The 57,671-nt window shown below is 65.3% G+C and carries 44 protein-coding genes and 3 pseudogenes (1 of these 47 running past the window's edge); 26 read left to right on the top strand and 21 right to left on the bottom strand.

The features are described 5' to 3' along the window. From WT97_RS35130 to WT97_RS28745, 3 genes are all read right to left on the bottom strand, one after another. Positions 1-1,224 (bottom strand): ESPR-type extended signal peptide-containing protein (locus WT97_RS35130; protein ID WP_306641559.1); only part of this gene is annotated, 1,224 nt, incomplete at its 3' end. Between the two features lie 197 nt (positions 1,225-1,421). Next, positions 1,422-1,715, bottom strand: a complete 294-nt coding sequence (locus WT97_RS28740; protein ID WP_059790901.1) for an H-NS histone family protein — start codon at positions 1,713-1,715, stop codon at positions 1,422-1,424. 223 nt (positions 1,716-1,938) lie between these two features. After that, a complete protein-coding gene (locus WT97_RS28745; RefSeq protein WP_082751501.1) occupies positions 1,939-2,436 on the bottom strand; it encodes a multicopper oxidase domain-containing protein in 498 nt (165 codons plus the stop codon). Between WT97_RS28745 and WT97_RS34370 the strand changes: the two genes are divergently transcribed. From WT97_RS34370 to WT97_RS28760, 4 genes are all read left to right on the top strand, one after another. Beyond that, on the top strand, positions 2,431-2,640 hold the full coding sequence (locus WT97_RS34370) for a hypothetical protein (RefSeq protein WP_156440334.1): 210 nt from the start codon (positions 2,431-2,433) through the stop codon (positions 2,638-2,640). The genes WT97_RS28745 and WT97_RS34370 overlap by 6 nt on opposite strands. A 36-nt stretch (positions 2,641-2,676) precedes the next feature. Then, complete coding sequence (locus WT97_RS28750; RefSeq protein ID WP_059790881.1) at positions 2,677-3,348, top strand: heavy metal response regulator transcription factor; 672 nt, start codon at positions 2,677-2,679, stop codon at positions 3,346-3,348. Further along, positions 3,345-4,736: a heavy metal sensor histidine kinase gene (locus WT97_RS28755; RefSeq protein WP_060354868.1), complete on the top strand. Its 1,392-nt coding sequence runs from the start codon at positions 3,345-3,347 to the stop codon at positions 4,734-4,736. The genes WT97_RS28750 and WT97_RS28755 overlap by 4 nt, the downstream gene beginning before the upstream one ends. A 123-nt stretch (positions 4,737-4,859) precedes the next feature. Beyond that, positions 4,860-5,633, top strand: coding sequence for an SDR family oxidoreductase (locus tag WT97_RS28760; protein ID WP_059790899.1), 774 nt, complete (start codon positions 4,860-4,862; stop codon positions 5,631-5,633). A 303-nt stretch (positions 5,634-5,936) separates the two neighbouring features. On the opposite strand, the gene WT97_RS28765 is transcribed toward WT97_RS28760, so the two are convergent. The 6 genes from WT97_RS28765 to WT97_RS28790 form a co-directional block, all read right to left on the bottom strand. Beyond that, on the bottom strand, positions 5,937-6,146 hold the full coding sequence (locus tag WT97_RS28765; RefSeq protein ID WP_060354869.1) for a hypothetical protein: 210 nt from the start codon (positions 6,144-6,146) through the stop codon (positions 5,937-5,939). A 163-nt stretch (positions 6,147-6,309) separates the two neighbouring features. Continuing rightward, positions 6,310-6,861: a fimbrial protein gene (locus tag WT97_RS28770; RefSeq protein ID WP_059790875.1), complete on the bottom strand. Its 552-nt coding sequence runs from the start codon at positions 6,859-6,861 to the stop codon at positions 6,310-6,312. Between the two features lie 56 nt (positions 6,862-6,917). After that, complete coding sequence (locus WT97_RS33720) at positions 6,918-7,967, bottom strand: fimbrial protein (RefSeq protein WP_179949817.1); 1,050 nt, start codon at positions 7,965-7,967, stop codon at positions 6,918-6,920. Between the two features lie 85 nt (positions 7,968-8,052). After that, positions 8,053-10,668, bottom strand: a complete 2,616-nt coding sequence (locus tag WT97_RS28780; RefSeq protein ID WP_060354870.1) for a fimbria/pilus outer membrane usher protein — start codon at positions 10,666-10,668, stop codon at positions 8,053-8,055. Between the two features lie 108 nt (positions 10,669-10,776). Further along, complete coding sequence (locus WT97_RS28785) at positions 10,777-11,523, bottom strand: molecular chaperone (protein WP_060354871.1); 747 nt, start codon at positions 11,521-11,523, stop codon at positions 10,777-10,779. Positions 11,524-11,602: 79 nt separating this feature from the next. Beyond that, positions 11,603-12,178 (bottom strand): fimbrial protein, encoded by a 576-nt coding sequence (locus WT97_RS28790; RefSeq protein ID WP_059790869.1) that lies wholly within the window; start codon positions 12,176-12,178, stop codon positions 11,603-11,605. A gap of 539 nt (positions 12,179-12,717) precedes the next feature. Here WT97_RS28790 and WT97_RS35035 point away from each other — a divergent pair. Then, a pseudogene (locus WT97_RS35035) lies at positions 12,718-12,897 on the top strand (transposase); the annotation flags it as partial. 189 nt (positions 12,898-13,086) lie between these two features. Here the strand turns inward: WT97_RS35035 and betA are convergent. Genes betA through betI form a run of 3 tightly spaced genes read right to left on the bottom strand, consistent with a single transcriptional unit; the run spans position 13,087 to position 16,888 of the window. Next, positions 13,087-14,787, bottom strand: a complete 1,701-nt coding sequence (betA, locus tag WT97_RS28800; RefSeq protein ID WP_059502263.1) for a choline dehydrogenase — start codon at positions 14,785-14,787, stop codon at positions 13,087-13,089. 14 nt (positions 14,788-14,801) lie between these two features. Next, entirely contained in the window at positions 14,802-16,271 is a 1,470-nt protein-coding gene (gene betB / locus WT97_RS28805) for a betaine-aldehyde dehydrogenase (protein ID WP_059502265.1), read from the bottom strand. A gap of 32 nt (positions 16,272-16,303) precedes the next feature. Then, positions 16,304-16,888, bottom strand: a complete 585-nt coding sequence (gene betI, locus WT97_RS28810; protein ID WP_060354873.1) for a transcriptional regulator BetI — start codon at positions 16,886-16,888, stop codon at positions 16,304-16,306. Positions 16,889-17,607: 719 nt separating this feature from the next. Here betI and WT97_RS28815 point away from each other — a divergent pair. The 7 genes from WT97_RS28815 to WT97_RS28845 all read left to right on the top strand — a co-directional run bounded on the left by WT97_RS28815 (position 17,608) and on the right by WT97_RS28845 (position 26,036). After that, positions 17,608-18,510, top strand: a complete 903-nt coding sequence (locus tag WT97_RS28815; protein WP_060354874.1) for an alpha/beta fold hydrolase — start codon at positions 17,608-17,610, stop codon at positions 18,508-18,510. 67 nt (positions 18,511-18,577) lie between these two features. Continuing rightward, positions 18,578-19,147, top strand: coding sequence for an isoprenylcysteine carboxylmethyltransferase family protein (locus WT97_RS28820; RefSeq protein WP_059502271.1), 570 nt, complete (start codon positions 18,578-18,580; stop codon positions 19,145-19,147). Between the two features lie 17 nt (positions 19,148-19,164). After that, on the top strand, positions 19,165-20,448 hold the full coding sequence (locus WT97_RS28825) for a glycosyltransferase (protein ID WP_060354875.1): 1,284 nt from the start codon (positions 19,165-19,167) through the stop codon (positions 20,446-20,448). Continuing rightward, complete coding sequence (locus WT97_RS28830; RefSeq protein ID WP_060354876.1) at positions 20,445-22,040, top strand: DHA2 family efflux MFS transporter permease subunit; 1,596 nt, start codon at positions 20,445-20,447, stop codon at positions 22,038-22,040. Before WT97_RS28825 ends, WT97_RS28830 begins: the two co-directional genes overlap by 4 nt. 10 nt (positions 22,041-22,050) lie before the next feature. Further along, the gene (locus WT97_RS28835) at positions 22,051-22,989 is read left to right on the top strand and encodes a glycosyltransferase family 2 protein (RefSeq protein WP_060354877.1); all 939 of its coding nucleotides are present in this window, start codon (positions 22,051-22,053) and stop codon (positions 22,987-22,989) included. A 6-nt stretch (positions 22,990-22,995) separates the two neighbouring features. Further along, entirely contained in the window at positions 22,996-24,843 is a 1,848-nt protein-coding gene (locus WT97_RS28840; protein ID WP_060354878.1) for an efflux transporter outer membrane subunit, read from the top strand. Further along, complete coding sequence (locus tag WT97_RS28845; protein ID WP_060354879.1) at positions 24,843-26,036, top strand: efflux RND transporter periplasmic adaptor subunit; 1,194 nt, start codon at positions 24,843-24,845, stop codon at positions 26,034-26,036. The genes WT97_RS28840 and WT97_RS28845 overlap by 1 nt, the downstream gene beginning before the upstream one ends. Positions 26,037-26,152: 116 nt before the next feature. Here the strand turns inward: WT97_RS28845 and WT97_RS28850 are convergent, their stop codons facing one another. The 5 genes and pseudogenes from WT97_RS28850 to WT97_RS28860 all read right to left on the bottom strand — a co-directional run bounded on the left by WT97_RS28850 (position 26,153) and on the right by WT97_RS28860 (position 34,473). After that, positions 26,153-29,155 (bottom strand): GLUG motif-containing protein, encoded by a 3,003-nt coding sequence (locus tag WT97_RS28850; RefSeq protein ID WP_060354880.1) that lies wholly within the window; start codon positions 29,153-29,155, stop codon positions 26,153-26,155. Between the two features lie 156 nt (positions 29,156-29,311). Beyond that, positions 29,312-31,057, bottom strand: a complete 1,746-nt coding sequence (locus tag WT97_RS35135; RefSeq protein ID WP_306641609.1) for a GLUG motif-containing protein — start codon at positions 31,055-31,057, stop codon at positions 29,312-29,314. Between the two features lie 792 nt (positions 31,058-31,849). Next, positions 31,850-32,467 (bottom strand): annotated as a pseudogene (locus WT97_RS35140) (filamentous hemagglutinin N-terminal domain-containing protein); the annotation flags it as partial. A 12-nt stretch (positions 32,468-32,479) separates the two neighbouring features. Then, positions 32,480-32,743: an ESPR domain-containing protein gene (locus WT97_RS35050; protein ID WP_257128567.1), complete on the bottom strand. Its 264-nt coding sequence runs from the start codon at positions 32,741-32,743 to the stop codon at positions 32,480-32,482. 161 nt (positions 32,744-32,904) lie between these two features. Further along, on the bottom strand, positions 32,905-34,473 hold the full coding sequence (locus WT97_RS28860) for a ShlB/FhaC/HecB family hemolysin secretion/activation protein (RefSeq protein WP_082751509.1): 1,569 nt from the start codon (positions 34,471-34,473) through the stop codon (positions 32,905-32,907). Between the two features lie 549 nt (positions 34,474-35,022). On the opposite strand from WT97_RS28860, the gene fdhA reads away from it, so the two are divergent. Continuing rightward, positions 35,023-36,219, top strand: coding sequence for a formaldehyde dehydrogenase, glutathione-independent (fdhA, locus tag WT97_RS28865; protein ID WP_059502288.1), 1,197 nt, complete (start codon positions 35,023-35,025; stop codon positions 36,217-36,219). 304 nt (positions 36,220-36,523) lie between these two features. Here fdhA and WT97_RS28870 read toward each other — a convergent pair whose 3' ends face one another. Then, on the bottom strand, positions 36,524-37,297 hold the full coding sequence (locus tag WT97_RS28870) for a hypothetical protein (protein ID WP_060354881.1): 774 nt from the start codon (positions 37,295-37,297) through the stop codon (positions 36,524-36,526). Between the two features lie 225 nt (positions 37,298-37,522). Here WT97_RS28870 and WT97_RS33735 point away from each other — a divergent pair. Next, a pseudogene (locus WT97_RS33735) lies at positions 37,523-37,825 on the top strand (zinc ribbon domain-containing protein); the annotation flags it as partial. Between the two features lie 155 nt (positions 37,826-37,980). Here the strand turns inward: WT97_RS33735 and WT97_RS28875 are convergent. Next, a complete protein-coding gene (locus WT97_RS28875; RefSeq protein WP_060354882.1) occupies positions 37,981-39,402 on the bottom strand; it encodes a PLP-dependent aminotransferase family protein in 1,422 nt (473 codons plus the stop codon). Between the two features lie 267 nt (positions 39,403-39,669). Here WT97_RS28875 and WT97_RS28880 point away from each other — a divergent pair, with 267 nt between their 5' ends. Beyond that, positions 39,670-41,082, top strand: coding sequence for a discoidin domain-containing protein (locus WT97_RS28880; protein WP_059790847.1), 1,413 nt, complete (start codon positions 39,670-39,672; stop codon positions 41,080-41,082). A 64-nt stretch (positions 41,083-41,146) separates the two neighbouring features. Here the strand turns inward: WT97_RS28880 and WT97_RS28885 are convergent, their stop codons facing one another. Further along, positions 41,147-42,262, bottom strand: a complete 1,116-nt coding sequence (locus tag WT97_RS28885; protein ID WP_080747627.1) for a GlxA family transcriptional regulator — start codon at positions 42,260-42,262, stop codon at positions 41,147-41,149. Positions 42,263-42,617: 355 nt separating this feature from the next. Between WT97_RS28885 and WT97_RS28890 the strand changes: the two genes are divergently transcribed. From WT97_RS28890 to WT97_RS28940, 11 genes are all read left to right on the top strand, one after another. After that, positions 42,618-43,892 (top strand): serine hydroxymethyltransferase, encoded by a 1,275-nt coding sequence (locus WT97_RS28890; RefSeq protein ID WP_059502295.1) that lies wholly within the window; start codon positions 42,618-42,620, stop codon positions 43,890-43,892. Between the two features lie 38 nt (positions 43,893-43,930). Then, a complete protein-coding gene (locus WT97_RS28895; RefSeq protein ID WP_034204261.1) occupies positions 43,931-44,902 on the top strand; it encodes a dipeptidase in 972 nt (323 codons plus the stop codon). Between the two features lie 137 nt (positions 44,903-45,039). Continuing rightward, positions 45,040-45,573 (top strand): DUF5943 domain-containing protein, encoded by a 534-nt coding sequence (locus WT97_RS28900; RefSeq protein ID WP_059502297.1) that lies wholly within the window; start codon positions 45,040-45,042, stop codon positions 45,571-45,573. A 68-nt stretch (positions 45,574-45,641) separates the two neighbouring features. After that, positions 45,642-47,705 (top strand): NADH:flavin oxidoreductase, encoded by a 2,064-nt coding sequence (locus tag WT97_RS28905; protein WP_060354883.1) that lies wholly within the window; start codon positions 45,642-45,644, stop codon positions 47,703-47,705. A 3-nt stretch (positions 47,706-47,708) separates the two neighbouring features. After that, the gene (locus WT97_RS28910) at positions 47,709-49,634 is read left to right on the top strand and encodes a (Fe-S)-binding protein (RefSeq protein WP_060354884.1); all 1,926 of its coding nucleotides are present in this window, start codon (positions 47,709-47,711) and stop codon (positions 49,632-49,634) included. A 4-nt stretch (positions 49,635-49,638) separates the two neighbouring features. Continuing rightward, entirely contained in the window at positions 49,639-50,808 is a 1,170-nt protein-coding gene (locus tag WT97_RS28915) for an electron transfer flavoprotein subunit alpha/FixB family protein (RefSeq protein ID WP_059502300.1), read from the top strand. Next, positions 50,805-51,590, top strand: a complete 786-nt coding sequence (locus tag WT97_RS28920; RefSeq protein WP_059502302.1) for a drug:proton antiporter — start codon at positions 50,805-50,807, stop codon at positions 51,588-51,590. The genes WT97_RS28915 and WT97_RS28920 overlap by 4 nt, the downstream gene beginning before the upstream one ends. A 53-nt stretch (positions 51,591-51,643) precedes the next feature. Continuing rightward, entirely contained in the window at positions 51,644-52,885 is a 1,242-nt protein-coding gene (locus tag WT97_RS28925; RefSeq protein ID WP_059502304.1) for an SRPBCC family protein, read from the top strand. 26 nt (positions 52,886-52,911) lie between these two features. Continuing rightward, a complete protein-coding gene (locus WT97_RS28930) occupies positions 52,912-54,060 on the top strand; it encodes a hybrid-cluster NAD(P)-dependent oxidoreductase (protein WP_059502306.1) in 1,149 nt (382 codons plus the stop codon). 134 nt (positions 54,061-54,194) lie between these two features. Beyond that, the gene (locus WT97_RS28935; RefSeq protein WP_059502308.1) at positions 54,195-55,058 is read left to right on the top strand and encodes a glycine betaine ABC transporter substrate-binding protein; all 864 of its coding nucleotides are present in this window, start codon (positions 54,195-54,197) and stop codon (positions 55,056-55,058) included. Between the two features lie 178 nt (positions 55,059-55,236). Then, positions 55,237-56,892, top strand: a complete 1,656-nt coding sequence (locus WT97_RS28940; protein WP_059502310.1) for an APC family permease — start codon at positions 55,237-55,239, stop codon at positions 56,890-56,892. Positions 56,893-57,052: 160 nt separating this feature from the next. Here WT97_RS28940 and purU read toward each other — a convergent pair whose 3' ends face one another. Beyond that, a protein-coding gene (gene purU, locus WT97_RS28945) for a formyltetrahydrofolate deformylase (RefSeq protein ID WP_059502312.1) crosses the window boundary here: on the bottom strand, positions 57,053-57,671 show its 3' portion. Its footprint extends 266 nt past the window's final position; only the last 619 of its 885 coding nucleotides appear in the window; its start codon lies beyond the right edge, outside the window; the stop codon is at positions 57,053-57,055.

Consider the following 57,671-nt stretch of genomic DNA (forward strand, 5'->3'; position numbering starts at 1 on the left):
CGATGAAACATTGCTGTTCGTCGAACTCAAACCGGTGGACAGCGACGAGACATTGCTGTCGGTGGAACTCAGGCCGGACGACAACGACGAAACATTGCTGTTGGTGGAACTCAGGCCGGTCGACAGCGACGAGACATTGCTGTTGGTCGAGCTCAGGCCGGTCGACAACGACGAGACGTTGCTGTTGGTGGAACTCAGGCCGGTCGACAGCGACGAGACATTGCTGTTGGTGGAGCTCAGGCCAGTCGACAGCGATGAAACATTGCTGTTCGTCGAGCTCAAACCGGTGGACAGCGACGAGACATTGCTGTCGGTGGAACTCAGGCCGGTCGACAACGACGAGACATTGCTGTTGGTCGAGCTCAGACCCGTCGACAACGACGAGACGTTGCTGTTAGCGGAGCTCAGACCGGAGGACAGCGAAGTAATTGAACTAGTTGTAGTGCTGGCAAGCGAGTAAAGTTGACTGCCGTTGATTGCGTCTGTACTTGTCGCCGTGATTCTCCCCGCCGCGACATTAGTAATCTGGCGCTCAGATCCGCCCTTACCGACACTGACGACGCTCGTCGGATTGGTGCCAGCGAAACCGCCATAGGTCGTGGATCCAATTGTTACGCTAGCGGTCGGATTTGTCGCGCCTGTAACCGATCCCGACCCAAGGGCAACATCGCCGGAATTAGCCGATGCCGAGGCATTGGCGCCGAGCGCGATGGATGAACTCGGGCCAGCGCTCGCCCTATTTCCGACCTGAATGCGCCCCGCATTTACCTGGAAAAGCGAATTGTTGCCGGTATCTCCGGTACTGTCGCCGATAATTGTATGGGTGAGTCCGTTTAAGTCGGTATACCCATAAAAGTAGTTTCGGATCGTCGTTCCGGCTCCGAATCCACTTAACAAAATGCCCTCGGGAAGGCCCTGGAGTTGATTATCGCTGTTGGCGATGAGCTGGTAAGCCGCTATGTACGAATTGCTGTTGAAGCTGTTGGTTTGAATTAATCCTGAAATCGCCGTCGGAATTTGGGCAAATACGCTCGGGGAGAATGCGGAAAGAAGCAGTAGTGGGACAATGCCCAGTCTGCCGGCCCGAACCGCGTGATGAAATTCCCTGCTCAGCGGCGGTGCTTCCTTGGCCGAAGCGGTCTTGCCTCGCTGTTTTGCCCCTTCCGACACGACCACCCATCCGGATGAGACGTGGGACCATATGATCTTGTATATCTTGTTCATGTTAACGATGCGTTGAATATTAATTGTAAGAAATCAACAAATAAATCTCGTCGATGCAAAAAGCAATCAACTTCGGCGTATGCCGAATTTGATCGTTCATCTCGCTATGGTTTGTATTGGCTGTCTCTGCGCTATGAGGGCACTTCTGGTGGTGCCTTCAAGTATTTTTAGTTAATGCGGAGATTTGCGAGCATTCTTCACTTCGTTTGTAGCGAATCGCTTTCCAGTTCGAACATCCGGCGATCCTTGCCGCGAATCCAGTGTGGCTCTTTCCCTCTGCCGCTCCAGATTGCACCAGACTTGGGATCGAAATAGCGCGGTCGGACCTTGCGTTTTTCGCTGCGCGGGAACACCTCTTCCGGGACGAACTTAAACTCTTCGATAGCGATCAGGATTTCCGACAATACTTTTTTACGACAGAGAAATCGCTCTTCGTTGATCTGCGCCTCGAGCGAGGCCTTTCTGTTCAAGAAATTGGAGAATTCAGTCATTTTGACCTCACTCGGCAACTTAACGTAACGAGCATCGTTGCGCTTCCGATGGGGCGGGTTGGGCAACTTTGTATTCGATGTTCGTGGTATATCTTGTCTGAACTATTAACCTGTCGCTTTTGGGTTGCGCTGCACGTTGAAAGTATAGCGACGGTCTGATGTATTTTTTGGCCTTATGTTTTTGATATTTACATTGTTGACTATTCTCCGTTTTATTAATTTATTAAATTGGCTTTGGCGAGGATTCCGTACGCCCTGCGCGGCGACGGCGAGCAGGACGAGCGGGGCGCACGCCGACGAACACGATCTGCACGCGCTCTCCGAAACGCAGGCGCGGCGGCTGCGCGTCGGCGAACAAACCGTCGAAAGACCACACGAATTTCTCCATGGGGCCGGTGAGGTGCAATTCGATCGTGCGCGTCGGCGCACGGCCAACGGGGTCCGGGAATGCACTGCGTAAATCCGCGTACGTCAGCACGGGCCGACCGTTGCCGCGTAAGCCGTGCCAGTGGATCGACGCCGGTTCGTTCGTCCGGCTGGCGACGCGCAGCGCGATGGCGCGGCCTTCGCGCCCACGCACGAGCGGCCCCGGTAGCGTGCCGTTCACAGTCGTCGCCGTGCGCGCGTGCCCATACATCTGGCCGCCACAGGCCGAACCCGCCTGCGAGGCAGGCGGCGCCGATGCGGGTGACGAAGTGCGTCTGCCGAAATCTGGATGCATGACCTGAATGAAGTCCGGTTGTCCTGGTGCACGATCGCCGACGGCCGATTTCCCGAGAACGCGGCCCGTCGAGCTTGGGACGAGATTAGCGACGAAGCGACATCAGCTAAATTGCTGCCAGATGACAATCCGTTCATGTTCGTTGTCTGGAAAATTGCCATCTTTAGCGCTATCTTTTCGATGTGCAGCGCCCGCGCCGCATAAATATCGGTCAACCCAACCCGGGCCCGCCTCGAGACCATGCGCATCCTGATTGTCGAAGACGAAGAAAAAATGCGGTCGTACTTGCACAAGGGCCTGACGGAGGCGAGCTACGGCGTCGCCACGGCGAGCAACGGCGAGGACGGGCTGTTCATGGCATTGAGCGAGGATTTCGATCTGGTGATCCTCGACGTGATGTTGCCCATCGTCGACGGTTTCGAAGTGTTGCGCCGATTGCGGAAACAGAAACACACGCCAGTGCTGCTGCTCACCGCGCGCGACACGATCACCGACAAGGTGGAGGGACTCGAGCTCGGCGCGGACGATTACCTGCCGAAGCCTTTCGACTACGCCGAACTGCTCGCGCGCATTCGTTCGCTATTGCGCCGGACGCGCCAGGACAATCGCACCGTGCTGAAGATTTCGAATCTCGAGGTCGACATCGTCAAGCGACGTGTAACGCGTGGCGGCGCACGCATCGAATTGACCGCACAGGAATTCGCGCTGCTGCAGTTGCTGGCCGAACGCGCGGGCGAGATCCTGACGCGCGCGTTCATCACGTCGCAGGTCTGGGACATGAATTTCGACAGCGACACGAACGTCGTCGACGTCGCGATCCGGCGGTTGCGCCTGAAGATCGACGATCAGGACCCGAAGCTGCTGCACACGGTGCGTGGCATGGGCTACGTGCTGGAAGATCGCTCCTCATGACGCGCTCGCAGTCCTATTCGCTGCTCGGTCGGCTGACCATGGCGTTCGCGCTGGCTGGCGTCGTCGTGCTGTTCCTGATCGGCACGTTTCTGTACCAGGCGCTGTCCACGCAGCTCCGACAACGCGACGACGGCGAGATTTCCGACAAGCTGAAGCAGATCGGACAAATCTTGCACGAGTCCCGGACGCTCGATGGCGTCCGGCAGGCTGGGCCGTTGTTTCACGAAGCGTTGCAGTCGCATTCGGGCTTGTTCGTCGCCGTGTTCGGCGTCAACGGCGAGTCGGTCATCCAGCATTCGGAGTCGGCGGGCGTCGCGCTGGACGCGCGCATCGCCAGCGAGCATGAACCCCACCGGGCGTACGCGTGTGCGCCGCCCGGCATCGGTCCAGCCGAATGCATGCATGGCCCGGTGCTGCTGGCGGATGGCAATACCGTGACGGTCGCGATCGTGCGAAGCGCGGGCGACCGGACCTCACTCATGCATGCCTATTTGATCCATGTCGTCGTTGCGGCCGCGGCCGGTGCGCTGTCGATCGCCGCGCTCGGTTATGCGATCATGCGGAGCGGGCTGCATCCGGTCCGTGAAATCGGCCGGCACGCGACGCGCATCGAGGCGAGCCGACTCGACGAACGGCTGAGCATGGACCATGCCCCGGAGGAGCTCGCCGAAATTACCCGATCGATCAACCGAATGCTGGATCGCCTGCAGCTTGCATTCGATCAATTGTCGCGTTTCTCGTCGGATGTCGCGCATGACATGCGCACGCCGCTCGCGAACATCATCGGCGCATCGCAAGTGATTCTGTCACGCGAACGGGAACGTGCCGAATACGAAACGCTGATCGAATCCAATCTGGAGGAGTGCAAACGGCTCAAGAGAATGCTCGACAACATGTTGTTTCTCGCGCGCTCCGATCATGCGACGCAGCATGTCACGCCCGAACGCTTCGATGTCGGCGAGGCGCTCGCGAAGATCGTCATGTACTACAACGAGGTCGCGAGCGACCGGAATATCCGGATCGCTTTCGATGGCGCCGGGACCGTCGTCGCGGATGAAATGCTGTTCCAGCGTGCGGTCGCGAACTTGCTGTCGAATGCGGTCGAGCACGCGCGGCCCGGTACGATCGTTCGTATCGCCATTGCCGAGCAGGAAGGATCGACGTCGATCGGTGTCCGAAACGACGGAGAGGATATACCGGCCGAACATGCGGCCCGCCTGTTCGAGCGCTTTTATCGAGCCGATCCGTCGCGCCACGGCTCGTCGAAGAATTCCGGTCTCGGTCTGGCCATCGTCAAATCGATCATGGAACTGCATCGCGGCACGGTCGGTGTCGTCAGCGCCGGCGGAGAGACCGTTTTCACGCTCACATTCCCAACGCCGAATTGAAGCTATTAAGGTCGCGTGTTTTCGACTGTTAAATTTGGTTGTGGCAGCCACGCGGGGGTGATTTTTGCACTAATGTCGATGCTCGGTTCGATGGTCGGAAAGGTCATTCATATCGGAGGAGCGGTGGGCAATCACGACATCAAGGGCAAGGTCGTCCTGATCGCAGGCGGCGCAAAGAATCTCGGCGGTCTGATCGCGCGAGACCTGGCGAGCCATGGCGCAAAGGCGATAGCGATTCACTACAACAGTGCGAGTTCGAAGGCGGAGGCCGACGCGACGGTCGCGGCTATCGAGGCGGCAGGATGCGAAGCAGCCGCTTTTCACGCGGATCTGACGAGCGCGGGTGCGATGGAAGCGCTGTTTTTGGACACGATCGCGACGTTCGGGCGTCCGGACGTCGCGATCAATACGGTCGGCAAGGTGTTGAAAAAGCCGTTCACGGAGATCAGCGAGGCCGAGTACGACGAAATGGCGGCAGTGAACTCGAAGTCCGCGTTCTTTTTCCTGCGCGAGGCGGGCAGACACGTCAACGACAATGGCAAGATCGTCACGCTGGTCACTTCGCTGCTCGGCGCGTTCACGCCGTTCTACGCGGCCTACGCGGGAACCAAGGCGCCAGTCGAGCACTTCACGCGTGCGGCGGCGAAGGAGTTCGGCGCGCGCGGCATCTCCGTGACGGCGGTCGGACCGGGCCCGATGGACACACCGTTCTTCTATCCGGCTGAAGGCACCGACGCGGTCGCCTATCACAAGACTGCCGCCGCGCTGTCGCCGTTCAGCAGGACGGGCCTCACCGACATCGAGGATGTCGTGCCGTTCATCCGCCATCTCGTGACCGACGGCTGGTGGATTACCGGTCAGACGATTCTGATCAACGGTGGTTATACGACGAAGTAGCGCACGTCGGGAAGGCGATTCATATCCATTTATCATAGCTGGCGACGACCGTGGCGTGGTCAAAGCGGAATTGCCACGCCACTGCAGGATCAGCATTGCCGCTGTGAGATGCGCTTTACCGGAATCGCAGCAGGTCGGATATTTCACATAACAGAGCAACCCTGATACATCGAACCGAAATGAGGCGCCGCGCATCGAGTGAACATTCCGCTACTGGCGGCTCGCGAGAAGGAAAGTCGGCCGGTGGGGCGTCGCTGGGCCGATGGACAGGCTACAGCAGAACAATGCCGTCTTCATCAAACGTCAATTCGCGCGCCATATGCAGTACAGCTTATATGCTTCGTCGAGCGTATTGGCCCACGTCAGGATCGCCGTTTCCACGTCGTCCGCGGCCGGCTGCGGCGTAAGCGGACACATCGTCCACGAATGATGACGCCGGTACGAGTCGATCGAGTACGGTAGCCAGGTCCGATCCGAGCGGGCCTCGATCGTATAGGCGATGGTGGGCGTCACGACTCGCCAGATCGAGACGATTTCCGCAGAGGCGGTACGAGGCGGCACGACGCTCATGTTACGGGCGGGCGCGGTTATCCGGATCTGATGAGACGGCCGCGTCCGTCTCTGCTCTTCCTGGGACGAACGTGACGACCGTTGCTCCGGCAGCGCGGGGAGGGAATTACTCAAAATTCAGAATGTATGTCACCGAGGTATTGAAGGTTCCCGCAACCACCGGAAGCGACGTAGCAACATATCCGGCAAAGTATACGAGGGTAGCGGAGCCGTCCACGATGTTGAACGACTGCGAGTTTTGCGCACCGCGGGCGCCTGCAAGATTGATCTTCGAGAAATCGCTGTTCATGATCGACAGCTGGACATTCTTCGCCGTTCCCATGTTGATGAGTTGACCCGTGTTCTGATCGACGGTCGGGCCCGGTTCGAAATAGACCGATACGCGCCCGGATGGCGGCGTGCAATCGCTCAACGTGATCTTGTACGGGCGCGTCATGGTGGGCGGATCGCCGACATAGCGAAATGATGCAACCGGGAGCGTACCCACCTTGACGTCGAAGGAAGAATTTTCGGCTTCCGCGCCATTGATCTTGCAAGTCGCTCCTTCAATCTGCCCTTGAAAGTTCACCAGCCCATCTTCCGCGCGCGCTGCGGGCAGCAAGTGGAAAGCGGTGGGGATGGCGACCGCGAGCGGCACGACGAACAGCAAGCGACGCATCGATATTTTCCCCATGTGGAATCGGATGACTCTGCGGCGGCGACGAATGTTCATGATCATTGATAGGACAACGTATAGGTCAAGATTCCGTTCGCGGTTCCCGGAACGATCCTGGCTTCGGTCTGAACGTAGCGTGCGCGCAATTTGACGTCGACCCGTCCAATATCCGATTGGCGCCCAAGGCTCGCGACGAGTTGCTGATTGATCGCGCCGGACTCCGGGCCGAACGCGATCGGGGAGGAGATCCCGGTTGCGCTGTCGGGCAGGATCTGGATTCCGATTCCGCGCGCGGTCGAATCACGGGTGAGCGGCAGGGTGTTTCCGGTGTTGGCGGGATTCGCGTTGTCGGTAAACGTCATGTAGACATTGCGCGTGACACCGGTGCAATCGATGGGAATCGAGAAATTCACCGGATCGCTCGTCGTGCCGGGGCCTTTGAATTTCCGCTGCGGCACGCTGCCCAACGGCACTCGAATCGACGATGACATGACTTTGCACGACGCATATTGAACGACGATGTTGCCGGAAAGATTGAATCGCCTAAATACGACCCCGCCGGCAGCAACCTCTCCAATTTGAGCACTGAAAAATCTTCCAGGCTGAATTTCGCCCGTTTTGATAATTTCCAGGGTGAATGTTCCACCGTAGGCGATCCATGTGAATGGACCCCAGAAATTTGCCGGATCGGACGTTAGCGTGGCGCCGTTATCCAAATCCTCGTAATACGTTTGCCCCCGGGAATTTCCATTGGCCCATGCCGGGCCGTCGACGACTGTTTTTATTCTGATTCCGATTCCGGGGGCATTGGTCTGGTAAATATAATTGCCAAGGCTCGTGAGATTACCGTTGTGTTTGACGGTCATCGGTACTTGAGGTGCACTGCATTGAACGACGTTAGACCATCTCGTCGGAAGAAAGACTGTGATCGTGTCGAGAACGGTGCCGACAGCGGCGTTACGATCCGGGTTGATCGTTTTCCCCGAGAAATTTATGACATTCGTACTAAATCCGGGCAGCCCCCAGCAGAATGCTGCGTTTGCGATGGATGGCGACCACAGTACCGCTACCAGAGGTATCAAACAAAAATAATTAATCAGACGCTTCATTGCTAACCTCGCCATCCGTGTTCATGAAATATATTTCGGTCTCTGGTGTGTTCTTCGTGACTGGACGCATACGTTGCGTAACGTGCTACTTGCTGGAAGCGCCGGGTGAGCCATCGATATGCGCCGCTTCGGTCACGTGTTCCGTCTTGGATGCTTTCGCCGTGCAAATCGAGTCGAGCGACGTGTAGACCAACTGTTTGCGGTCTCGCGGTGGCAGGCTGTAGGAAAATTCGCATGTCTCGTCCGGCGCGTTGCCCCACTTCACGGTGAGCCGGCCGTTGTCGGTCGCACCTTGCAAGAAGAACTTTCCGCCTTGGCCGATGATTCCGATGTCGCTGCCTTTTTCGTCCTGTACCGCCGCACCGAACGGCGGCGATTTCCCATTCGGAAGGTGGACCGTGACCAACGCCGTGCGGCCGCTCACCGTCTTGAAGTGCAGCATCACGACCGAGTTCGCTCTCGGCGCGATCTGTTGAGCGGTCGTATCCAGCTGGACGTCCAGCGGCAAGCCGCGTGGATCGAGCGAAACGGTATTCAGGCTGTACGGCGTGAGGAAAGGCACGATTGCGTATCCGCGCCCGTCGACCGCCACGCCGGGCGCATTCTCGACGCGCGCGCCGGCGGCATCCGGCGCGTCGACCACGCCTACGGTATCGCCCATGCTCGGCGCCAGCGTCACACCGCCCGGGTGCGCCACCACGGCGCCGGACAGGGTCGCCGTTGCCCGGCTATACCCGTTGCCGCGGCTGACGCTGCCGCCGATCGTCGTGTACGGGCTCGCATATTGCGCATTCGCGTCAGCGCTCGATCCGGGGCGGGCGCGCGTCGCGGTTAGCCCGTAACTGAACTCGTTGTAGTCGCCTGCGCTGCCGTTGTACATGGCCTGCAGCGTCGAGCCCGCGTCATCGTCGCGCGTGAAGGTCGTGGTGAGGGTCGACGTATGCCCGTTACCGCCGAGTGGCACGGAAATGCTCGCGAAAATCTGGTTGCTCATGGCCGACGTCGTGCTCACGCGCTGCCGCGATACCGACACGGAGTAGCCGATGCTGCGGAACGAATTGCTATAGCCGGCGTTGTAGAACGTGTCGTTGCCGCCACGCCCCCAATAATCCACGCGGTCGCCCGACAGGAAGACGGTCCCCCAGCGCTGTCCGAACGATTGCGACAGCGATACCTGCAACCGCGAACGAGGCCGACCGGTCCACTGTATGTCGTTGCCGCGTTCGATCGCCTGTCGCGCAAGCATCGCGTCGCGGAACGTCCAGAATCCGCTGGACGAGTATCGAGAAGCGGAGGCGTTCACGAGCGTTTGAGTGACCGGCACGGATTTGCTGAAACTCACGCGGAAACTTTGTCCGCTGCTGTTGTTTGCCGGGCCGATCTCGGCGTGTGCATGGGTGACGTCGAAGGCGACCGCGCCGAAATCCGTGTTGACGGCCACGCCCACGAGCGCCGAGTAATAATTCTGCGCGAGAATCGCGCCCGTATATCCCGTCAGCAGATTGGTGAACCCGCGCTGGACGGTCGACTGCAGCACCTTCACCTTCGATGTGATTTGCTGGTCGCGCAACTCGCCCGCGGAGGCCGTGACGCGATAGATTCCCGGGCGCAGCAGTTGCACGACCGACGCGTACGGCACGGCGAAACTTCGCTGGCTTCCGTCCGCCTCGGTGATCGTCACCAGCAGATTGCCGCCGTAACCCGTCGCATAGAGATCCTTGATCTCGAACGTACCGGGCGTCACGATCGTTTCGTAAAGCTTGATGCCGTTCTGCGTGACGGTCACACGGGCATTGGAGTTCGCGACGCCGCGAATGATCGGTGCATAGCCGCGCATCGATTCCGGCAGCATCTGATCGTCGGTGGCCAATTGAATGCCGCGCACACCGAAACTGTCGAAGAACTGCCCGTCGGTATACGTGTCGCCGATCTTTACCTGGCTCCGCAGGGACGGCACGTCGTGCTGCAGGTACGTGACGATGCTTTGATACTCGCGCGTTCGCCCGGTCGACCACGACATCGAGCCGTTGTGCCTGACGTGCCAGCTGCCGATGTTGATTCCCGCGTTCAGTCCGAGGTAGCCTTGGGAGTCGGCCGACTCGCCTCCTGTCGAACGCGAGCCCGTGAAGTTGTAGGCAAGTGTCGCCGACGGCACGCCGGCATCCCAAAGCTCCGGACTCACGTAGCCGTGCGGGTTCTGCTTCACCGCGATTTGCGGAACGGTGAGATCCAACCTCAGGTCGGATGGGTCGAAATCGACGCTGGCGTCGCCCACCATGGACCTCAGGTCCAGGCATTCGTCGACATTCGCGGAGGCCAGTCGCGCGCGGTTCTCCGGCGACAGCACGTCGAAATTCAGGCCAATGCGCTCGCCGAGCTTGCGGTCGAAGCACAGTGCGGCGTTCGCGCCATTGCGAGCACCGAACTTTACCGCCTGACGGCCCACCCAGTTTCCGTTCACGATCACGTCGACCAGATATTGACCGGGGACCACCGGATTGCCTTTCTCGAACCGGCTCACGTCGATCGACCGTCCGTCCGGCCCCAGCAGGAACTGACTGTCGAACTGGACGTCCTTCGTCGTCGTGTCGCCATTCGCACGAACAGGCTGCATCACGCTGGCTGCGCATAGCGTGAGCAACGCCACCAACGGTCTCATGACGATGCGCTTGCTTCCGGATTCGAGCGAATACGAATACATGATGATGGGAGAACTTGAGTGACCCGCGAACATGATCGGGAGAGCGGCCTGGGGCTCCGCATGCGTTGTCGCTCGAGCAGCGAGCGACGGAGGGCACGACGCGTGTCGCTACTTGCTCTTTGGGAATGTCGCGTTGATCTCCGCGCCGTAGTCGTTGATATAGCGATACTTGACTTCGAACGGCCCGGCGGCGGGCGTGACGGCGGACTTCTTCAGGAGGAACGTCGTGCTCCCTCCTGGGGCGACCATGCCGCCCACGCTGTCCGAATACGACTTGCCGTCGATTCCGGCGTCGATGTTCACGATCGTTACGTGATAGGCGGAGGGATTGTCCACCTGCACTTTCATTTCGCCGCCTTCCGGCACGGGCGTCCATTTCAGCTCGGTTGCAGCTGCGTCGGGGTTATCCGGCAGCGCCTTCGGCCTGAAAAATATCTTGATGCGGTAGCGGAATGCCAATTGCATCAGGTTCTCGTTTTCCGTCGACACTTGTGCCTTGGGCGGAACTTCGAGTACGTTCAGCCAGAAGACGGACTCCTTGTCCTGCGGCAGCGGCTCTCCGGTATAAATGAGGCGGAGCGTCTGACCTTTCCTGGGTTCCATGCGGAACAGCGGCGGCATCAACGTGAACGGCAGCTGGACGGCCCCAGGTTGCGCTTTGGGATCGCCTTTATCGAGCCACGTCTGCACCAGTGCGGGCGACGATCCTTCGTTGCTGAGCTTGATGGAAACCTCGCGCTCTCCGGCGGGATAGATCACCCGTGTGCCCATGATCACGACACTGCCGTACGCTGTCGAAACGCACGTCAGCAATACCGCGACGGCGGAACGCGCTGCTGTCTTCCATGGGAACATGTCTGAGAATCCGATTCTGATGATTAGGAATGCGAAGGCCCCCTGGCAAGGGGGCGGGGTTCATGCCGACGTGTTTCGATCAGCTGAAGTTCAGCGTGTACATGACCTGGGCTTGCACCGGGCCGGGCGTTGCAGCGCCGCCCGTTGCCACATACTGTGCGTAGAACTTCAGCGTGGCCGTCCCGTCCGCGCCGATCGCGACGACGTCGGCACCCTGAGTGGTAGGATCATTACCCAACGTGATCGGCTGGAACCCGCTGTTCAGCAAGCCCACTTCGACGTTGGTGGCATACGCCTTGCCGTTGGTAGCCGTGCCGGTATTGTTCTTGAGCCGACCGGTGTTGAAGTCGACCTGGGGGCCGGGTTCGAAGTAGACCGTCACGTTGCCCGACGCGGGCGTGCAATTGGTCAGCGCAATGGTCCACGGCGTACGCTCGGCGGTATCGCCATCCTTCTTGAGCGCCGACGTCGGCACCGATTTGAGCGTGACGGTGAAGTCGCTTTTGCCGGTGTTGTTGCCATTGATCGTGCAGGTCTGCGAGACGACTTCGCCGTTGAAATTGACCGTGCCGTCCGCGGCGTGCGAAATGCCCGGCATGGCGATGGCCAATGCCATCGCACTCACCGATAACGGTCCAAGGATTTTTTTGCTCATCTGGAACTCCTTCGCTGGTTGAGGCACTGCGCCTCTGATTAGTATGCCGAGCCTGCCCACGCCAATAACGAGTCGAATATGCCGGATAAGTGGAGTGGCCTCGTCGAGTACGAGGCGATTTCGGGCGACCACGCACACGGCCAGGAAATCTTCGGTGCCGATTCCACGTTGGCTGAATTCAATGGTCCCGTTCGATCGCTATTGGCGTGAACAGGCTCGGATCTCGCAGAGTCACGTCAGCTGCTCAATTTGCTTCGTCGGAAGCAGATTGTTTTTGGGGGGGAGACTGATCGGTGACAACGCACCAGCATTCTATCCAGTCTGATTTTGGCGAATACTTCTCGTGACAAAGATTGACAGAGTTATTTATGATTTATCGATTAACTGGATAATATTGGTATTTAAAAAATATTAATCAGGGCGCTTCCCGTATTCCGCAAACCCCGCGAATCGACGCCGGACCGAGTTATAGGGGTGACGATACCCTGGCCCTGACCGGAGAAATAGCCTGGTTCAAAAGTGGAGAAGTTCGGCGCGATGTGTCCAGGCGGGACGAAGGCCATGCCACGAAGAGGAGCAAGTCTACGGAAGAGCAGATCGCATTCGCGCTGACGCTAGCCGAGCTGGGTACGACGATCGACGAGATCTGCCGCAAGCTCGGAATTAGCGACGCGACTTTCGACGACTGGAAGAAGAAATTAGGAGGGCTGGGACAGACGACGGGCGCTACTCGACCCAGCCGGAAATTCTCGCTTCCGACCGGGACCGAATCTGGTTCAGAGTCGAACGCCGAGCGTTTTGGGTCGGATATCGACAATCGCCAATCCGGAAACGAAAAACGCTGCTGAAGGCAACCTTCAGCAGCGTTACACGAGGAGCGCAAAGACCGCGCAGAATACCTGCTTGCGTCAGACCGTCTCGGGTTGCCGCACGGCCTTCGCGACATTGCGCGCCGGTGCGCCGTTCGCGACGAAGTACGGCACGTCGACACGTGCGAGCGGCGTGCGGCCGCGGATCTTGTCGGCGATCTTCTCGGCGATCATGATCGTCGGCGCGTTCAGGTTGCCGGTCGTGATGATCGGCATGATCGACGCATCGACGACGCGCAGCCCTTCGAGTCCATGCACGCGGCCTTCTTCATCGACCACCGCCATGTCGTCGTAACCCATCTTGCACGAGCACGACGGATGGAACGCGGTTTCCGCGCGAGCGCGCACGAATGCGTCGAGCTCCTTGTCGGTCTTGCAGTCGGCGCCCGGATTCAGTTCGCGGCCGCGATAGCGATCGAGCGCCGGCTGCCGCATGATCTCGCGCGTCGCGCGAATCGCATCGCGGAACTCGCGCCAGTCGAGCGCTTCGGCCATGTAGTTGAACAGGATGCTCGGATGGTCGTTCGGGTCGCGCGAGCGCAGCTTCACGCGGCCGCGGCTCGGCGAGCGCATCGAGCCGACGTGCGCCTGGAAGCCATGCATCTCGATCGCGTTCGAGCCGTTGTAGTTGATCGCCACCGGCAGGAAGTGATACTGGATGTTCGGCCACAGGTCGTCGTCGCGCGTGCGGATGAAGCCGCCCGCCTCGAAGTGATTGCTCGCGCCGAGGCCCGTGCCGTTCAGCATCCATTCGAGGCCGATCTTCGGCTGGTTCCACCACTTGAGCGCCGGATACAGCGAGACCGGCTCCTTGCACTCGTACTGGATGTACATCTCCAGGTGGTCCTGAAGATTCTGGCCGACGCCGGGCAGATCGAGCACGACGGGAATGTCGAGTTCCTTCAGCCATGCGCCGGGGCCGACGCCCGAACGTTGCAGCAGTTGCGGCGACGCGATCGCGCCGCTGCACACGAGCACTTCGCGGCGGGCGTGCGCGGTCGCGCGCTCGCTGCCGCGCAGATAGGTGACGCCCGACGCGCGCTTGCCGTCGAACAGGATGCGGTCGGCGAGCGCGTGCGTGACGATCTCGAGATTCGGCCGCACCTTCGCCTGATCGAGGTAGCCGCGCGCGGTGCTCGCGCGGCGGCCCTTCGGCGTGACGGTGCGGTCCATCGGGCCGAAGCCTTCCTGCTGATACCCGTTCAGGTCGTCGGTGCGCGGATAGCCGGCCTGCACGCCCGCATCGACCATCGCCTCGAACAGCGGGTTCACGCCCGGCTTGCTGGTGGTGACCGACACGGGGCCGCTGCCGCCGTGATAGTCGTTCGGACCGATGTCGCGCGTCTCGGCTTTCTTGAAGTACGGCAGGCAGTCGAGATACGTCCAGTTCTCGAGACCCTTGTGTGTCGACCAGTTGTCGTAGTCGAGCGCGTTGCCGCGGATGTAGCACATTCCGTTGATCAGAGACGAGCCGCCGAGCCCCTTGCCGCGGCCGCACTCCATCCGGCGGTTGTCCATGTGCGGCTCGGGGTCGGTCTCGTACGCCCAGTTGTAACGGCGGCCCTGCAGCGGATAGGCGAGGGCGGCCGGCATCTGCGTGCGGAAGTCGAAGCGGTAGTCGGGGCCGCCCGCTTCGAGCAGCAGCACCGTGACGTCCGGATCTTCCGTCAGCCGCGTGGCGAGCACGTTGCCCGCGGAACCCGCGCCGCAGATGATGTAGTCGTATTCGCGTGTCGTCATGACGGATCTCCTTCTCAGAACACCGGGTTGTAGCGGCCGAGCTCGACCTGCACCGACTTGATTCGAGTGTAGTGCTCGAGCGTCGTGATGCCGTTCTCGCGCCCGACACCGGATTGCTTGTATCCGCCAACCGGCATTTCGGCCGGCGATTCGCCCCAGGTATTGATCCAGCAGATGCCGGCTTCGAGGCGATGGATCGTGCGGTGCGCGCGCGACAGGTTCTCGGTCACGACGCCGGCCGCGAGGCCGTAGTGCGTGTCGTTCGCGCGGGCGATCACTTCGTCCTCCGATTCGAAATCGAGGATGCTCATCACCGGCCCGAAGATTTCCTCGCGCACGATCTTCATGTCGTCACGGCATTCGCCGAACACGGTCGGCGCGACGTACTGGCCGCTGCCGAAGTGGCCGTCGGTCAGGCGCGTGCCGCCCGCGAGCAGCTTCGCGCCTTCGGCCTTGCCGCTTTCGATGAAGCCGAGCACCTTGTCGAGTTGCGCGGCCGACACGAGCGGGCCGAAGTTGGTGTCGGCATCGGTCGGCTTGCCGACGCGGATGCGCTTCACGCGTTCGAGCACCTTCTTCGTGAACGCGTCCTTGATCGAGCGGTGCACGAACACGCGCGTCCCGTTGGTGCAGACCTGGCCCGAGCTGAAGAAGTTGGCGGTCACCGCGATGTCGGCCGCGCGGTCGAGGTCCGCATCGTCGAACACGATCAGCGGCGACTTGCCGCCGAGCTCCATCGTCACTTCCTTAAGCGACGACGCGCCGGCCAGCGACATCACCTTCTTGCCGGTTTCGACGCCGCCGGTGAACGACACCTTCGCGATGTCCGGGTGGCCGGTGAGCAGCGCGCCGACCGAGCCGTCGCCCTGCACGACGTTGAACACGCCGGCCGGCACGCCGGCTTCCGTATAGATTTCCGCGAGTTTCAGCGCGGTGAGCGGCGTGACTTCGCTCGGCTTGAACACCATCGCATTGCCGGCCGCGAGCGCGGGTGCGGTCTTCCAGCAGGCGATCTGGATCGGGTAGTTCCACGCGCCGATACCGGCGCACACGCCGAGCGGCTCGCGGCGCGTGTACACGAACGACTCGGCGCGCAGCGGCACCTGCAGCCCTTCGATCGCGGTCGCGAGGCCCGCGTAGTACTCGATCACGTCCGCGCCGGTGACGATGTCGACCGCGAGCGTCTCGCCGATCGGCTTGCCGGTGTCGCGCGTCTCGATGGCCGCGAGTTCGTCGTTGCGCTCGCGCAGCAAGTCGACCGCGCGGCGCAGGATGCGCGAGCGCTGCATCGCGGTCATCGCCGCCCATTCGCGCTGGCCTTCCTGCGCGGACGCAACCGCGCGATCGACGTCGGCCGCGCTCGCCTGCTGCACCTGCGCGAGCAGTTCGCCGGTGGCCGGATCGAAGGTGTCGAAAGTCTTGCCGCTCGTGGCGTCGACGTAACCGCCGCCGATGTAGAGGCGCTGCAAACCGTATACGGACATGAGAATCTCCTTGAGGGCGACTGCGTGACGCGTCAGTCGGACGCGAGCAGCAGGTCGATGTAATCGTGGGCGAGCTTCAAAGCGGCTCGGGTGTCGATCGGGCCGCCGGCGAGTGCGCCGCGCAGCCACAGGCCGTCGATCAGCGCGGCGAGGCCGCTGGCGGCCTCGCGCGCTTTGGCGCGCGGCAATGCCTTCGCGAACTCGGCGCACAGGTTCGAATGGAGGCGCCGCGTGTTGACGTGCTGCAGGCGCTTGAGCATTGGGTCGTGCATGCTCTGCGACCAGAACGCGAGCCACGTCTTCATCACGGGCGCGCTGACCTGCGTGTCGTCGAAGTTCGCGGCGACGATTGCGCGCAGCCGCGAACGCGGATCCTTGCGCGCTGCGACGCGGCGGCGCGTGGTGGCCGACCACAGGTCGCGCAGCACGTGCCGCATCGTCGCTTCGAGCAGGCCGTCCTTGTCGCCGAAGTAATGGCTGACGATGCCCGTCGAGATGTTCGCGCGTTGCGCGACCGATGCGAGCGTCGTGCCGGGCAGGCCCGCTTCGTCGATCGAGCGCAACGTCGCATCGATCAACTGGGCGCGGCGTATCTCCCGCATTCCGACTTTCGGCATCGTGACTCCCTTCGCCCGGACGGGCCGTCCATGGAAGTCGGAATCCTAGCGGTTTTTTATTGAACGATCAATCAACAAAAAATCGGGGCGAACGGAATGCCGTGTTCCAAACGGGAGGATTCGTCACGTCTGGAGCTCATGTGCAGGTGCGGAAAAACGAGTTGAAAGAAGGTTAATTAAGTTTGAATCTGTTTAAAACGGTTCACGGAAATTCGACGCAATCGGAAGCACCGTTTCCATGTTCGATTTCATTACGAAACGAAAGAATGTCGAAATCTGCAACATCGTTCACGATATGAAATCGTCAAACCGGATCGTGAAGCTGGCCGGCTTTCTAAAATCCGTTTCAATTGACCGATTTAAATCGATCAAGTTATTGAATAAAAAAGAGAAATTTGTGATTTTTAGTGTCGTGAAAGGTGGCTCGCAAACGATTGCAGTCACCTCTTCCTGGATTCCTCATACCACGAAAATCGATAAATAAATTTGAATCCGGTGTATTTCCGGTCCGGGTAGAGGGATTTTTGGAATCGCTTGAGTAATTAATATCGGCCGTATTAGTATGGCGCCGCACCATGAGGAATGAATGGCGCCGCGGGAAATTGCTGCGGTGCGTCGGCAACGAGCGCGTCGAACGACCGCGCGCGGGGGCGGCGTCAGCCATTGCGCACTTGCAGCATGCCGCGACGTCGAGACGCCGCATCCACCGGAGAACGACGATGCCGACCGAAAAACACGTGGTCCCGCTACCGAATGGGCTGAAGGTATACGTCGAGCGGAACGTGTTCGACCCGGCCTTTGACACGGCGATGCTCGTCAACGGCGCGCTCGCGACGACCGCGTCGTTCGGCCAGACGGTCCAGTATCTCGGCGAGCGGATGAACACGATCTGCTTCGACCTGCCGTATGCGGGGCAGTCGCGCCAGCACAATCCAGGCTGCTCCATCCTGACCAAGGACGACGAAGCCGCGATCCTCCAGTACCTGGTCGAGCGCTTCGCGCCGGCGTTCCTCGTGTCGGTGTCGTGGGGCGGCGTCGCGTCGCTGTTCGCGCTCGCGCGCGGCTGCCCGAGCGTGCGGCGCGCGGCGATCTGCTCGTTCTCGCCGTTCCTGAACGATGCGATGGTCGACTACGTGACGCGTGCGCGCGACCACATCGCGGCCGGCGAGAACCTGAAGGCCGCGCAGTTGCTGAACGACACCGTCGGCCGCTATCTGCCGCGCATCATGAAGCTGTACAACTACCGGTATCTCACGCGCCTGCCGCGCGACGAGCAGGACCAGGTCGCCTTCCACGTCGATCAGATCCTGTCGTTGCAGCCCGAGCGCTACTTCAGCGAGTTCTCGAACATCGGCTGCGAGCTGCTGTTCCTGAACGGCGAGCGCGACGAATACACGACGCCGGCCGACGTGCGTCAGCTCGGCGCGCACGTGGCGCGCGCCCGGTTCGCGACGGTGCCGGACGCCGGCCATTTCCTCGACATCGAAGGCCGTGCGCAGCGCGAATGCACCCGTGCCGCGCTGCTCGATTTTTTCTGTGGCGAGGCAACCCTCGCGACCGGCATCGCACGTGCCGCCGCGCACGCGTGCGTGCCCGCGCCGATGCCTGCGCTGTCGTCGTGACGTCGTCCGTCGTGCATCGGGCTCGTCCCGCGCATCCGAATTCCCATCCCAACGAGGCAGGCCAGCCGTGAATATCGTTCAGACCATCGCCATCGTCGTTCCGTGGGCCGCGTGGCTCGCGTACTGGATCGCCACGTCGCGGGGCGTCAAGACGACCGTGCGCAAGGAAGCGTCGCGCTCGCGCACGCTGCAGTCGATTCCGCTGATCGTCGGCGGCGCGTTGATCATCCTGCCCGATCCGACGTGGCAGGCGCTCGCGCCCGACTGGCAGCGCTTCGGGCTGCAGGCGCAGTGCGGGCTCGCGGTGCTGGTGGCCGGCCTGCTGTTCTCGGTGTGGGCGCGGCTGCATCTGGGCACGAACTGGAGCGTATCGGTCACGCTGAAGGAAGATCACGAGCTCGTGCGCACGGGGCCGTATGCGCTCGTGCGTCACCCGATCTACACCGGCTGCCTGGTCGCGCTGGTCGGCGCCGCGTTGATCGGCGGCGAATGGCGCGGCGCGATCGGCGTGCTGCTCGTGTTCGCGTCGCTCGCGTACAAGGTGCGCGTCGAGGAGAGCTGGCTGACCGGATATTTCGGGCCGGCCTACGTGCAGTACCGCCGCGAAGTGGCGGCGCTGATCCCCGGCTTTTACTGATCTGCGCGAGGCGCGCGATGGCGAAGATGATCGTGACCGCGATCGGCTCGGCGGGCGACGTGCATCCGATGCTCGGGATCGCGCGCACGCTCGCGGCGCGCGGTCACGAGGTCGTGTTCTGTACGCATGCGCCGTTCGAGGCGGCCGTGCGCCGCTGCGGGTTCGCGTTCGTGCCGGTCGGCACCGCGGCCGACTATGACGCGGCGATGGCGAACCCGGCGCTGTGGGATCCGCGCACGTCGTTCCGCACGCTATGGCAGGTGATCGCGCCGACTCTGCGCCCGCATTACGACGCCCTGCGCGCGCTGACCGATGCCGACACCGTGCTGGTCGGCACGCTGTGGGCATTTTCCGCGCGCTTCATGCAGGAACTGCACGGCACGCCGTACGTGTCGGTGCAGGTGTCGCCGTCGACGCTGCTGTCCGCGCATGCGCCGCCGACCCACCCGCGCCTGACGATTCCCGCACGCTGGCCGTTGCCGCTGAAGTCGGCGTTGATGACGCTGATCGAGCGGCAGGTGCTCGACCGCGTGTGCGGTCCGGCGCTCGACGCGGTGCGCCGCGAGCTCGGGCTCGCGCCCGCGCGGCGCGTGCTCGGCCGCTGGCTGCATTCGACCGACGGCGTGCTGTGCCTGTTTCCCCGCTGGTTCGCGCCGCCGCAGCCCGACTGGCCGTCGAACCATCTGCAAAGCGGTTTTCCGTTGTTCAACGATATCGCGACGCCCGACGACGATGCGGCACTCGATGCCTTTCTCGCGGCGGGCGAGCCCCCGGTCGTGTTCACGGCCGGTTCGACGCGCGTCGATCACGTCGCGTATGCACGCGCAGTGACGGAAGCGCTGCGCGCGACCGGCGCGCGCGGCATCCTGCTGACGCCGGACGAGCGCGCGACGGACGGCGACCGGCTGCTCGTGCGCCGTTTCGTGCCGATGCGCACGCTGCTGCCGCGTTGCCGCGCGCTCGTGCATCACGGCGGGATCGGCACGGCGGCGCTCGCGTGCGAAGCCGGCATCGTACAGGTCGTCACGCCGTTCGCGCACGACCAGTTCGACAACGCGCAACGCGTCGCCGCGAACGGCTGCGGCGTGCGGGTCGACGGCCCGCTCGACGGCGCACGGCTCGGCGCGGGGCTCGCGCGCGCGCTCGAAGAACCCGCGTTCACGGTACACGCGGAGCGTACGCGCGCGCTGCTCGCAGCCGCGCCGGACGGCTGCGGCGCGGCCGCCGATTTCATCGAACGGTTCGTGCCCAGGCGCGGGCGGCTGGCCGCACGGGCCGATGTCGCGGTGGCCGGCGCATGAGCACCGCGTCGCCGCTTCACGACGGACCGGTTGCGCCGTCCGCGTTCGACGTGCCGGCATCCGTGCCGGCCGCGCAGCCGGTGCGCGGCATCCGGCTCGCGCTGCTGACGTTCGCGCTGTCGCTCGCGACCTTCATCGAAGTGCTCGACTCGACCGTGACGAACGTCGCGGTGCCGGCGATCTCCGGCAGTCTCGGCGTATCCAACAGCCAGGGCACGTGGGTGATCAGTTCGTATTCGGTCGCGGCCGCGATCGCGGTGCCGCTGACCGGCTGGCTCGCACGGCGCGTCGGCGAGCTGCGGCTGTTCGTCGGCGCGGTGCTGTTGTTTACGCTGACGTCGCTGCTGTGCGGGCTGGCGCGCGACCTGCACGTGCTCGTGATCTGCCGCGCACTGCAGGGATTGTGTTCGGGGCCGATGGTGCCGCTGTCGCAGACGATCCTGCTGCGCACGTTCCCGCCCGACAAACGCACGATCGCGCTCGCGCTGTGGGCGATGACGGTGCTGCTCGCGCCGATCTTCGGGCCAGTGGTCGGCGGCTGGATCGTCGACAACTTCTCTTGGCCGTGGATCTTCCTGATCAATTTGCCAATCGGGTTGTTCTCGTTCGCGGTGTGCACCGCGATGCTGCGGCCCGACGTGCAGCGCGGCGCGGCCGGCCCGATCGACGTGCCGGGCATCGTGCTGCTCGTGATCGGCGTCGGCTCGCTGCAGGCGATGCTCGATCTCGGCCACGACCGCGGCTGGTTCGATTCGCCGCTGATCGTCACGCTCGCGGTGGTCGCGGCGCTCGCGATCGTGTCGCTGCTGATCTGGGAGGCGGGCGAAGCGCATCCCGTCGTCGATCTGAGCCTGTTTCGCGACCGCACGTTCTCGTTCTGCGTACTGATCATCTCGCTCGGGATGATGAGCTTCTCCGTGGTCGGCGTCGTGTTTCCGCTGTGGATGCAGGCCGTGATGGGTTACAACGCGTTTCATGCGGGGCTCGCGACCGCGTCGCTCGGCGTGCTCGCGCTCGTGTTCTCGATCCTCGTCGGGCTGCATGCGCACCGCTTCGACGCGCGCGTGCTCGCGACGTTCGGCTTCCTCGTCTTCGCGGCCGTGCTCGCATGGGACGCGCATTTCACGCTGAAGATGACGTTCGCGCAGATCGCCGCGCCGGGGCTGATCCAGGGGATCGGCCTGCCGTGCTTCTTCATTCCGCTCACTGCCGCCACGCTGTCGCGCATTCCGGACGACCGGCTCGCCGCCGCGTCGAGCCTGTCGAATTTCCTGCGCACGCTATCGGCCGCATTCGGCACGGCGATGAGCGTGACGCTGTGGGACAACCGCGCGACCTATCACTACGACGTCGTGTCGCAATCGGTCACGCATGCATCGGCGAACACGCAACGCTTCGTGCATGCGTTGAACACGATGGGCGTGGACGGCGTGCGCGAGCTGACGACGCTGCATCAGGTCGTGATGCAGCAGGCGTACATGATGGCGACCAACGACATGTTCTGGATGGCGAGCATGACGTGCCTCGCGCTCGCGGCGATGATGTGGCTGACGCGGCCCAGGCGCGGCGCGGCAGCATCGTTCGGGCATTGAGGAACGGACCATGACGACACTCGGCGCACTCGTGATCCTGTATCACCCGAGCGATGCACAGCTCGACGCGCTGCGCGGATGGCGGCACGCGTGCGACGCGCTGCTCGTCGTCGACAACACGCCGCAGCCCGATATGCGGGCCCGCGCGCTGTGCGCGCGCGAAGGTATCGCGTGGCTGCATCACGGGAATCGCGGCGGTATCGCGGGCGCGTACAACGCGGGGCTCGCGGCGCTGTTTCGCGACCGCGTCGACGCGGTCGCGCTGTTCGACCAGGATTCGTCGGTGCCGGCCGCGTATTTCCCGACGATGCGCGAGATCTGCGCGGCGCGCGCGGGGTGTGCGTTCATGGCCGGCCCGCGCATCTTCGACGAGAACGCGCGCAGTTTCCTGCCCGAACTCGCGACGAACGGCATCGGCTTGCGCCGCCTGCGCATCGAAGCGGGCACGCCGATGCAGCGCTGCGCATTCCTGATCTCGTCGGGCTGCGTCGTGTCGCGCGATGCGTTCGCCGTGCTCGGCCGCTTCGACGAGACGCTGTTCATCGATCACGTCGACACCGAATACAGTTTCCGCGCACTGTCGCGCAACGTGCCGCTCTATGTCGTGCCGTCGCTGGTGCTGCCGCACCGGATCGGCGCGAAACGGCGGCATGCGATCGGTCCTTTCCAAATGACGTCGATGAATCACTCGTGGCAACGGCGCTACTACAGCGCACGCAATGCGGTGCAGCTCGGCATGCAGTACGGGCTGCGCTTTCCGGTGGCGCTCGTGCCGAACCTGCTGACCGTGTGGCAGATCGTGCAGATCGCGCTTGTCGAGCGCGACAAGCGCGCGAAGCTAGCGGGCATCCTGTTCGGCGTCGCGGACGGCCTGTTCGGCCGGCTCGGCCCGCTCGAGCGCACGCGGCCGCGTCTGGCCGCGCGGGCGCAGCGCGTTCGGCAGGGGTGAGGCGCGATGCGGCGTATGACGAAACCCGCGGGGATGAAGGGCCGCGCGACGATCGCGGCGGCGGCCGTGCTGCTGGCGTTGGGCGGATGCGTGCCGTCGGGCTTCCTGCCTTCGCTGTCGCTGCGCGCGCCGGCCGACGATGCGCTTGCGCGCACGGCCGGCGCCGGCGCGAATGGCGCGTGGCCGGCGCCCGATTGGGTGAAGCAGTTGCAGGATCCGCAGCTCGACGATCTGGTAGCCGACGCATCGCAGAATAGTCCCGATGTACAGGTCGCGCAGGCGCGGCTGCGGATCGCGCAGGCGCAGCTTCAGCAGTTCGATTCGCTGATGGGGTTGACGGGCACGGCCGGCGCGACGATCAGCCGCGCGCGGATGCCGAAGCCCGGCGATATCGCCGACGTCACGGCCGGCGGCTATCGCGTGCCGGTGCAGATCTTCGGCGATCCGAACGTGTCGCCGTCGTCGATCTTCGTCGGGCTGAACTATCAGCTCGACCTGTGGGGCAAGAACCGCGCGGCGACGAAGAGCCTGCTGTCGCTGCGCGACGCGGCCGGCGTCGAGGCCGAGCAGGTGCGGCTCACGCTCGCCGTCGCGATCGTCACCGTGTATTGCCAGCTCGACCAGGCGTACGCGATGCGCGACCTGTTGCAGCAGAAACTGAAGATCAGCCAGCGCGTGACGGCCGTGCTGCGCGAGCGCACCGCGCGCGGCCTCGACAACGCGTACGACGCGAGCGATGCGTCGATCAAGCGCAGCCGCCTGCTCGAACAGATCGCGCTGAACGACGAGCAGATCAAGCTCGCGCAACTGCAACTCGGCGTGCTGTCCGGCCGCGGCCCGGAGCGCGGGCTCGCGCTGCAGCGGCCGCGCGTCGGCGCGTTCCCCGGTGGCGCGCTGCCGCCAAGGTTGCCGGCCGACCTGCTCGGCCGCCGGCCCGACATCGTCGCCGCGCGGCTGCGGGTCGAAGCCGCGTTCGCGAACGCCGACTCGACGCGCGCGCAGTTCTATCCGGACGTGAATCTCGTGGCGCTCGGCGGCTTGTTCGCGTTGACGCCCGCGTCGCTGTTCTCGCGCGATTCGCTCGCGGGCTCCGTCGGCCCCGCGATCTCGCTGCCGATCTTCGATCGCGGCCGGCTGAAGGCGAAGCTCGGCGCGGACGTCGCGCAGGCCGACGTCGCGATCGGGTTGTACAACAAGACCGTCGACGACGCGCTCGGGCAGGTCGCGCAACTCGTCACGTCGCTGCAGACGTCGCAGACGCTCGTTGCGCAGCAGCAGGACGCGGTCGCGGCCGCGCAGAAGATCGTGCAGATCGCGGCGGATCGGCATCGGCGCGGCGTGCTGATGCAGAAGGACGTCGATGTCGCGGATCTCACGCTGATCGACGAGCGCGCGCAGATGATCGCGTTGCTCGGCAAGCAGCGGACGCTGCGGGTCGGGTTGATCGGCGCGCTGGGCGGCGGGTTCGATGCGGGCGGCGGGGCGTCGGCGCCCGCTTCGGCATCGACGCCGGCCGTTCATCAAGCGCGCGGCGGCGCGGCGAAGCGAGGACCGGCGACGACGGCGGCGACCTTGAGCCGGGCGACCGCGACGGCGGCGCCGCCCGATGCGCGTTCGGCGGCCGGGACCGCGCGGCAGGCTGCCGGATCCGGCAGCACGTCGACCGACGGTGTCGCATCGCGCGATGCGGCGGCCCGTCCGTCGAATGCAGCCGCGGCGAGCAACGACCCGGTGCGCCGCGGCGTGCCCGATCCGACTCGTACCGCGTCCGCGAGCCCGGCGGCCAACCAGCCCGGCACGCCGGCCATTCCGCTGTTTCAGCATGACCGCCTGATCGTTACGCAAAGCGACTGATGCATCACGACAACCTTCATACCGCCGCGCCGCCGGCCGCCCTCGACGGCGATCCGACTCTCGACACGCGCCGTGCGACGCGCCGCAAGCGCTTCATGGTGTTCTTCGCGATCGTGCTCGCGGCTGCGCTCGCATGGCTCGTGTTCTGGCTGTTGAGCGAGCGCTACTACGAAGACACCGACGACGCGTATGTCGCGGGCGGCATCGTGCAGGTCGCCGCACAGATTCCGGGCACCGTGACCGACGTGCTGGCCGCCGATACGCAGACGGTGCGCGCCGGGCAGCCACTCGTGCGGCTCGACGATGCCGAGGCGTCGGTCGCGTTCGCGCAGGCGAAGGCGCAACTCGTGCAGGCCGTGCGGCAGGTCGCGAACGCGAAGATCTCGAACACGATGTACGTCGAAGCGGTGAACGCCCGGCGGGCCGACCTGCAGCTCGCGCAACGCGCGCTGGCCGCGCGATCGGGCGCGTCGGTCGAGATCGTCGCGCCCGAGGAACTGGCGCGCGCCCGCGCGGCGGTAGCCGGCGCGCAGGCCAACCTGGCGGCCGCGCAGGCGCAGCTCGATGCGGCGCGTGCGCTCGGCACTCGGCTGCCCGTCGACGAGAGCCCGGCCGTCGTGCAGGCGGCCGCGCAGTTCAAGCTCGCGTACCGGAACCTGAAGCGCACGACGATCGTCGCGCCGGTCGACGGCACGGTCGGGCAGCGCTCGGTGCAGGTCGGCCAGCAGGTCGGGCCCGGCGTGCCGCTGCTGTCGATCGTGCAGTTGAACCGGTTGTGGATCGACGCGAATTTCAAGGAAGGGCAGATCCGCCACATGCGCATCGGGCAGCCGGTCGAGGTCGTGTCGGATCTCTACGGCTCGCGCGTCGTCTATCGCGGCCGCGTGCAGGGATTTTCGGCGGGCACGGGCAGCGCGTTCTCGATGCTGCCGTCGCAGAATGCCGCCGGCAACTGGATCAAGGTCGTGCAGCGCGTGCCGGTCGTGATCGCGATCGATCCGCGCGATCTCGCCGCGCATCCGCTGCGGGTCGGGCTGTCGATGCGCGCGACGGTCGACACGCACGATCGCAACGGCCACGCACTCGACAGCGAGCCGCCGACGCCGGCGGTCAGCACGCGCGTGCACGACGGCGTGGCGAGCGAGGCCGAGGCAGCCGCTGCGGCGATCATTCGGGAGAATCGGGGAGGGTAGCGGCAGGGTAGCGGCACGGCTCGTCGTGCATCGCCGCCGATGCGGGGGAACGAACGAGCGCGTCGTCGTTCCCCCGCGCGCAGGCGGTCACATTCCCCGCCTGCGCCGGGTCATGGTCAGAAGAACGCGAACTGGCCGCCGATCAGCGGCACCTGCGCCGCGTCACCGGACGCCGTGTTGCCCTTCATCGACGTCATCGCGAAGCCCGCGAGCCCGCCGTAGCGCTGGCCGTAGCCCGGCGTGTAAGCGATCCGGCTGGTGGTCGACGATGCTTGCGTGGTCCCGAAGTCGGTGCCCACGATGCCGCCGAGCGTGGCGTTCAGGCCGCCGCTTACGGTGCCGGACGACGACGATCGGTCGATCGTGCCGCCGTTGAGGCCGACCAGGCCGCCGATCTTCGCGCGTGCGCCGCCGCTGACGCTGCCGCTTGCGTCGGACAGCACGATCGAGCCGCGCGTGTGGTTGCCGACGAGCCCGCCCGCATTGCTGTCGGCGCCGGCGGAAACGGCGCCTTGCGCATGCGACGAGGCGACCGTACCGATGTTGCGGCCGATCAGGCCGCCGGCGTCGCTATTGGCGAGAACCGATACCTTGCCGGACGCGTTGCCGTACTCGACGTGGCCGCTGTTCATGCCGACGAGGCCGCCTGCGGTGCCGTTCGCGCCGACGGAAGCGTTGCCGGATGCGCTGGACCTCGACACGCGACCGTTGTTGCGGCCGACGAGCCCGCCCGCCGTCGCATCGTTGCCCGCGACGGTGACCGTACCCGTGGCGTTCGATTTGTCGATCGTACCGGTGGCGGCGTTGATGCCGACGAGGCCGCCCGCCGTGCCGCGCGCACCGCTTGCGACGTCGCCGCTCGCGCGCGATGCGGCGATCGTGCCCGCGTTGACGCCGACCAGCGCGCCGACGGTGCTTGCCGCGCCGGCAGCGACGCGGCCGGACGCGCCGGATCCGCGAACCGTGCCGTCATTGCGCCCGACGAGGCCGCCGACGGCCGTGCTGGTGCCCGCGACGTAGACCTGCCCGGCGCTCGTCGAATCGAGAACGTCGCCGGTGTTGATGCCGACAAGGCCGCCGATTCCGTTGGACCCGTTGTCGGGCAGCGTGCCCGCGGCGCCGATGGAGACGCTTGCGTCGGCGCGGCTGCGCGAGATCGTCGCTGTGTCGAGCCGGCTGTCCGGCGACGTGATGTTTTCGCCGACGAGCCCGCCGAGTGCAGTCGTGAAGCGGTCGCCCTGCACGCGGCCCGACACCGACGCGCGATCGATCGTGCCGCTCAGATTCAGGCCGACGAGGCCGCCGGCGACGTTGGTCGGGGAGCCGCCGCTCGTCACCGACACGTTGCGCGCGTGCACGTTCGATAGCGTGCCCTGCACGTTCGCGCCCACCAGCGCACCGACCATCGCGGGGCCTCGGCTGTAGTTCGCCGTGCCGCGTGCCGATACCGAATCGAGCGTCAGGTTCGCGATCGTGCCGACGTTGGACGCGAACAGGCCGACGAGCGGTCCGTTGTTGTAGACCGAGAACCCCGAGATGGTGTTGCCGAGGCCGTCGAACGTGCCGGCGAACGCCGTGTCGCCGCCGATGCTGCGGAACGCGCCGCTGCCCTTGATCGTATTGCCGAGCACGTAGCGGCCTTTCAGGTTCGCATCGACCGCACGCAGTTGTTCGACGTTGTGGATCACGCGATAGCCGTGCCCGTTTGCGCTGAACGACGCATTCGCGCCCGACAGCGTGACGGCTGCATTGTCGTTCAACACATGGCCGTTGCCCGAGTTCAGCGCGAGCGCGGCGTTCGCGCCGGTCAGCGCGAGCGGGCCGTCGATGTCGATACGCTTCGCGGCGTCGACCGCCAGTCCCGCACGGTCGCCGTGCGCATTCAACGCGCGTTGCAGCTTCACGTTGCCGAGCTGCGATGCGAGCGACAGCGTGTGGTCGCTGCTCCAGTCGACGGCGCCGTCGGCCGATAGGTCGCCTGCCGTGCCGGTCAATGCGACGTCGGTCGTGCCGAGGTTGCGCGACAGCGTAGCCGCGCCGATCGTTGCGTTCGCATCGTCGGCGACGCGTGCGTTGGCCGTGTCGATCTTCCACGTGCCCGAGCGACCGTTCGCACCGCGCGTGTCGACCGTGGCATCGTTGGCAACGCGGACGTTCGTGCCGCGCGTCGCGACTTCGCCGCCGTTGCCGGCCGTGGCGCTCGCGTCGAGCGTGCCGCCGGCCAGCACCGTGCCGCCGTCGAGCGTGATACGCCCGCCGTGGCTGTTCAGCCCGCGCGCCTCGATGGTGCCGGTGTTGTTGACCACTGCGCCGAGCAGATCGCCCGCGGCGCGGGCGGTCATCAGCACGTCGCCGCCGTCGGCCTTCAGCAGGCCGCCGTTGCTTGCCTGCGCGTCGACGGCGCCGCCTTCGACCTGCACGCTGAGCAGGTCGCTGCCGTCGAAGTTGACCTTGAATGCGTTGCCGGCGCCGAGCGCGACGCGGCCCATCTTCGCCTGGATCACGCCGGTGTTGGACACGCGCGCGCCGAGCAGCGCGACGCTGCCGCCGTCGGCCGCGGTGATGTTGCCGGCGTTGGCGACGGTCGCGGCGGACGAGCCGGCGAAGCGATAGTTGCCGGCGAGGAAGTCGGCGTCGGACAGGTTCTGCGTGGACGCGACGAGGCTGCCGACGTTGACCTGCGAGCCGGCGCCGAACATCACGCCGTTCGGGTTGACGAGGAACACCTTGCCGTTGGCGTCGATGCGGCCGTCGATCTGGCTGCCGCGCGAGCCGATCACGCGGTTCAGCGCGATGGACGAACTGCCGGGCTGGTGGAACGACACGCGTTCGCCGCCGGCGACGCCGAAGTCCTGCCAGTTGGTGATGAGCTTGTCGGAATGCTGATTGATGGACATCGTCTTGCCGTCGGCGGACGTGGCGATGTCGGCGTGGCCGGCGACGACGGCCTGACCGGTGGGCAGTGCGTGTGCGGGCAGCGCGGCGAGGCCGAGCAGCGACACGGCGCCGGCTGCGACGAGCGTACTGCCGCCGGCTTTACCGCGTCGGCGCGCGGTTTCCCCGACCGCGTTCCAGCACGCCTGAGCGTGATTCCACACCAATGCGTAGGTCTTGTTCATCGTTTTCGTTTCCTCGATAACGGATGTTGGTAGATTGATCAGTCAACCTTACTGATTCATAAAATGGCGGATTGGTCGTCCGCTTCAGGTGGCAGACGATCATGCTGTCCGCCACCCGTACCGCCGCGGGCGATCAGGCCGCCCGCCTGCGTCGCATCACGGCCAGACGGTGCCGAACTGGTTGCCGACGAGCGGCACGTTCATCGCATCGCCCGACACCGTATTGCCCTGCATCGACGTCTTCGAGAAACCCGCGATGCCGCCATATTGCTGAGCACGGCCGTGTTCCCACGCGACCCGGCTGCTGGTCGACGACGCCTGCACGGTGCCGAGGTTGGTGCCGACGAGACCGCCGAGGGTCGCGAACATGTCCCCGCTGACGGTGCCGGACGACGACGACTGGATGATCCTGCCGCCGCTGCGGCCCACCAGGCCGCCGACATTGGCGCTCTGGCCGCCGGTCGCGTTGCCGCTCGCTTCGGACAACTCGATCGTGCCGCCCGCGCCATAGCCGACGAGGCCGCCGACATAGCTCTTGTCGCCGCTGCTGACGGCGCCCGACGCACGCGAGCCTCGCACCGTGCCGTTGTTGAAGCCGATCAGTCCGCCGACCTGGCTCGCGCCGACGGCCGTGACCGTGCCGCTCGCCGACGACGACTCGACGGTTCCGGTATTCCGGCCGATCAGCCCGCCCGCCTCGCTGTTCGCACCGGCGCGAACCGTGCCGGTTGCGCTGACGTTCGCGACGCGGCCGCCGTTGATGGCGACGAAGCCGCCGACGCGGTTGTTCGCTTCGCCGCGCGCCATGCCGTGCGCGGACGACGACGTGATCGTCGAGTTCGCGTCGGTGATGCCGGCGAAACCGCCGATCGTCATGACCTCGATCCCGCTGACGTTGCCGCTTGCGCTCGATCCGTCGATCTTGCCGCCGGACGCGTTGCGGCCGACGAAGCCGCCTGCCAGTGCGTTCGCAAAGACCGTCACGTCGCCGGTCGCGTTCGACGCTTCGATCGCTGCGCGGTTGATCCCGACGAGCCCGCCCGCGACACCGGCCTTGCCGCGTGCCGCCACGTCGCCGTGCGCGTTCGATGCATGGATGCGGCCGCCGTTGGTGCCGACGAGTCCGCCCGCAATACCGTTAGAAGCGCTGACGTCGCCGGATGCGCTGGAGCCGTCGATGAGTCCGTCGTTGGCACCGACGAGGCCGCCTACGATACCGTTCGTCCCGACGCCGACGCTGCCGGATGCGGCGGATGCCGTCACCTGGCCTCTGTTATGGCCGACGAGGCCGCCTGCCTTGCTACCCGTGTCGGCCGAGAGGCGGCCGCTCGCCCGCGATGCGTCGATGGTGCCCGTGTTGACGCCGACCAGCGCGCCGACGGTGCTGTTCGTGCCGGCGGAGATCTGGACGGCCGCGTCCGAGCCGCGCACCGTGCCGTTATTGCGCCCGACGAGACCGCCGATGGCCGGGCTCGCACCCCGGACGTATACGTCGCCCTTGCTCGACGAATCGCGGATGTCGCCGCTGTTGAAGCCGGCGAGCCCGCCGATTCCGCTCATCGAGTTGGTCGGCAGCGCGACAGCGGCATCGATAAAGACGCTCGCGTCGGTATGGCTGCGAGCGATCGTCGCGGCGCCGAGCCGCTTGTCCGGCGACGCGACGTTCTCGCCGACGAGCCCGCCAAGCGCGGTCGTGTAGCGGTCACCCTGGACGCGCCCCGACACCGACGCGCCATCGATCGTGCCGCTCAGGTTCCGGCCGACGAGGCCACCGGCGACGTTGGCGGGCGAACCGTTGCTCGTCACCGACACGTTGCGCGCGTGCACGTTCGACAGCGTGCCCTGCACGTTGCCGCCCACCAGCGCACCGATCGCGGTGGGGATGCCGCGAGCGCTCGGCATACCGCGAGCCGACACCGAATCGAGCACCAGGTTGGCGATCGTGCCGCTGTTGACCGCGAACAGACCGACGAACGGCCCGCTGTTGTAGACGGACAGCCCGGAAATCGTGTTGCCGAAACCGTCGAACGTGCCGGTGAACGCCGCGTTGCCGCCGATGCTGCGGAACGTGCCCTTGCCCGTGATCGTGTTGCCGAGCACGTAGTGGCCGTTCAGGTCAGCGTCGACTGCGCGCAGTTGATCGACGTTGCGGATCACGCGATAGGCCTGCCCGTTCGCGCTGTACGACGTGTCCGCGCCCGACAGCGTGACGGCTCCATTGCCGCTCAGCACATGGCCGCTGCCGGAGTTCAGCTCAAGGGCGGTGTTGCGGCCCGTGAGTGCGACCTTGTCGTTGATGTTGATGCGTCGTGCGGCGTTGACGGCGACGCGTGCGTTCGCGCCGCCGGCCGTCAGCGACTTGCCGAGCGTCACGTCGTCGCGCACGGACGTCAGCGTGAGGCCGTGATCGCTGTTCCAGCCGATTGCGCCGTCGGTCGCCAGCGCGCCGTCGGTGCTCGTCAGTTCGACCGACGTCGTGCCGAGGTTGCGCGACAGCGTAGCCGCGCCGATCGTTGCGTTCGCATCGTCGGCGACGCGTGCGTTCGCCGTGTCGATCTTCCACGTGCCCGAGCGGCCGTTCGCGCCGCGCGTGTCGATCGTGGCATCGTTGGCAACGCGGACGTTCGTGCCGCGCGTCGCAATTTCGCCGCCGTTGCCGGCCGTGGCGCTCGCGTCGAGCGTGCCGCCGGCCAGCACGGTGCCGCCGTCGAGCGTGATGCGCCCGCCGTGGCTGTTCAGCCCGCGCGCCTCGATGGTGCCGGTGTTGTTGACCACTGCGCCGAGCAGATCGCCAGCTGCGCGGGCGGTCATCAGCACGTCGCCGCCGTCGGCTTTGAGCAGCCCGCCGTTGCTCGCCTGCGCGTCGACGGCGCCGCCTTCGACCTGCACGCTGAGCAGGTCGCTGCCGTCGAAGTTGACCTTGAATGCGTTGCCGGCGCCGAGCGCGACGCGGCCCATCTTCGCCTGGATCACGCCGGTGTTGGACACGCGCGCGCCGAGCAGCGCGACGCTGCCGCCGTCGGCCGCGGTGATGTTGCCGGCGTTGATGACCGAGGCGGCCGACGTGCCGGAGAAGCGATAGTTGCCGGCGAGGAAGTCGGCGTCGGACAGGTTCTGCGTGGACGCGACGAGGCTGCCGACGTTGACTTGCGAACCTGCGCCGAACATCACGCCGTTCGGGTTGACGAGGAACACCTTGCCGTTGGCGTCGATGCGGCCGTCGATCTGGCTGCCGCGCGAGCCGATCACGCGGTTCAGCGCGATGGACGAACTGCCGGGCTGGTGGAACGACACGCGTTCGCCGCCGGCGACGCCGAAGTCCTGTCAGTTGGTGATGAGCTTGTCGGAATGCTGATTGATGGACATCGTCTTGCCGTCGGCGGACGTGGCGATGTCGGCGTGGCCGGCGACGACGGCCTGACCGGTGGGCAGTGCGTGTGCGGGCAGCGCGGCGAGGCCGAGCAGCGACACGGCGCCGGCTGCGACGAGCGTACTGCCGCCGGCTTTACCGCGTCGGCGCGCGGTTTCCCCGACCGCGTTCCAGCACGCCTGAGCGTGATTCCACACCAATGCATAGGTCTTGTTCATTGTTATCCTCGATAACGGAGTTGTTGGAGTCGATCAGTGGAACGAACTGACCGGTTGCGAAGCGGATCGATCTTCCGCTTCATGCGGCGGACGGTCATGCTGCCCGCCGCCGGGTTGCCGGCCCCGCGGCGCCGCCGGGCCGGCGATCGGCGCCGGGCGACTCAGAAATACTGGGTCGCCTGAAGCCAGACACTTGGCGAGCGCGTGCTCGCGGCCGCGTCGTCGGACCTGCCGAACGGTCGCGACCACGCGACGTTGACCTGCCGGCTCGCGCCGTACCAGCCGACGCCGAGCCCTGCCGACGACAGCTGCAGCGTGTTGCGCTCCCGGTTCCACGGCTGCTTGTTGACCTGTACGCGCCCGGTATCGACGAAGGTGCTGACCTGCCAGCCGGGCGCGGCGAGATAGCGCAGTTCCGCGCTCGCCTGCCAGCCCTGATCGCCGCTGCCCGCGCCGAGCGCGTACCCGCGTACCCCATACGGGCCGCCGAGGCTGAATTTTTCCGTCGAGTCGAGATTGCGCGATGTGAGTTGTGCGCTGAGCTGCACGTAGAGCTGCAAGCGCGCAGTGATGGCCTGAAGTCGTACCGCACTGACGTTCAGCTTCGCGAACCGGCCGTGCGTTTTCGCGAACCGATTCGATCCGAGCGGATCGTTGCCGTTCATCCGGCCGATGCCGAGCGTCACGGACGCGCTGCTGCGTCCGCCGCCGAACCAGTCGTCCTGATTGCTGCCGGTGATGCTGAAAGAACCGATCTGGATGCGCTTCGCGCCATGCACGTCGAATGCGTTGTAGTCGTCGTGCAACTGCTTGTTTTCAAACAGGAACTGCGCGCTGACGTTCGCGCGGCGGCTGCGCAGCAGCGGTTGCGTGACGAACGCGCTTTGCACCGATGCACGGCCGTGATAGTCGAGATCGTCGAAGCTGCCGCCGACCCGGTATCGCATGTCGGAGTGTGCGACGCCGAGCCGCGTCGACGCCGGGCCGACAGGCAACTGGTATGCCACGCGGTAATAGCGCTGGCGCGCGTCGCTGACCAGCCCGCGCAGCGTGAACTGATCGCCGATACGCAGCGGCGCGTTGACGTCGACGCTGCCGGTGGCGCGATAACGGCCGGTGAGCGTGTCGCCATAGTTGTCGAGATCGACGGAGCCGGACGCGAGCGGGCCGGGTTCGACGTCGACGGAGAGATCGGTGGTGCCGGTTTCGGCACCGGGGCGCAGCGTGCCTTTCGCGGCGACGCCTGGCAGATCGTCGAGGAGCAGCAGGCTGCGCTCGAGCGCGTCGCCTTGCACGGCGTCGCCGGGCCGGAGGCCGGCGAGCGGCTGGCGCAGGACGCCGTCCAGCACGCGCGAGCGGTTGTTCAGTTCGACGCTGCCGTAACGGCCTTCGCTCACGTCGATCCGCACGGTGCCGCCGTCGATGTCCTGCTGCGGCAGGTAGGCGCGCGCGAGCACGTAGCCGTGTTCGCGGTAATACGCGGAGATCCGGTCGGCGGCTTGCCGGAGTTCGTCGAAGCTCAGTTCGCGGCCGACGAGATCCGCGAGAAGCGGTTGCAGCCGGTTGGCGCCGAACGCACGATTGCCGCCGATCGCGAATGCCTGCACCCGTACGCGCGGCCCGGCGTCGTCGCCGGGCGGCGGCGGCTTCGTGTCGGGCGGCGGCGGGATGGCGAGATCGGGCGGCGAGTCGGCGGGAAGGGCAGGGCGTGTGGCCTCGATGTCACGCATCGATTGCCCGGCACTGGGCGGCAGCGCGTGCGCAATGCCCGGCATCGACAGCACGGCGCCGATGCACCAGACCGGGAGCCCCGCCCATTGAGCCGGGCAATCGGTGCGGGCGGCGCGATGCCGTGGACGAGACGTGCCGTGTAACGGGAGCGGCCGGCCCGAGATCGCCGATGCGGCAGCGGTATCGGAATCGGCGTGGTGTGAGTTGCTGTGGATGGGACGAATTTTCACCCTCGACGGATTGGCGCGCCGATAGCGCGTTGAGCGTCGGGGATACTACGGAGCGTGGCCGCGTTTTGATATTGGATGAGTACTAGGCCAACTGTGTTATCGATTTGTCTTGTCAGATTTTGTCGAAAACGGGGCGCGGCGGGCCGGATCTGTGTGCAGGCGTATCCCGGGGCGCCGATGTCGGCTCGGATCAAACGCATGTCGCGTTTGAGACATCGGCCCCCCTGCCTCCCGGACTACTCTCGAACAGCACGTTGCGCGTGCGCCGCAAGGGCCGGCGCGCCGCGGCGCCATCCAACGAGACATGGAGACAATACGATGAGCAGCAATCGAGGTGTCGTCTATCTTGGGCCGGGCCAGGTCGAAGTCCAGAAAATCGATTATCCGAAGATGGTCGACCCCAGCGGCCGCGCGATCGGCCACGGCGTGATCCTGAAAGTGGTCAGCACGAACATCTGCGGCTCCGACCAGCACATGGTGCGCGGCCGTACGACCGCGCCGGTCGGCCTCGTGCTCGGTCACGAGATCACCGGCGAAGTGATCGAAGTGGGCCCGGACGTCGAGACGCTGAAGATCGGCGATCTCGTGTCGGTGCCGTTCAACGTCGCGTGCGGCCGCTGCGCGATGTGCAAGGACACGCATACGGGCGTATGCCTGAACGTGAACCCGTCGCGGGCCGGCGGCGCGTACGGCTACGTCGACATGGGCGGCTGGATCGGCGGCCAGGCCGAATACGTGCTCGTGCCGTATGCCGATTTCAACCTGCTGAAATTTCCGGATCGCGACCAGGCGATGGCGAAGATCCGCGATCTGACCTGCCTGTCCGACATTCTGCCGACCGGTTATCACGGCGCGGTGAGCGCGGGCGTGAAGCCCGGTTCGACGGTCTACATCGCGGGCGCGGGCCCGGTCGGGATGGCGGCGGCCGCGTCGGCGCGCCTGCTCGGCGCGGCCGTGACGATCGTCGGCGACATGAACGCGGAGCGCCTCGCGCACGCACGGGCGATGGGCTTCGAGACGGTCGACCTGTCGAAGGACGCGTCGCTCGGCGAGCAGATCGAACAGATCCTCGGCGTGCCGGAGATCGACTGCGCGGTCGATTGCGTCGGCTTCGAGGCGCACGGCCACGGCTCGTCGGGCCATTCGGAGGAAGCGCCCGCGACGGTGCTGAACTCGCTGATGGAAATCACGCGCCCGGCCGGCGCGATCGGCATCCCGGGCCTGTACGTGACGGACGATCCGGGCGCGAAGGACAAGGCCGCACAGCACGGCAGCCTGAGCATCCGCTTCGGCCTCGGCTGGGCGAAGTCGCATTCGTTCTTCACGGGCCAGACGCCGGTGCTGAAGTACAACCGCAACCTGATGCAGGCGATCCTGTTCGACCGGCTGCCGATCGCGAAGATCGTCAACGTCGAAGTGATTTCGCTCGACCAGGCGCCGGAAGGCTACAAGAAGTTCGACGGCGGCGCGCCGCGCAAATTCGTCATCGACCCGCACGGGTTGCTGGCGGCGTGATGCGCTAGCGTTCGACACGCGCGACACGAAGCGGGCGGTGCCGGAAACGGGCCGCCCGTTTTCGTTGCGGGAGCGAAGGCGGGGGAGGCAATGCGGCGAGCGGACGCGCCCCAGATGGCGGCCAGGGTCACGAGCTGCAGTGCATTCATCGACGGACTCCGGTGGACCGAGCGGCCGGCGTGCGATATGCGCCGGCGCGGGCGAATGCCCCATTGAACGTCATGCGTCCGTCGCGACACAAACGAGGTTTTGTGACGGGCGGTTTAGAAAGTTGAATCGACGGGCGCGCGAGCCTGGAGCGCGCTCAGTGGCCGCGATAGAGCTTCGCGATTTCGGCGTTGCTGGCCGCGGCGCGGCGGGTCCGCCCGGTGTGCAGGCTGACGCGGCGGATCGCGCGCGTGCGATGGGCGACGTCGCGGCCGCCTTTCCAGTCGGCCACGCGGACTGCGCCGGTGCGCATGCGGTCGGGCGCGCGCAACGACGGCGCGGCTTGCGCAACCGCCATCCTGCGCGCGGGTTTGCTGGCGAGCGGGGCGGCCGGTTGCGGATTGGCCGGTGGCGGATCGACTGCCACCCGTGTTTCATCGGTCGAATGAAACGGGTAGACGGGTGCCGGCACGACCGGTATCAATGGCTCGTTCGACGCTTGAAGTACGGCTTCGGTCGCGACGGCGGCCGGCGCGGCGGATCCGCGACAAGCGGGATCGACCTTGCAGGTCTGGTCGACCGTCACGTAGCCGCCGACCAGCAGCACGAGCGTGAGAATGCTCAGGATCGGCGCGCTCGATGCGCGCGGCCGCTGGGAAGCCGCGTTGCGCAGCGCGCGGGCGACGCGCGACGACCATGTATGGAACGACCGCGGCGCATGCGCGGCACGCGCGTCGGCCGGCGTGCGGCGAATCGGTTCGAACGGCCAGTTCCACTGACCGCAAACGGGGCAATGCTCGAGCGCGCGGAACGCCACGAAACCGCATTCGCGGCAGCGGCAGCACGTCGCGTGCCGCGATTCGGCGCGCGCGTTCAGCACGGCACGCCAGGCATCGCGCGCGCGGACGCTTCGGTTGGGCAGGACGCGCATGTCAGCGACCGACGGACGCTATCGTCGGGCTACACATAGGCGGTCGTTCGCATGCGATGTTCATCATTTGCTCCGAGAGACCCCGCCATTGATGGCGGGAAGGAAAGGCGTGCGGTTGACAGACAGGTTCTTCCACGGGTTAGGATCACCTGCATGATTCTTGTCTACCGCTACCGGGTGAAGTCGCTCAACGGACTGCTCAACAAGCAGAGCCGTGCGGCGAACAGAACCAGGATGGCGAAGAGCGTCTACGACGCGTCCTGGTCGTTGTTCCGAAACAAGCTCCGCTACAAAGCGATCGCGCACGGAGCCATGTTCGAGAAAGTCGACGAAAGCGGTTCTACCCAGTCCTGTTCGGCGTGCGGGTCGAAAGACAGCACGGCGCGGCCGAAAGGTATCGCGGGACTGAGAATAAGAGAGTGGACCTGCAGTGACTGTGGTGTCGAGCATGATCGAGATACCAACGCTGCGCTGAACATTCTCCGATGCGGACGTGCATCGCCAGGTGTGGGAATCCTCTCCTTTTAGGGAGAGGAGGACGTCAAGTGATTCTCCATAACATCGGACGCGTGGAACCCTTTCGTTCGCGGCTGCCTGCCGCTTCATTTTTGGTCGTTCGCGCGTGAAACGCAAGGCGCATGTCGCGCGTCGCGTGGCGCACGTTTCGTGCCGCCCGTCTCATGCTAGCTGCCGTGCCGCTGCCGGGACGCGAGCGTGCCCAGTGTCTCCAGCGCACGCTCGACGGCCGGTGTCCACGGACGCCCGTAGTTGAGCCGCAGATAGCGGCGGAAGCCGCCGGTCGCGGAAAAGATCGGCCCGGGCGCGATGCTGACGCCGCTTTCCATCGCGTCGTCGAACAGGTGCATCGCATCCAGGTGCGGCGGCAGTTCGATCCACAGAAAATACCCGCCGCGCGGTGCGAACACTTCGGTGTCGGCCGGAAAATACGCGCGCACGGCCGAGAGCATCTGCGCCTGGTGCGCGGCGAGATTGCGTCGCAGCTTGCGCAGGAAACGGTCGTATGCGCCGTCTCGCAGGTAGCTCGAAATCGCCATCTGCGCCGGTACGTCGGCGGCCGGCGCGCTCGCGCTCTTGGCCTGGCGGATCTGCCGCACGAAGCGGCCGGCTGCGACCCAGCCGATCCGGAATCCCGGCGCGAGACATTTCGAGAACGACCCGCAATGCAGGACGAGCCCGCTGTCGTCATACAGTTTCGCGGGCCGCGTGGGGGCCGTGCCGAACTGCAGTTCGCCATACACGTCGTCCTCGATCAGCGGCACGCCGCGCGACGCGAGCAGGTCGATCAGCGCGCGCTTGCGCTCGTCGGTCAGCGTCGCGCCGGTCGGGTTGTGGAATGACGTCATGAACCAGCACGCGCGCACCGGATGCGTGTCGAGCGCCTCGGCGAGCGCGTCGAGGTCGAGGCCGGTGCGCGGGTCGACCGGAATCTCGATGGCCTTCAGGTGCAGGCACTGGACGGCTTGCAGCACCGCGTGGAAGGCCGGCCGTTCGATCGCGACGATGTCGCCCGGGCGCGTCAGCGCCTGCAGGCTGAGCGTCAGCGCTTCGGTCGCCCCCGTCGTGATGACGATTTCCTCCAGCGGCAACGACCCGCCCGCGCTCAGATAGCGCAACGCGATCTGGCGGCGCAGCGCTTCGTTACCGGGCGGCAGGCCCGCGAGCAGTTTCGTGCGGTCCATGTTGCGGGCGGCCGACGCCACGTAACGCCACAGGCTGCTCATCGGGAACAGCGAATAGCTTGCGAACGCCGAGCCGAGCGGCACGATGTCGTCGCACTTGAGCGAGTCGAGCAGGCGGAACAGCGCATCGTCGTCGCCGGTTTGCGCGGCGCCCGGCTTGCGCGGCGGATCGCGGCCGAATCGCACGTGCTTGTCCGCGGCATTCGCAACGAAATAACCGGAGCGCGCCCGCGCGACGATCAGACCCTCGCTTTCGAGCGCGTAATACGCACGGAACACGGTGGACGGGCTGACGCGATACGCGCGGCATGCCGCGCGCACGGTGGGAATGCGCGCGCCGGGCGCCAGGTCGCCGCGCCGGATCGCGTCGGCAATCGTCTGCGCCAGCACCGCATAACGCTTCATGCGTGTCCTCCCGGCGTTGGACCCAGATGACAAAGAGTAGTACGGCAGCCGTCACGTGCAAGCGCGCCCTAAATCGCTGATCCGTATGTTTTAAGCGCGCTCTGATCCTTTTCTTTCGTCTGACCAGACGGCACACTGCCGCAAGTTTTGTTCCCGATGTCCGACCGATACGGAATTCACGCTGCCCGACGGCGGATCCGTGACGCCCGCGCGTGCCGCGCGGGTCCTCGTCAGCGGCGTCCTTACCCTTACCCGGAAGCATCCAGCGTGAAATTGAAGACCCTCGTCACGGGCCTCGTGGCCGGCATCGCCCTCAATCTGGTCAGCGGCGTGGCCGCCGCAGCCTGCGTCAACAACCCCGCCGCCCAGCCGAACGCGACGTTTCCCGCCGCGCTGACCGGCAAGCTCGTCTATCACAGCTACGTGAAGTACGGCGACGGCACGAGCCAGCTGTTCCTGTACGATTTTTCGGCCCATACGCTGACGCAACTCAGCAAGAGCGCGTGGGGCATCACCGATCCGATGAACGGCGTGTTCAGCCCCGACGGCAAATGGCTCGCGTTCATGGGCATCCGCAACGGCGCATGGAACGTGTTCATGCTGCAGCTCGGCGCCGGCACGCCGCCCGTCAACATGACGAACAGCACGGGCGCCACCCGCAACGAAGACCCGAAGTTCAGCGGGGACGGCAAGACGCTCGTGTTCAAGCAGAACGGCGACGTCAAGCAGGCGACGCTGTCGTACACGAGCGCGGGCCCGGTATTCACGTCGGTCGTGAGCCTGACGAATGCGCCGGCGGGCGCCGAATACTCGATGCCGTTCCTCGCGCCGGACGCGAGCGCCGTGTACTACGCGACGGGCACCGGCTCGAACATGGGGCTGATGAAGCGCACGATCGCGACCGGGGCGACCGCCGTGTTCGATCGTCCGGCCGGGTTGCAGACGTACTACCCGATCGTGCGTGCGGACGGCATGGTGTACTACGCCCGCTGGAAGGACAGCGGCGGAGCCGACCAGATCTATGCGAAGACGGCCGACCCGGCGTCGACGCCGAGTGCGCTGGCGCTCAACGACTGCATGAGCAACAACTCGGACCCGGCGCCTGTCAGTGGTACGAATTACCTGTTTTTCTCGTCGACGACGGCGGGTGGCTATCAGCTCTACGTCGGCGACGTGACGACCGGCCAGCGCTGGAGCCTGTCGCAGTTCGGCGTGAATGCGGACACGACGAAGGCCAAGCTCGGGGCGAACTACTACGGCGGCCCGTCCGCCAAGCAGTTGACGCTGCTGTCGCAAGGGCGTCCGGCCGCCGCATCGGCGAGCTACAACGCGTCGCTGACGGCCGACAAGGCGTTCGACGGCAACACGACGAGCACGCGCTGGGATTCGCCGGAGGGGACGGGCGTCGATCCGCAATGGCTCTCCGTCGATCTCGGTGCGACGAAGACGATCAGCAGCATCGACCTGTACTGGGATGCGGGCGCGCTCGTCTACCAGATCCAGACGTCGAACGACAACGCGAACTGGACGACGATCTACTCGACGAACAACGGCGTGTCGTACGGGCACGTGACGTTGCCGAACCTGAACGGGCAGGGGCGTTACGTGCGGATGCTCGGCACGAAGCGGGCGACGCAGTGGGGGTACTCGCTCGATGAAATGCAGGTGTGGGGATCGTAAGCGCAAACGCAAACGGAAAAGCGGCCTTCGAGGCCGCTTTTTTTTGCTTCAGATAGTCCGCGCTTCACGCATGCAGCAGATGCGTCGGAAACGCCGGCCCGGCCGCCGCCGCGCCCTGCGCGAGCGGCGCAACCTGTTTGCGGCGCTCGCGGGTCGGCGCGACGCCGAACGCGTCGCGATAGCTCTTGCTGAAGTGGCATGCCGACTGGAAGCCGCACGCCATCGTGATGTGCATGATCGACATGTCGGTCTGCAGCAGCAGCTCGCGCGCGCGGCGCAGCCGCAGCGTCAGGTAGTAGTGCGTCGGCGTCATCCCGAGATGCTCGCGGAACAGGCGCTGCAACTGCCGTTGCGACATGTTCGCGAGCCGCGCGAGTTCCTCGCGCGACAGCGGCTCCTCGATGTTGTTCTCCATCAGCGAGATCACTTCGAACAGCGACTTGTTCGCCGAGCCGAGGCGTGCGACGAGCGGCATGCGCTGCTGCGCGCTCGTGTCGCGCACGTGTTCGACGATGAACTGCTCGGCGATCTGCGTGACGCGCGCGGTGCCGACGCGCGCGGCGATCAGGTTCAGCATCATGTCGAGCGGCGCGACGCCGCCCGTGCACGTGATGCGATCACGGTCGATCACGAACAGTTCCTTCAGGAAGCGCGTGTCCGGAAACTCTTCCTTCAGCGCCGACATGTTCTCCCAGTGGATCGCGCACGCATAGCCCGCGAGCAGCCCCGACTTCGCGAGTGCATAGGTGCCCGTGCACAGGCTGCCGAGCGGCAGCCCCGAGCGCGCGAAGCGGCGTAGCGTCGACAGATGGGCAGGCGTGGTCGCGCGCTGCACGTCGACGCCGCCGCACACGAACACGATGTCGGGCTGCCCCACGCATTCGGCCGGCCCCGTGTCGACCGTGAGGCCGTTGCTCGCCGTGACCGGGCCACCGTCCGGACTGATCACCGACCAGCGGTAGAGCGGCTGGCCGCTCAGATAGTTCGCCATCCGAAGCACCTCGATCGCATTGGTGAACGCGATCATCGTGAAGTTCGGTAAAGGCATGAACGCGAAGTGGGACAGCGACGCTGTGCGGTCGGGCGACATGGGGAGCGTTCCTTGAATCTCTAATAGCTTTTGGCCCGGGGCACGGATCGGGCTGCGATATTGTGTGAGCGAGTGCAACAAGCGTGCCATACGGCTAAACCCTAGCTCCATACGTTGTCTGGGCATCGGGCGGTTGCTGCGCTGCACCGTATCCGGGAGACGCCGCACTCGAACGTGCGGCAAACGCACTGCCGGTGTGCGTGTCCATAGGTGAACCGCCCACACCGTTTCGGGCGGTCGACCCGAAAAGTACGACCGGTCACTTGTATAAAACGGACGCGCATGGCGGAAAAGGCAAAGAACGCGTCTAAATTCATCAATCCGCCGAAAATCCGAACGACAAGAATAGAGCCGTCGGCAGCCTTGCACTGGACGCGCGGGAATCCCAGGCACGGCGGCCCTTGAGCTTCGGTTGCAGCCCTTTATTCTTCGTCACGGACGCACTATGTCGAATACCCAGCCTTTCTTCTCGCAGCCCCTTGCCGAGCGCGACGCGCCGGTGCGCAGCGCCATCCTGAAGGAACTCGAGCGTCAGCAGTCGCAGGTCGAGTTGATCGCGTCGGAAAACATCGTGTCGCGCGCCGTGCTCGAGGCGCAGGGCTCGGTATTGACCAACAAGTATGCGGAAGGCTATCCCGGCAAGCGCTACTACGGCGGCTGCGAATTCGCCGATGAAGTCGAGGCGCTCGCGATCGACCGCGTGAAGCAGATCTTCAACGCCGGCTATGCGAACGTGCAGCCGCACTCGGGCGCGCAGGCGAACGGCTCGGTGATGCTCGCGCTGGCCAAGCCGGGCGACACCGTGCTCGGCATGTCGCTCGACGCGGGCGGCCATCTGACGCACGGCGCAAAGCCGGCGCTGTCGGGCAAGTGGTTCAACGCCGTCCAGTACGGCGTGAATCGCGACACGCTGCGCATCGATTACGACCAGGTCGAGGCGCTCGCCCACGAGCACAAGCCGAGCCTCATCATCGCCGGCTTCTCGGCGTACCCGCGCGCGCTCGACTTCGCGCGCTTTCGCGCGATCGCCGACAGCGTCGGCGCGAAGCTGATGGTCGACATGGCGCACATCGCGGGCGTGATCGCCGCCGGCCGCCACGCGAACCCGGTCGAGCACGCGCACGTCGTCACGTCGACCACGCACAAGACGCTGCGCGGCCCGCGCGGCGGCTTCGTGCTGACCAACGACGAGGAGATCGCGAAGAAGATCAACTCGGCCGTGTTCCCCGGCCTGCAGGGCGGCCCGCTGATGCACGTGATCGCCGGCAAGGCGGTAGCGTTCGGCGAAGTGCTGCATGCGGACTTCAAGACCTACATCGACAACGTGCTCGCGAACGCACAGGCGCTCGGCGAAGTGCTGAAGGCCGGCGGCGTCGATCTCGTCACGGGCGGCACCGACAATCACCTGCTGCTGGTCGACCTGCGCCCGAAGGGCCTGAAGGGCGCGCCGGTCGAGCAGGCGCTGGAACGCGCGGGCATCACCTGCAACAAGAACGGCATCCCGTTCGACACCGAGAAGCCGACCGTCACGTCGGGCATCCGTCTCGGCACGCCGGCGGGCACGACGCGCGGCTTCGGCGTCGCGGAGTTCCGCGAGATCGGCCGCCTGATCCTCGAAGTGTTCGACGCGCTGCGCGCGAATCCGGAAGGCGATCCGGCGACCGAACAGCGCGTGCGCCGCGAGATCTTCGCGCTCTGCGAGCGCTTCCCGATCTACTGATCGACCCCACCAGAACAGTCACACGAGCGAGAGCAGATATGAGCACGCTGCATCAGGACAGCATCATCATCGACGGACTGAACATCTCGAAGTTCGAGAAGCCGGTGTTCGAGGACATGCGAAAGGGCGGCATCACGGCCGCGAACTGCACGGTGTCGGTGTGGGAGAACTTCGCCAAGACCGTCGACAACATCGGCGTGATGAAGAAGAAGATCCGCGACAACGGCGAGCTGCTGACGCTCGTGCGCACGACGGACGACATCTTCCGCGCGAAGAAGGAAGGCAAGACCGGGATCATCCTCGGTTTCCAGAACGCGCATGCGTTCGAGGACAACCTCGGCTACATCGAGGCGTTCGCCGACATGGGCGTGCGCGTCGTGCAGCTTTGCTACAACACGCAGAACCTGGTCGGCACCGGCTGCTACGAGCGCGACGGCGGGCTGTCGGACTTCGGCCGCGAAGTGATCACCGAGATGAACCGCGTCGGCATCATGGTCGACCTGTCGCATGTGGGCGGCAACACGTCGTCGGAAGCGATCGCATTCTCGAAGAAGCCGGTGTGCTATTCGCACTGCCTGCCGTCGGGCCTGAAGGAGCATCCGCGCAACAAGAGCGACGCGCAGCTGAAGGAGATCGCCGATGCGGGCGGCTTCGTCGGCGTGACGATGTTCGCGCCGTTCCTGAAGCGCGGGATCGAAGCGAACATCGACGACTACATCGAGGCGATCGACTACGTCGTGAACCTGATCGGCGAGGATGCGGTGGGCATCGGCACGGACTTCACGCAGGACTATGCGAAGGAGTTCTTCGACATGCTCACGCACGACAAGGGCCGCTATCGCCAGCTGACGAACTTCGGCAAGGTGATCAACCCGGAAGGTATCCGTACGATCGGCGAATTCCCGAACCTGACCGCCGCGATGGAGCGTCACGGCTGGAAGGAATCGCGGATCCGCAAGATCATGGGCGAGAACTGGGTGCGCGTGTTCAAGGACGTGTGGGGCGCGTAAGCGCCACGTTCGCCGAACCGCCCCCGCGTTTCAACATAAAAAAATCGGGACGTGCCCGCGCTTGCCGCGCGGGCACGCGGACGATGTCGCGCCTGCGCACTGAGCCGCGCGGCCAATTTCCTCACGGAGTCACCACGATGCAACCGCAACTGCCGATCAACGTCGATCCCGATACCGGCGTCTGGACCACCGACGCGCTGCCGATGCTGTACGTGCCGCGCCACTTCTTCACGAACAATCACGTCGCCGTCGAGGAAGCGCTCGGCGTCGAAGCGTATGCCGAGATCCTCTACAAGGCCGGCTACAAGTCCGCGTACCACTGGTGCGACAAGGAAGCGAAGCAGCACGGCCTGACCGGCATGGCCGTGTTCGAGCACTACCTGAAGCGCCTGTCGCAACGCGGCTGGGGCCTGTTCTCGATCATCGAGGCCGATCCGGCCAGCGCCCGCGCGAAGATCGAACTGCGCCACTCGTCGTTCGTGCTCCAGCAGCCGGGCAAGGAAGGAAAGCTCTGCTACATGTTCGCGGGCTGGTTCGCGGGCGCGATGGACTGGGTCAACGACACGACGCCGGAAGGCAAGAACGCGCCGCGCGCGCAATCGAAGGAAGTGCAGTGTGCGGCCGAGCATCACGACCACTGCGTCTTCGAAGTGTCGCCGATCGCGCACTGATGCATTGATTCACTGAAACATATAAACACCCGCAACACGAGACATTCGAACGCCAGAGGTCGCCTGCGATGCGTTATCCCCACCTGTTCAAACCCATGCAGCTGAACCAGCTGACGCTGCGCAACCGGATCGTCAGCACCGCGCACGCGGAGGTGTATGCCGAGCCGGGCGGCCTGCCGGGCGACCGCTATATCCGCTACTACGAAGAAAAGGCGAAGGGTGGCGTCGGCCTGGCCATCTGCGGCGGCTCGAGCCCGGTCTCGATCGACAGCCCGCAAGGCTGGTGGAAATCGGTGAACCTGTCGACCGACAAGATCATCGATCCGCTCACGCGCCTGGCCGACACGATGCACAAGCACGGCGCGAAGATCATGATCCAGGCGACGCACATGGGCCGCCGCTCGTCGTTCCACGGCGAGCACTGGCCGCACCTGATGTCGCCGTCGGGCGTGCGCGAGCCCGTGCACCGCGGCAACGCGAAGATCATCGAGATCGAGGAAATCCGCCGCATCATCGGCGATTTCGCGGCGGCCGCGAAGCGCGTGAAGGCGGCCGGCATGGACGGCATCGAAATCTCCGCCGCGCACCAGCACCTGATCGACCAGTTCTGGAGCAAGCGTTCGAACCATCGCACCGACGAATGGGGCGGCAGCCTCGAAAACCGCCTGCGCTTCGGCATCGAAGTGCTGACGGCCGTGCGCGAGGCGGTTGGCAAGGACTTCTGCGTCGGCCTGCGCATGTGTGGCGACGAATTCCACGAGGACGGCCTCGATCACGAGGCGCTGAAGGAAATCGCGCAGGCGATGTCGGAGACGGGCCTGATCGACTACCTGAGCGTGGTCGGATCGGGCGGCGACACGCACAACACGATCGCGAACTGCATGCCGCCGATGGCGTTGCCGCCGGAGCCGTTCGTGCATCTCGCGGCCGGCATCAAGTCGGTCGTGAAGATTCCAGTGATGCACGCGCAGAGCATCCGCGATGCGGGCCAGGCCGAGCGCCTGCTCGCGAACGGCATGATCGACCTGGTCGGCATGACGCGCGCGCAGATCGCCGATCCGCACATGGTGATCAAGATCCGCGACGGCCGCGAGGACGAAATCAAGCAGTGCGTCGGCGCGAACTACTGTATCGACCGCCAGTACAACGGCCTCGACGTGCTGTGCATCCAGAACGCGGCAACGTCGCGCGAAGCGACGATGCCGCACATCATCGAGAAGTCGCGCGGCCCGAAGCGCAAGGTCGTGGTGGTCGGCGCCGGCCCCGCGGGGCTCGAGGCCGCTCGCGTCGCGAAGCTGCGCGGCCACGACGTCGTGTTGTTCGAGAAGAACGCGGAAGTGGGCGGCCAGGTGATGATCGCCGCGAAGGCGCCGCAGCGCGAGCAGATGTCGGGGATCATCCGCTGGTTCGACATGGAAACGAAGCGTCTGGGCGTCGACCGGCGTCTCGGCGTGGCCGCCGACGAGAAGATGATCATGGCCGAGAAGCCGGACATCGTCGTGCTCGCGACGGGCGGCTCGAGCTTCACGTGGCAGGTGCCGGCGTGGGGCGTGGCCGAAGGCCTCGCCATCAGCTCGTGGGACATCCTAACCGGCAAGGTCGAGCCGAAGCAGAACGTGCTGCTGTTCGACGGCGTGAGCACGCATGCGGGTGCGGGCGTGGCCGACTTCATGGCGAGCCGCGGCTCGAAGGTCGAGGTCGTCACGCCGGACGTGAAGGTGGCCGACGACTGCGGCGGCACGACGTTCCCGATCTTCTATCGCCGGCTGTACGCATTCGGCGTGATCCCGACGCCGAACACGATGCTCGATCGCGTCTATGAAGAGAACGGCAAGATGATCGCCGTGCTGCGCAACGAATACACGGAAGAGCTGGAAGAGCGCGCGGTCGATCAGGTGGTGATCGAAAACGGTTCGTCGCCGAACGACGAACTGTACTGGAAGCTCAAGCCGGAATCGGTGAACCGCGGCCAGATCGATCCGCACACGCTGTTCGCGGCCGAGCCGCAGCCGTGCCTGTCGGAAGAACTCGGCAACGGCCGTTTCCTGCTGTTCCGTGTCGGCGACTGCATTTCGATGCACAACGTCCACGGGGCCATCTACGACTCGCTGCGTCTCGTGAAGGATTTCTAAAAGATGAACCCGTCCTTCCTCATTACCGCCCTGTTGTGGCTGTCGGTGGCGGGGCTCGCGTTCGCGGTCGCGAAGCGCTCGTCTTACTGGCGTCTGGGCCGCGCCACGGCGCCGGGCTCGTTCGGCGTCGCGAACCTGTTCGCGATTCCGAAGCGTTATTTCGTCGACCTGCACCACGTGGTCGCCCGCGATCCGTACATCGCGAAGACCCACGTCGCGACCGCCGGCGGCGCGATCGGCGCGCTCGCGCTGGTGTTCGTCAACTACGGCCTTGCGATCTACTCGCCGTGGCTCGACAAGCTGATCTTCCTCGCGGCGCTCGCGATGCTGGTCGGCGCGGTGTTCGTGTGGCGTCGACGCGCGGCGAAGGACGTGCCGGCGCGCCTGTCGCGCGGCCCGTGGAATACGCTGCCGTGGCTGCTCGGTTCGTTCGCGCTCGGGCTCGTGCTGTTCATGCTGGTGCCGACCAGTGCGATGTCGGGGGCGTTCGCGGTGCTCTGCGCGCTGCTGATCGGCATCGGCGCGTTCACGATGACGATCGGCGCCGCGAAGGGCGGCCCGATGAAGCATGCGATCGCCGGCCTGCTGCACCTCGCGTTCCACCCGCGCCAAGAGCGTTTCGCCGCGACGCGCGAATCGTTCACCGGCAACGGCACGGCCACGCCGCCGACCGCGCTGAAGCTGCCGGACATCGAGCATCAGGAGTACGGCGTCGCGAAGCCGGCCGAGTTCCGCTGGAACCAGTTGCTGAGCTTCGACGCCTGCGTGCAGTGCGGCAAATGCGAAGCCGCGTGCCCCGCGTTCGCGTCGGGCCAGCCGCTGAATCCGAAGAAGCTGATCCAGGATCTCGTGGTCGGGATGGCCGGCGGCACCGATGCGGCGTACGCGGGCAGCCCGTCGCCGGGCATCCCGGTCGGCCAGCATCGCGGCGAGCCGAACGGCCCGATCGTGTCGGGCCTGATCGAGGAGCAGACGCTGTGGTCGTGCACGACCTGCCGCGCTTGCGTGCAGGAGTGCCCGATGCTGATCGAGCACGTCGACGCGATCGTCGACATGCGCCGCAACCGCACGCTCGTGCACGGCACGGTACCGGGCAAGGGCCAGGAAGTGCTCGCGAACCTGCGCGAGACGGGCACGATGGGCGGCTACGACACGGCCGCACGTTACGACTGGTCGGTGGACCTGAGCGCACCCGTCGCGCAACCCGGCAAGCCGGTCGACGTGCTGTTCGTCGCGGGCGAAGGCGCGTTCGACATGCGCTATCAGCGTACGCTGCGTGCGTTCGTGAAGGTGCTGAACAAGGCGGGCGTCGACTACGCCGTGCTCGGCCCGGCCGAGACCGACACGGGCGACGTCGCCCGCCGGCTCGGCGACGAAGCGACGTTCCAGCAGATGGCAAAGCGCCTGATCGGCACGCTCGGCACGCTGTCGTACAAGCAGATCGTGACGGCCGACCCGCACGTGATGCACAGCCTGCGCAACGAATACCGTGCGCTCGGGCTGCGCGTGACGGTCAAGCATCACACCACCTATCTGGCCGAACTGGCCGACAGCGGCAAGATCGCGCCGAAGGCCGTCGAAGCGCTGCAGGAGAAACGCACGACCTATCACGATCCGTGCTACCTCGGCCGCTACAACGGCGAGACGGAAGCGCCGCGCAAGCTGCTGAAGACGATCGGCATCCAGGTCGTCGAGATGGAGCGCAACGGCATGCGCGGCCGCTGCTGCGGCGGTGGCGGCGGTGCGCCGCTGACCGACATCCCGGGCAAGCAGCGCATCCCGGACATCCGCATCGCCGACGCGCGTACGATCGGCGCGGACGTGGTCGCGGTTGCGTGCCCGAACTGCACGGCCATGCTCGAAGGCGTCGTGGGCCCGCGCCCCGACGTGCTCGACGTCGCCGAACTCGTCGCCGCCTCGCTGGAGTGAATCGATGAATACGATCAAACGAATCGATCCGCGCCGGCCGTTCGTCATCACGGCCGCCGGCCTGAAGCGCATCACGCTTGGCGAGGAAGGCAGCGCCGATGCGAACGCCGCGCAGTGGTCCGCGCACGGTCATGGCGCCGCGGCCGCGAAGCCGCGCCGCGCGCTGCAGGATCCGAAGCACGTGATGCTGGTGGTCGCGCATAGCGAACGCGGCGCGCTCGACGATCATTCGCGGCAGGCGATCGCCGCCGCGGCCGTGCTCGCCGATGCGCAAACCGAAGTCGCGCTGCTCGCGTTCGGCGAACTGAAGGACGACGTGGCCGAACTCGGCGTCGACAAGCTGCTCGAGCTGGCCGGCTTCGAACGCCGTGCGTTCGATCCCGAAAGCGAATTGCAAGCATTGCAGGCCTGCGTGGCCGCGCTCGCGCCGAAACACGTGTTCGTGCCCGACAACGCGACGGGCGACGGCGATCTCGGCCGGCGTTACGCGGCGGCCGCCGGCGCGAGCGTCGCGACTCACGTCGTCGAAATCGACGCGAAGCATGTCGGCGCGTATGCCCAGGCGGGACGTGCGTTCGCCACCCGTGCGCTGCCCGACGTGATCCTGCTCGCGCAGAACGCGGTTGAAGCGAAGCTGCCGTTCGTCGGCGCAGGCGAACGCGTCGCCGCCGATTTCATCAACCCGGCACGCGACGCCGCGCAGCCGTACCGCGATCTCGGTCTCGACGAAATCGACGCGGCGCAGGTCGCGCTCGAGGAAGCCGATTTCATCGTGTCGGCCGGCAACGGCGTGTCCGACATCGGTGCGTTCGAGCGGCTGGCCGGCGTGTTCGGCGCGGCGATCGGCGCGAGTCGCGTCGCGGTCGACAACGGCCACTTCACGCGCGACAAGCAGGTCGGCGCGACCGGCAAGACGGTCGAGGCGAGCGTGTACATCGCATTCGGCATCTCCGGCGCGGTGCAGCACCTGCAGGGGATCAAGGACTGCCGCCACGTGATCGCGGTGAACCTCGACGGCAGCGCGCCGATCGCGAAGCGCGCGAACCTGACGGTGGTCGGCGACGCGCAGGCGACGATCGCCGCGCTGATCGAGCAGGTCCAGGCCGCGCGGGCCGCGCGCGGCGAATCGCCGGCCGCGGTCGGCACCCGTGAACCGGAAGGAGTCGCCGCATGAACGCCCCTCGCCCCTTGCAACGCATCGCGGTGCTCGTGTCCGTCGGCCGGCATCCGGTCAGCGGCGTCGCGCGCTACAGCCGCAACGATGCGGCCGCGCTCGAAACCGGCCGCCAGCTCGCGGACAAGCATCGCGCGACGCTCGACGTGATCCATGCAGGCGACCCCGCGAATGCGGCGCTTGCCGACTATCTGGCGCTCGGCGCGCGGGAGGTCGAAGTGCTGGCCTGCCGCGACGGCGACGACGCCGTGCACGCACTCGCCGCGCGTCTCGACGGCTACGACCTCGTGCTGACCGGCACGCGCGCCGAGGGCGCGTACGACACCGGGATGCTGCCGTACCGCGTCGCCGCGGCGCTCGGCTATCCGCTCGTCGGCTCGGCCGTCGACGTGACGGTCGAAGGCGGCCGCGCGGCGGTCCGGCAATTTTTGCCGAAAGGGCTGCGGCGGCGTGTCGACGCGGCGCTGCCGGCCGTCGTCGCCGTGCATCCGCTCGCCGGTGTCGAGCCGCGCTATGCGTATGCGCGGCTGCGCGCCGGCGCGATCCGGCCGGCGCTTGCGGCGCCCGGTGCGGACGCCGACGCGGCCGCGTGGACGGTCGGCCCGGTCGAGCGTAAACCCGTAAAGCTGGTCGCCGCCGAGAAGCGCTCCGGGCATGCCCGGATGCTGTCCGCGACGACGACCGAAAGCCGCGGCGGCAACGTCGTAAATGAAGGGAGTTCGGTCGAAAAAGCACAAGTGATCCTCGCGTATTTGCGCGAGCATCAGCTCATCGACTACTGATTTTGATGCCTGTCGGCAAGACACCCAGGGATGCAAGGAATCCGGAGCAAACGATGAAAGTATCGGCAGACATTCGTGCATTGATCGAGCGGCGCAAGGAAGGGCACAGCCTCGACGCACCGTTCTACACGAGCGAGGACATCTTCGCGCTCGACATGGAGGCGATTTTCCGCCAGCACTGGATCCAGGTGGCGATCGAACCGGACATTCCCGAGCCGGGCGACTACGTGACCGTGCAGTTGGGCAGCGATTCGATCCTGATCGTGCGCGACGACGACATGGCGATCCGCGCGTTCCACAACGTGTGCCGTCACCGCGGCGCGCGCCTGTGCAACGAAGACAAGGGCTCGGTCGGCAACATCGTGTGCCCGTACCACAGCTGGACCTACAACCTGACGGGCCAGTTGATGTTCGCCGAGCACATGGGCGAGAAGTTCGACCGTTGCAAGCACAGCCTGAAGTCGGTGCACGTCGAGAACCTCGCGGGCCTGATCTTCATCTGCCTCGCCGACGAGCCGCCGGCCGATTTCGCGCAGATGCGGGCCGAGATGGAGCCGTACCTGCTGCCGCACGACCTGCCGAACACGAAGATCGCCGCGCAGATCGACATCATCGAGGAAGGCAACTGGAAGCTCACGATGGAGAACAACCGCGAGTGCTATCACTGCGTCGCGAACCATCCGGAGCTGACGATCTCGCTGTACGAATACGGCTTCGGCTACCAGCGTTCCGACGCGAATGCCGAAGGCATGGACGCATTCGCCGAAACCTGCGTGCGCCGCGGCAAGGAATGGGCCGAGATGGGCCTGCCGTCCGCAGAAATCGAAAAGCTGCTCGACGTGACGGGTTTCCGCACGCAGCGCCTGCCGCTGGATCGCGACGGCGAATCGCAGACGCTCGACGCGAAGGTCGCATCGAAGAAGCTGCTCGGCGGCTTCGACAGGGCCGATCTCGGCGGGCTGTCGTTCTGGACGCAGCCGAACTCGTGGCACCACTTCATGAGCGATCACATCGTGACGTTCTCGGTGATTCCGCTGTCGGCCGGCAAGACGCTGGTGCGCACGAAGTGGCTCGTGCACAAGGACGCGAAGGAAGGCATCGACTACGACGTGAAGAACCTCACGGCCGTGTGGAACGCGACCAACGACCAGGATCGCGCGCTCGTCGAATTCTCGCAGCGCGGCGCGAACAGCAGCGCGTACGAGCCGGGCCCGTATTCGCCGTACACGGAAGGTCTCGTCGAAAAATTCTCGGCCTGGTACATCGGCCGGCTCGCCGAAAAAACCGGCGAATAGTACCCAGCGTATAAGCGGAGCAAGACATGATGCGAGATGCGGCCAATTTCGAGCCGGCGGATAGCCGGGTGACGCACCCGGCCTTCTGGAACGCGCTGCCCGAGCGCTGGACGAGCGACGTCGAGGAAACGCTGGTGTGCTGCCACGTGCGGCAGGAAACCCACGACGTGAAGAGCTTCTTCTTCCGTTCCCCGCAAGGCCGCACGTTCTCGTTCGAGCCCGGGCAATTCATCACGCTCGAGCTCGACATCGACGGCGAGACGATCAACCGGTGCTACACGATTTCGTCGTCGCCGGCGCGGCCGCACACGATCTCGATCACGGTGAAGCGCGTGCCGGGCGGCAAGGTGTCGAACTGGCTGCACGACAACCTGCAGCCGGGCGCGCCCGTGCGCGTGCTCGGCCCGGCCGGGGAATTCACGTGCGCGCGGCATCCGGCGCGCAAGTACCTGTTCCTGTCGGCCGGCTCGGGCGTCACGCCGCTGATGTCGATGAGCCGTGCGCATCATGATCTCGCCGAGGATCGCGACATCCTGTTCGTGCACAGCGCACGCACGCCGGACGACATCATCTTCGCGCGCGAACTCGACCTGATCGCGTCGAATCACACGAATTTCCGCACGTCGTTCGTCGTCGAGCGCGTCGGAACGCGCACCAACTGGCCGGGCGTCACGGGCTTCCTGACGCTGCCGCTGCTGAAGCTGATCGCGCCGGATTTCATGGAACGCGAAATCTTTACGTGCGGTCCCGCGCCGTACATGAAGGCCGTGCGCGACCTGCTCGACGAAGCCGGCTTCGATCGCAAGCAGTATCACGAGGAAAGCTTCTCGTTCGAGACGCTCGCGCAGACTGCGAGCGACGAGCTGCTCGCCGATCTCGCGCCGCCGGCCGAAGGCGGCGACGCCGGCACGAAGCAGTACACGGTCAGCTTCGCGAAGAGCAACCGCGAGATCTCGTGCGGCTCGGAGCAGCACGTGCTCGACGCGGCGCGCCAGTCGGGCGTGCGGTTGCCGGCATCGTGCACGCAGGGCATGTGCGGCACCTGCAAGGTGAAGCTCGTGTCGGGGCAGGTCGACATGAAACACAACGGCGGCATCCGCCAGCGCGAGATCGATCAGGGGATGGTGCTGCTGTGCTGCAGCAAGCCGCTGTCGGATCTCGTGATCGACAAGTAGTCGAAACTCGCCATCGGCTGTCCGGGTGCGTCGCATCCGGACAAGCATCCGTCGGAAAACAACGATACCGCGGATTTGTGGTTGAAGAACCTAGAGAGACAACGCGCACGGTGCGCAGACCAAGGAGATCGACCATGAAGCTGTTCGGAAAACTGTTGTGGGCCGGCACCCTGTCGGCGATGGCGGCATTGAGCGCATCGGCGCTCGCCGATACGAAGCCGACGCTGAAAATCGGCTACGTCGAAGGCTGGGACGACAGCGTCGCGACGTCGAACGTCGCGGCCCGCGTCATCGAGAAGAAGCTCGGCTACGAGGTGAAGCTCGTGCCGGTGGCGGCCGGGATCATGTGGCAGGGCGTCGCGCGCGGCGATCTCGATGCGACGCTGTCCGCGTGGCTGCCGGTCACGCACGGCTCGTACTGGGACGAGTACAAGGCCAAGGTCGTCGACCTCGGCGCGAATTTCCCCGATGCGAAGATCGGCCTGATCGTGCCCGCGTACGTGAAGGCGAAGAGCATCGACGACCTCAATGCGGAGAAGGGCAGCTTCGGCGGCCGGATCGTCGGCATCGATGCGGGCGCCGGCGTGATGCGCAAGACCGACGACGCGATCAAGAGCTACGGGCTGAACTACACGCTGATGCCGAGCTCGGGCAGCGCGATGACGGCCGAGTTGTCGCGTTCGGTCAATGCGAACAAGCCGGTCATCGTGACGGGCTGGGCGCCGCACTGGATGTTCGCGAAGTGGAAGCTGCGCTTCCTCGAGGATCCGAAGAAGGTGTTCGGCGGCGCCGAGCACGTCGACAGCGTCGTGAATCCGGGGCTCGAAACCAAGGCGAAGCCGGTGGTCGCGTTCCTGAAGAAATTCCAGTGGAAGCCGGGTGAAATCGACAGCGTGATGCTCGCGATCCAGAACGGCTCGAAGCCGGAAGCGGCAGCGGATGCGTGGATTGCGGCGCATGCCGACCGCGTGAATTCGTGGACGGAAGGCGCGCAGTAAGCATTCCGATATATATCCAAGAATCGTCATAAAAAACACGCCGGGAATGGCATGCAGGAATCCGAAATAATCAGGATGTAATGCGGCCATATCCCGGAATTCTTTTGCGGATTCTGCAAAAAAGCGCGTAAGTTGTTACACTAGCGCCCTTGTGCGGAGTCATCTCAGGAGGAATTGGATGAGTCAAGCAGGACTGCGTGCGAATCGCACCAGTGATGTCGAGGCAACCATCTCACATGATTCGACGGGCCACACGCTGCATCGTGGCCTGACCTGGAAAGACGCTTTTTGGGTGACGAGCGGCGTGCCGGCAGGCGTGCTGTTCACGATCGGCGGCGTATGCGCGACGATCGGCCAGCCCGCGTGGGCGATCTGGATCGCCGCGATCACGATGGGGCTGATTCAAAGCGCGACTTATGCGGAAATATCGGGGCTATTTCCTCATAAATCGGGCGGCGCGTCCGTGTATGGCGCGATCGGTTGGGTTCGTTACAGCAAACTGATTGCCCCGGTTTCCGTGTGGTGCAACTGGCTCGCGTGGTCGCCGATGCTCGCGCTCGGCTGCGGCCTCGCGGCGAGCTATGCGCTCACGAGTCTCTTTCCCGCCGATGCGGCGGTGTTGCACTGGCAGCTCAAGGTTGCGGATCTCGGTTTCATCAAGCCCGGTCTGTCATTGCGGATCAACGCGACGTTCATCATCGCGACGATCCTGCTTCTGATCACGTTCAAGCTTCAGCACAGCGGCGCGTCGAAGGCGGCGCGCACGCAGCGCATTCTCGGCATTGCATCGCTCACACCGCTCTTGATCGTCGGCATCGTGCCGTTCGTCACCGGCGACGTGCCGATGTCGAACCTGCTGCCGCTGTTGCCGCTCGGCCACGACGCGCACGGCAACCTCACGGCCGCGACCTTCGGCTCGTGGAACGGGCAGGGCGTGACGATGGCGCTCGGCGCGATGTTCATGGCAGGCTGGGCGTCGTACGGCTTCGAGACGGCCGTCTGCTATACGCGCGAATTCCGCGATCCGCGGCGCGATACCGCCAAGGCGATCTTCTGGTCGGGTGCGCTGTGTCTGGTCGTGATGACGCTCGTGCCGATGGCGTTCCAGGGCGCGCTCGGCACACAGGCGATGCTCGATCCGTCGATCGGCGACGGCACCGGCGTCGCGGCCGCGATGGCGAAGATCGTCGGCGGCGGCGCATGGGTCGCGAATGCGGTCGTCGTGATGCTGATGCTGTCGATCCTGCTGATCGTGATGACGTCGATGATGGGCTCGTCGCGCACGCTGTACCAGGCGTCGGTCGACGGCTGGCTGCCGAAGTATCTGTCGCACGTGAACGAGCACGGCTCGCCCACCCGCGCGATGTGGACCGACCTCGGCTTCAACCTCGTGTTGCTGATGATGTCGGACTACATGACGGTGCTGTCGATCTCGAACGTCTGCTACATGCTGTTCGTATTCCTGAATCTTCAGTCGGGCTGGATCCACCGGATGGATCGCGGCAACTGGGATCGGCCGTTCCGCTGCCCGACGTGGCTGCTCGTCGGCGGCGCGATCTGCGGCTATGCGAACCTCGTCTACGTCGGCGCGGGCGCGAACCTGCAGGGCGAAGGCACGCTGCGCAACGGTCTGATCGCCATGCTGCTGATCGTGCCGGTGTTCCTGTATCGCCACTACTGGCAGGATCGCGGCCGCTTTCCCGCGCAGATGCAGCGCGACATGGAACTCGAAGTGCCGAAGCGCGCGATGTGGCTGAACCTGATGCCGTATGCGGCATTGATCGGGGCGGGGCTGACGATCTGGTCGTCGTATTACTTCGCGTGGGTGAAGTGACGCGGTAATGCGTGCGTGTCGCGGCACGCGATGGCTTCGTAGAGCATGCGCGGGGCCGTCGCGCGAAGCGCCGGCGCAACACGACGACAAAAGAGGCCCGACCGGTTTGCCGGTCGGGCCTCGTTCGTTTCCGCCGCGTTCCGGCGCGGCTCCGATCGGCTTACGGGAACACCACCGTCCGATCACCGTTCAAAAACACCCGCCGCTCGATGAACGCCTTCACCGCACGCGCGAGCGTGAGGCTTTCGACGTCACGTCCCACCGCGAGCAATTGCTCGGGCCGCAGCGCATGATCGACACGCTCCACGACCTGCTCGATGATCGGGCCTTCGTCGAGATCGTCGGTCACGAAGTGCGCGGTCGCGCCGATCAGCTTCACGCCGCGCGCATGTGCCTGGTGATACGGCTTCGCGCCCTTGAAGCCGGGCAGGAACGAGTGATGGATGTTGATCGCGCGGTTCGCGAGCTTCGCGCTCGTCTCCTGCGACAGCACCTGCATGTAGCGCGCGAGGATCACGAGCTCGGCGCCGCTCGATTCGAAGAAGTCGAGCCATTGCGCTTCCTGCTGCGCCTTGGTATCGGCCGTGATCGGGAAGTGCCGGAACGGCAGCCCGTGCTGGGCGGCGAGCGGCTCGAAGTCGGGGTGGTTCGACACGATGCCCACGATGTCCATCTTCAGCTCTCCCATCCGCCAGCGGAACAGCAGATCCGCGAGGCAGTGCTCGAGCTTCGACACCATGATCAGCACCTTCGGCCGCGCGTTGACGTCATGGATCGCC

Origin of the sequence: Burkholderia sp. MSMB1459WGS (genome assembly GCF_001534535.1) — a bacterium.
GTDB lineage: Bacteria > Pseudomonadota > Gammaproteobacteria > Burkholderiales > Burkholderiaceae > Burkholderia.

What these genes read in the sequence shown, in the direction of transcription:
- betB (WP_059502265.1), bottom strand. Translation starts at nt 16,271, where the DNA reads ATGTCCGTATACGGTTTGCAGCGCCTCTACATCGGCGGCGGTTACGTC.
- fdhA (WP_059502288.1), top strand. Translation starts at nt 35,023, where the DNA reads ATGAGCAGCAATCGAGGTGTCGTCTATCTTGGGCCGGGCCAGGTCGAA.
- WT97_RS28940 (WP_059502310.1), top strand. Translation starts at nt 55,237, where the DNA reads ATGAGTCAAGCAGGACTGCGTGCGAATCGCACCAGTGATGTCGAGGCA.
- WT97_RS28870 (WP_060354881.1), bottom strand. Translation starts at nt 37,297, where the DNA reads ATGCGCGTCCTGCCCAACCGAAGCGTCCGCGCGCGCGATGCCTGGCGT.
- WT97_RS28875 (WP_060354882.1), bottom strand. Translation starts at nt 39,402, where the DNA reads ATGAAGCGTTATGCGGTGCTGGCGCAGACGATTGCCGACGCGATCCGG.
- WT97_RS28845 (WP_060354879.1), top strand. Translation starts at nt 24,843, where the DNA reads ATGCATCACGACAACCTTCATACCGCCGCGCCGCCGGCCGCCCTCGAC.
- betA (WP_059502263.1), bottom strand. Translation starts at nt 14,787, where the DNA reads ATGACGACACGCGAATACGACTACATCATCTGCGGCGCGGGTTCCGCG.
- WT97_RS28785 (WP_060354871.1), bottom strand. Translation starts at nt 11,523, where the DNA reads ATGTTCCCATGGAAGACAGCAGCGCGTTCCGCCGTCGCGGTATTGCTG.
- WT97_RS28915 (WP_059502300.1), top strand. Translation starts at nt 49,639, where the DNA reads ATGAATACGATCAAACGAATCGATCCGCGCCGGCCGTTCGTCATCACG.
- WT97_RS28920 (WP_059502302.1), top strand. Translation starts at nt 50,805, where the DNA reads ATGAACGCCCCTCGCCCCTTGCAACGCATCGCGGTGCTCGTGTCCGTC.
- WT97_RS28860 (WP_082751509.1), bottom strand. Translation starts at nt 34,473, where the DNA reads ATGCGTGACATCGAGGCCACACGCCCTGCCCTTCCCGCCGACTCGCCG.
- WT97_RS28790 (WP_059790869.1), bottom strand. Translation starts at nt 12,178, where the DNA reads ATGAGCAAAAAAATCCTTGGACCGTTATCGGTGAGTGCGATGGCATTG.
- WT97_RS28740 (WP_059790901.1), bottom strand. Translation starts at nt 1,715, where the DNA reads ATGACTGAATTCTCCAATTTCTTGAACAGAAAGGCCTCGCTCGAGGCG.
- WT97_RS33720 (WP_179949817.1), bottom strand. Translation starts at nt 7,967, where the DNA reads ATGAAGCGTCTGATTAATTATTTTTGTTTGATACCTCTGGTAGCGGTA.
- WT97_RS28850 (WP_060354880.1), bottom strand. Translation starts at nt 29,155, where the DNA reads ATGAACAAGACCTACGCATTGGTGTGGAATCACGCTCAGGCGTGCTGG.
- WT97_RS35135 (WP_306641609.1), bottom strand. Translation starts at nt 31,057, where the DNA reads ATGCCGAGCGCTCGCGGCATCCCCACCGCGATCGGTGCGCTGGTGGGC.
- WT97_RS28840 (WP_060354878.1), top strand. Translation starts at nt 22,996, where the DNA reads ATGCGGCGTATGACGAAACCCGCGGGGATGAAGGGCCGCGCGACGATC.
- WT97_RS28890 (WP_059502295.1), top strand. Translation starts at nt 42,618, where the DNA reads ATGTCGAATACCCAGCCTTTCTTCTCGCAGCCCCTTGCCGAGCGCGAC.
- WT97_RS28885 (WP_080747627.1), bottom strand. Translation starts at nt 42,262, where the DNA reads ATGGCACGCTTGTTGCACTCGCTCACACAATATCGCAGCCCGATCCGT.
- WT97_RS28815 (WP_060354874.1), top strand. Translation starts at nt 17,608, where the DNA reads ATGCCGACCGAAAAACACGTGGTCCCGCTACCGAATGGGCTGAAGGTA.
- WT97_RS28780 (WP_060354870.1), bottom strand. Translation starts at nt 10,668, where the DNA reads ATGTATTCGTATTCGCTCGAATCCGGAAGCAAGCGCATCGTCATGAGA.
- WT97_RS34370 (WP_156440334.1), top strand. Translation starts at nt 2,431, where the DNA reads ATGCATGACCTGAATGAAGTCCGGTTGTCCTGGTGCACGATCGCCGAC.
- WT97_RS28905 (WP_060354883.1), top strand. Translation starts at nt 45,642, where the DNA reads ATGCGTTATCCCCACCTGTTCAAACCCATGCAGCTGAACCAGCTGACG.
- WT97_RS28895 (WP_034204261.1), top strand. Translation starts at nt 43,931, where the DNA reads ATGAGCACGCTGCATCAGGACAGCATCATCATCGACGGACTGAACATC.
- WT97_RS28745 (WP_082751501.1), bottom strand. Translation starts at nt 2,436, where the DNA reads ATGCATCCAGATTTCGGCAGACGCACTTCGTCACCCGCATCGGCGCCG.
- WT97_RS28770 (WP_059790875.1), bottom strand. Translation starts at nt 6,861, where the DNA reads ATGCGTCGCTTGCTGTTCGTCGTGCCGCTCGCGGTCGCCATCCCCACC.
- WT97_RS28900 (WP_059502297.1), top strand. Translation starts at nt 45,040, where the DNA reads ATGCAACCGCAACTGCCGATCAACGTCGATCCCGATACCGGCGTCTGG.
- WT97_RS28930 (WP_059502306.1), top strand. Translation starts at nt 52,912, where the DNA reads ATGATGCGAGATGCGGCCAATTTCGAGCCGGCGGATAGCCGGGTGACG.
- WT97_RS28910 (WP_060354884.1), top strand. Translation starts at nt 47,709, where the DNA reads ATGAACCCGTCCTTCCTCATTACCGCCCTGTTGTGGCTGTCGGTGGCG.
- WT97_RS28935 (WP_059502308.1), top strand. Translation starts at nt 54,195, where the DNA reads ATGAAGCTGTTCGGAAAACTGTTGTGGGCCGGCACCCTGTCGGCGATG.
- WT97_RS28925 (WP_059502304.1), top strand. Translation starts at nt 51,644, where the DNA reads ATGAAAGTATCGGCAGACATTCGTGCATTGATCGAGCGGCGCAAGGAA.
- WT97_RS28825 (WP_060354875.1), top strand. Translation starts at nt 19,165, where the DNA reads ATGGCGAAGATGATCGTGACCGCGATCGGCTCGGCGGGCGACGTGCAT.
- WT97_RS28755 (WP_060354868.1), top strand. Translation starts at nt 3,345, where the DNA reads ATGACGCGCTCGCAGTCCTATTCGCTGCTCGGTCGGCTGACCATGGCG.
- WT97_RS35050 (WP_257128567.1), bottom strand. Translation starts at nt 32,743, where the DNA reads ATGAACAAGACCTATGCATTGGTGTGGAATCACGCTCAGGCGTGCTGG.
- WT97_RS28830 (WP_060354876.1), top strand. Translation starts at nt 20,445, where the DNA reads ATGAGCACCGCGTCGCCGCTTCACGACGGACCGGTTGCGCCGTCCGCG.
- WT97_RS28835 (WP_060354877.1), top strand. Translation starts at nt 22,051, where the DNA reads ATGACGACACTCGGCGCACTCGTGATCCTGTATCACCCGAGCGATGCA.
- WT97_RS28750 (WP_059790881.1), top strand. Translation starts at nt 2,677, where the DNA reads ATGCGCATCCTGATTGTCGAAGACGAAGAAAAAATGCGGTCGTACTTG.
- betI (WP_060354873.1), bottom strand. Translation starts at nt 16,888, where the DNA reads ATGCCGAAAGTCGGAATGCGGGAGATACGCCGCGCCCAGTTGATCGAT.